This is a genomic window from Paenibacillus jilunlii (genome assembly GCF_900102965.1).
In the GTDB taxonomy this organism is placed as follows: domain Bacteria; phylum Bacillota; class Bacilli; order Paenibacillales; family Paenibacillaceae; genus Paenibacillus_AQ; species Paenibacillus_AQ jilunlii.
Map to the genome: position 1 here is coordinate 346028 of NZ_FNGM01000003.1, position 57671 is coordinate 403698.

Sequence of the window (57671 nt, forward strand, 5' to 3'; positions counted from 1 at the left end):
ACAATAGCTGCTGTAATAAAGATCAGTGTCCATATCATTGAAATACCTGTCCCTTGCATTGGTGTAAGGACATTTATTTCATCAGAGGAAGGTGGCATATACATATAATACCCTGCCGTATCCGGAAAATAGTTTTTAATACTAGGCAGAAAATCTCTCGACAATGGACTGACAATGAAATAATAACCAAGCAGTACCACTAAAGCAGGAGTGGTTCGTCTTAATAAAGCACCTATAGCTGCACTGAGAAGTGTGGTTAATGTTAGATAGCCTGTTGCACCTATTAATGTTTCTATCATTGTGTCTATTTCTATCCCTAGTGCTGTGTCTCTCATCATAATAAAAGTATATATTACACCTGATGCAGCAATAATAAATGCCACAGGCATGGTTATAATTGCTAATGCCAAATACTTCGAGGATAATTGGAGCCCACGCCAAGGTATCGTACTTAAAGTAGTTCGAATCTGTCCACCACTATACTCGGAACAAGCAGCTAAGATGCCAAGAATAATGAATCCTGCTTGAAGATATTCCATAGAAGCAAGTCCTATAATACGTTTATTTTCAAGTAACATCCCTCTCTCTAAATGGAGTACACTAATTTTCAAGTTATCTTACTATTTTGAAGAATAGTTAATAATCATGGCTTCTTGCGTACCTTCATCGTAAGCGATCCACAACTCATCTCCAACCTCTACACCATATACTGGCTCAATTGTCTGTTTAATGTGGTAGATAACTCCGTCTTTTTCTGCGGTAATATTGGCTAGCGGCCGTTCTCCCTTTGTTCCCTCAAAATGAACGGAGAGCACTTTAGCCGCGCCCTGCTTACCTTGAAGTAATCGGGTTTCCTTCTGTACATCGTCTATTTCCATGGCGACTGGAATGACTGTACCCACATTTACAGACAGGTTTTCTGGCACAAAGAGACTATTGGCTTTACGGATTCGGTCCGCTCCTCTAGAAATCATGACTTCTAGAAGCATGAGCTGCTTATTTTCAATGATTATGGGCATTTTCTGCATGTGGATTATTTCACCCTGCAGAGAAAGTTGGTCCGATGTCTTAACTCTTCCCACATTGCCATACCTGAAGATTCTCGCCATTCCCTGAATCAAAATAAGGTTCGCCCGTTCACCCGTACGATATTCAAATCCGAAAGGTTGAACGACCGGTACCGGATAATCGCGTCCTTCGGCTGTGAAGTGAAGCTGAAGGGCTTGTCCCCGGTTCACTTTTCCATATCGTTCGATACGGGTGAGGACCGCATCAATAAGTACCGGTTTCGACTCCTGCGCCGCATGTTTAAGATCCTCTTCTGTGATGAATACAGCCTTGTGTTTCTTTCGGTTGTAACTGATCGTTACTGTATCACCAATTTGAATAGGATTCAGATAAGAGATAACCTGTTTGATCTCAACCTCTTTCCTTCGACCTTCATCCTCGAACTGAACAATAAACCGGACCTGCGGCTGTTCATTCACATAGAGACCCGATTCCTGCATATCAATAATCCGGGCCTGAATATGCTGGCCAGCTCTCAATTTTTTCATCCTTGATCTCACTAACATGCGAGGGGCGATAGCGAGGCCTAGGAATGAGGCTATACTGATAAAGACCCAAACCGCCCAGTTAATAATGATCGCTCCACCTTGCTTTGCATAATTCCAGAAGCTTTGAAGCGAGACCTTGGTTTCGTCTTCTGTGACTATCCATCCTTTGACCTGATCGTTCGAAAAAACCTTAGCCTTTTGGATTCCCATATCAACATAACCTGCCGCAAGGTCTCCACCGCGATAGTAAAGGATGTCACTGCCCAATTGCTTGTGGAATTCAGTCTCGCTATTTTCCAAATTTTCGTAGGGCAGTTGCTCCAAAAGAAAGGTGGCATCTTGAAATTTTCCGGATTTCTCATTGAATACATACCCTATAACAGTTCCATTTAATTCATCTTCTGCCGTAGATCCGGCGATCAGGAGTTCCTCGTCATTCAACAAGAAAATACGAGCTTGATAAACCGGCTTGGGCGTAGGAACCGCAGTTCCCCATTGTTTCTCGTTCGCGTTATAAAATGTTGCTTCTTCAGGGTAGTTTCCATTTTCGCGTACCAGCTTGGCGTTATTGAAACCGAAGACTTTGGCGAAGTGAGCGCCAGCCCGATCCTGTGCAGCAAACGTCCCTTCATCCTTCTTCTCGAGCAGCACCGATAAATCACCTTTTTTGTCTAGTATCCCGCTGACTAATGCAGTTCTATCATCCTTTAAACTCACTGAAAACATTGGAACGGCCTGGTCGTTCTTAAAACTCCCATGCACTTCATCTACCCGGACAGGCCTGGCCGGAAGCAGACCCTTTTCGCCTAAATTCACTTTATCTAACTTTCCGTCCTTCACCTGAGCAACATACCATTCAGAACCTGGTGATTCCCCGGCTACAATGAGTCTGCCGCGCCAGGAATAAACACTTGAACTCCATGCGGATGGAATGTGCATCGTTCCCTGAGCCAACTCTTCAACCCCGCCTGTGGAGTGGAAGTAATTCAATTGCAGCCCTAATGTATTGTCATAGGTTGGGATGATGATTCCATCCTGCTGATAAGCCGCTGGCCCCAGTCCGGCTTGGAAATTGGTACGTATAGCAGTCTTTTTAATTATGGTTTCCGTACCGGTATCAAAAAGATATACATCGTATTGTTCACCAAACCGGTCTTCGTTTGAAAAGCCAATCAACTTCTTCCCCCCATCCAGCATATAGGTGCGCTCCAGGGAGGGGAAATAGTCATCAATGTTTTCAATATATCTTTTGTAATCGTTCCACATGAAAAAGCTTAACAATATTACTGGAATCAAAAACACCAAATTCGCGAGTGATAGCGCCCGCTTTTTTTTCATCCTGTTTCTCTCCCTTTAATTCATGTTGGTAGTATCGAACTATCCTCTCTATTTATTCCATTTTATAAATTTGGACAACAGTAATCAATTGATAGAGTAATTATACTGATAAAATCAAAACCACCCGTCAAACGGGTGGTTTGCTCTGAGGCTATAAAGGCATGCTTTACGAACATAAATATCTCCCCAATCATACATTCTGTTTAGGGCCGATGGCCTATCATAAATACTCTTTCTTTAATGCATCAATAATGTTTTCCTTTTTTACTTTTGCGCCGGAATATACAATCGCGGAACCGACAATGACAAATACGGCAACAATAGCCGAAAGAATGCTCATCCAAGGGAGGGTGAACCCGTAGCTGAATTTGTTGGCAAATGCCCTATAGATCAGATACATCACGACGAAACTGACGGGGAGCCCGAAGAGCAGCGACTTGACTCCATAAAAAATACTTTCATAGTTCATCATTTTCGCAAAGCCTTTTGGGGTCATGCCAACGGATTTCAGCATCGCAAATTCCCGTTTTCGAAGGGATATGCCCGTTGAGACCGTATTAAAAATGTTCGCAATGGAAATCGCTGAAATCAATACGATAAAACCATAAGAAAAGACAGACATCAATAGAATCTGTTGTTCTTCGCTTTTTCTGGATTGATATGAATTGGTGGCATTCAGATTGGTCTCATGCATCTCTTCGATTTCCTGCTGAGTTGTCATCGGTTCCGTACTTTTCAAATGGAGGTATGTCTGAACGCTAGCTATGTCCTCGTCGTCTGCCAATCGATTCATGACGCGCTCCGAAACGATGATATTTAACCCGCCTACTCCTATCGTGTTCATCCCCATAGGAGCTTGATCCGTCAAAGCGGCAACGGAAACTTTATTTATTTCCGCTTTTCTCCCATTATAGAAATTCATTAATTCGATGCTTTGGCCGACATTCGTATACATGGCCTTCGTCCGGACATATTTTCCCGTATCCATATCTTTGTAATGGATCGTATCCATCACGATCGCGGCGGGATGATCCGGATCCGTGAGCTGTTCGTAATCTGCGCCGACCGCTTTGGCATAGGCTTGCAGACTCGGATCGTTCAATGCATGGATCTTAATTTCGTAAGGATATTTTCCGTCTTGCAGTAAACTCTTATCGTTCTTAACCTTCTCTTGCAATTCATCGGCGATGAACGCTTCATCAACCCAAGCGTTCTTAGACAGCTCGTGAATCACGTTGTATTCCTTTACGCCATCCAGGGAGACAATCGATTGTAGCAGCCGGTCGTCTATTCTTTTTCCATTGCTGTACGATACTTCAATATCGTAATTGACGCCTTCCTGCGACAGATCCAGGGATTGTTTCATGCCGGTGGTAAAAAACGATACCGTTAAAAACAAAACGATGCTGATGACGAGCGAAAATACGATGGCATGATATCTCCGTTTGTTCCTTTTTAAATTTTTCAGCCCGATTTCCGCTTCAATGCCGAAGAGCTTGCGAATGAAATTTGACGTTTTTACGTCTTTGGCCGTAAGCTTTAAGTCGGTTGTTTGGCGAATCGCGTCCATGGCAGATAACTTGGAAGCTCTGATCGCCGGGAGATACGTCGAAATGAATATCGTCAACATCGAGACAACACAGACAATGAAGAGCGATAACGGCGTGACGATGAGTCTCATCTGTTTATGGGTCCATAATGCTTCTTGAATCATCGGGTTCATGAACCTAAAGATGATCCCAATTCCGGCAAGTCCGCACAGGATCCCAATGGGAATGCCGATCAAGCCAATGACGGCTCCTTCAAAAAGCACTGAATTCCTCTTCTGCCTTTTCGTAGCCCCCACGCTCGCGAGCATCCCTAAATGGCGGGAACGTTCCGAGACGGATATCGCAAAAGCATTATAGATGAGCGAAACCGAGCCGATCATAATGACCGCCATCAGAATCACCGCTAAGGAGTACATCATGCTGTACGAGGCTTTGCTTTTGGACAAGCCGTAATAATGAAGCAAATCGTTATTATATTGGACTGTCTCGATATGGTTCCTCTTCGCCAAATTTTCCGCATGAGCGAACAAGGACGGATTAACTTTCTGCAAGACCACCGCCGCATTGACCCGATCGTTTGCAACGATGATGTTTTCATCGATATAGCTAAGGACCGTATAACCCGGGGCCCAAGCTGTTTCCCCTTCGGGAGGTTTGATGAAGCCCACCACCGTATAATCCTTTGTCATTAAATGCTGCAATGTTTCGGTCAATATGCCGTCTTTCCTACGCAGCGATTCAGTCTGATCCAAGGGATTGCCCCCCCCTTGCTCGAATCGTTCACCTACACGAAGGGTTAGACGATCGCCGATTTCAACCTTCATTTTGGCGTTCGTTGCAACGGCTTCAGACATAACGATTTCCTTGTCCGTGTGCGGAAGACGCCCCTTGCTTAATTCAATTGGAAATTGCGTGAAACCTTGTGCATTATATTCCTTGATGAACAAGTACGGTTTATTAGGATTCTGTCCCCCTTCTAATGGGGCATAGCCAAGATCTCTTGAGATCGCAACGGTTTGGGCTGCGTCATCGCCCTGTATCGCCGCGAGCTGTTCTTTGGTTACATCTTGATATTGGACATGCCACTCCCCTGTATCCGCAATGGTTTGTCTGATCATCAAATCAGAAAAGGAAAAAACAAGCGTAGCGACAGCAGTCACCATGGCAACCGAAATGATGACGCCGATGATGGTTAATAACGTTCGTTTTTTATTTTGCTTCAGATGCCGGAGGGTTAGTGTATTGACAATGTTCATCGCCGGATCACCTCGTCTTTGGCAATCCTCCCGTCTTCAATCGAAATGATCCTGTCGGCTTGCAAGGCGATCCGTTCGTCATGCGTAATCACGATCAGCGTCTGATGATAGGTTTTATTCAACATTTTTAATAGATCGACGATCTCGCTGCTATTCTTGCTGTCCAAATTCCCGGTCGGTTCGTCTGCCAGCATGATCGCAGGATTGCCGATGAGCGCTCTGCCAATCGAGACCCGCTGCTGCTGTCCGCCGGATAACTGATTGGGCAGGTGGTTTAATCGATGCTGCAAATGGAGCGTATGCACAAGGCCATCCAGCTGCTTTTGATCTACCTTTTGTTTATCCAGCAAGAGCGGCAGCGTCATATTCTCCTCTACCGTCAGAACGGGAATCAGATTAAAAAACTGGTAGATCAGGCCGATTTGCCTGCGCCTGAAGATGGCCAGCTGCGTTTCGTTCAAAGCATACATGTCCGTATCCTCAACAAAAACTTTACCCCCAGACGGCCGGTCCACGCCGCCCAGCATATGGAGAAGCGTCGATTTCCCCGAACCGGACGGGCCGATAATCGCAAGGAATTCGCCTTTTTGGACCGAAAAAGAAACCTCGTCAAGCGCCTTCACCGCCGATTCGCCTGTGCCGTATATTTTAGATAAATGTTCGATTCTTAAAATTTCCATGGTCATAACTCCTTGCCCTGATGCTCAGTTCCAGAAATATTTCATCTCTCTAAGTCCAACATCCCACATGGCTATATTTCCCTCAATGGTTATCGTAAGCTCATTTGCCTGTTGGAGAAAAATTTCAGACATATACGACTCATGGCGTAGATAATCTGCAGCTGCGGACAGGAACTCATGTCCATCGACGGCAACGCTGATGCTGCCATGCAAATCCTTTTGATCGGGAATTCCATAATTCAAGGAGAAATACATCTCCTCCTTATTGTCTAACGTATATTTGTACGTTTTCTTGTTTTTGCCTTCGGCGCTATACACATTATATTGGGGTTCTACGTCTTGGCCGCCAATTTTGAGACGGTATCGTTTGGTCCCCGCCGAAGGATTTCCGGTGCTGTCTTTCAATTCGTTTATCGCCACAAAGGGGCCTTTTTCTTTGGTGAGCGCTTTGTCAACCAGCCCGAAGCTTCCCCAAATCCCGATCATAAGGACAACAATGGAAATGCCCGCAGCAGCAATATTTCTCCATACATTTTTTGTGCGAAAGCCAAATTTGTACGCCCCGAATCCGACTGCTGCGCCCAATGAGTTCTGAATAACGTCATTCATATCAAAGCTGCCGAGCAAAGTTAATGCCTGAAGGGTCTCCAGTACAAGTATGGAAAGGATAAACAATGTCATGAATCGAATAAAGCTGGTCCGGTATAACAACGGAATCAATATGCCAAAAGGGATGAAAGCTGCGATGTTCCCAAAACCCACAAGATCCATCACTGTAGGGTGTAGAAGATCCGATAGGCCCGGCAGCCTAAAAAAATCGTCCGGTAAAAAAATAAAGGTGTATTCGGTATTGTACTCTACAGTACCTGCTCTGCCGAAAGCGAGAAACATAAAATAAATAATAAAAAGGGTATAGAATAGGGTAATGGTAAAAATAATCTTCCGCTGTTGCTTCAAATGCATTGTCATACCTCCATAGTTTAGCTGATGAATATCATTTTATCTGTCTAAAATGACTTTCAAGTGACGATGGAGGTGACAATTCAGTCACTTTCGGAGTGCCGCTAAATCACTTGCTTATAAAATTTAATCCGAAACTGCGTCCCCTTCCCGCTCTCGCTCGTCACATCGATCACTCCATTCTGGCTGGCAATGATGCTGTGAGCCATCGCAAGTCCTATGCCGATGCTCCCTTCTCCGGCGTTTTTTCCTTTATAAAAACGTTTGAAAATATAAGGCAAATCCTCTTTCGGAATGCCTTTTCCGTTGTCAGCAATGACGATTTCGGTAAATAACGTGTTTTCGGAAAAGGTGATGGTGATTGCTCCGCCTTCATGCGTGTGCTCCACGCCGTTTTTCAAAATATTGATGACCGCTTCGACAGTCCAATTGAAATCGCCGGCAAAAGCGACGTCATCATCGCCCGCGATGGAAACCGTTTGTTCCTTAATATCCATCGGAATCATAACCGGCTCTAATGCCTTCTGGATAAGGTTTTTCACGGGGATTCGATCTTTTTTGAATTGGATAGTCTTCGCGTCCATTTTCGATAGTTTTAATAAGGAAGAAACAAGCCAATCGATGCGTTCAAGCTGAATACGGATATGATGGGTGAACTCCGTTCTTTTGGCAGGAGGCAGGTCAGGGGAGCTTAACAAATCCGCCATAACCTTCATGGAGGTGAGCGGCGTTTTGAGCTGATGCGATATATCGGATATGGCATCTGTCAGTTGAAGTTTGTCCCGGTGCAATAACGACCTGTGCTCCGATAACATGAGCGTCACTTTGTAAATATCATTTTTTAGAATGCTAAGCTCGCCTTCTTGATTATCACGGACGTCAAGGGAATCATTACCGTTGCTAATATCCCGCAAATAGACGGACAGCTTCTCTAGCTCGCGGTATCTCCATCTCATGAATAATAAACTGCTGCCAATAAGCAGAATGGATACAATGGTAACGAACACCGCCGCGACAGACGAAATGATAGCAGCCACAATGATCGCCGTTAAGCTAATCGAGCCCATGATGAGCAATAAAATCTGAATTTCCCGGTTACGCAGCATCTAATCACCGGCCTTATAGCCTAAACCGCGTATCGTTTTGATCAAAACCGGATGCCCTGGATCATCCTCCAGCTTTTCCCTGAGCCTTTTGATATAAACCGTTAACGTATTGTCGTTCACGAAGTCTCCGGCCACGTCCCAGATTTGCTCCAGAAGCTGATTCCTTGTGAGAACCTGTCCAATGTGGCTGCCAAAGATCAGCAATAAGCGATACTCTAATGCGGTCAACGAAATTTCGGCGCCGTTTTTATGCACTTTGCCTTCAAGAGTATTGATTCGGACATTGCCGATGTCTATGACCGATATGGTGTAGGGCGGCTTCTGGTATCTCCGCAGGACGGATTTGATCCGGGAGAGCAGCTCACGAACCCGAAAAGGCTTTGTAATATAATCGTCGGCTCCCATGTCAAGCCCCATCACGACATTGACCTCATCGTCGATTACCGTTAAAAAGATAACCGGAATGTCCCGCCGCTCTTTCACCATCTTACACAATTCATAGCCGCTTCCGTCCGGAAGCTGTAAGTCGAACAAGCATAAAGCGAACTGATCGATGTCTTCGGCGAGCACCTTTTTGGCTGAGGCCACATCATGGCAGAGAACGGTTGGATAACCATCCTGCTGCAGCGAATATTCGAGACCCGATGCGATCGTCTTATCATCTTCGACTAATAAAATGTTCATGTGCAGATCATCCTTACGATTGATTTTAAAGTTTTATTACGCTTCTCTCCAATGTAAGTATAAACTTTCGCAGCTAAGTTAGCCTGCTTTATTTTCTACAATTCCAGGCAAAACAAAGAAACCACGGCACCGAGTTCGGCACCGCAGTTCAATCATACTAGTGGATTTGCTTCATGAACGCTTTGAATGCTTCGGCGATTTCCTTGAATTTCGTATGATGCAGGTAATGGGAACCATCCATCGGGATCATTTTGCCCTGTGCGGATTGTTTGACCTGCTCCTCATGCAGCGGAATCCATTGCTTAATGTCCTCGTTATTCGCTTGCACGAAGAGAAGCAACGGCAATTCATGAGGGTAGGTGAGATGTTCCCCATTTTTGAAATTGGAACCGAGGTGTCTGAGCTCATCCATCATCGTTGAATTGACCGCGACTTGATTCGAAATCAAACGCATCTGTTCTTTGGTATGCTCATCGAATGCAAGCGACTTATATGGATCTCCGCTTACTTTTTGGAACAATCTCATCAGGCCTGATTTTTGAAGAAACTGCATGGATTTCAAAGGCAATTTGACATCCATGCCGGGTTGATTAGGAACGCTGCTATCGATGCCGACAAAAGCAAGAACTTCATCCGGATAGGCATTCACATAGGACACTCCGTAAAGTCCTGTGATGGAATGTCCCATCAGAACGTAATGGTCAATACCCAGCTGCTGCACAGCTTCGTGAATTTCGCTGACGATATTCGCTGTTGTTCTTTCCTTCTCGGTTTTGTCGCTTAACCCATAACCGAAAGGTTCGATCGCTACGACTTTGTAATTCGGAGACAATTCATCGATCAACAATTTGAAATCAAGCGCAGGCGACGGGGTTCCTTGCCCTGGAAGGAGGACGACAGTCTGTTCGCCACTGCCTTGAATGAGCACATTCATTTTTTTTTCATCCACATTGACATACTGGCCATACGATTCAATTTTCTTTTTCTCGAGCCCGTTACTGATTACATTAACGACAAACACGATGCCCATGAACAGCACAAGCGCCCCGAGAATACCTCCAATTATTTTTAACCATAGGTTCCGCTTCTTGCGGTTTTTGGTCCCGGTTTTTTTTATTTCCACCGTTTTTGTCACGTTCATCTTCTCCTGTCCATATTTCTGTAGAGCCGCATTGGCGACATATTTAAAGTGTAATCAAGCAAGATGTCCCCTTCGTGACGGCATTATGAACGGAATATGAACAAGCACAAAAAAGGAGGCGTTACATCCGAACATAGCTTTGGAAATCCTGTATGTGTTTCATGTGCAGATTATCCTAATGTCAGATTAACGCTCAAAAATTCAATTATTTATTTTATTCCGTCCGTAAATTCCCTTATTTTTTTAGAGATTTCTTTTGGATGGGAACGATATAAATAATGTCCCGCGTCCAATAAGACCATTTCCCCATGTACAGACTCCGCTATTTGCTTCTCATGTTCGGGGATCCATTGGTCCGTCACAGGGTGATTCGCTTGGACAAAGAATAGGACAGGTAAATTGGGAGGAAAAGTTAGCTGTTCTGCTGCCTTAAAGTTGGAATACATGCTCACTGCCTCATTTAATTGAGTTGTATTATACATATTTTTGTGTATCATAATGTTCAATTGTTCTTTAGTGTGTTCATCATAGGGCAGTCCCTCATAAGGATCAGCACTCAGTTTCAATTGTAAACGGGCGAAGCCCAGGTTGCGGAACCATTTAATCTGTTCTGTTACTGACGAATCAACCTTCTGTTCACTCAGCGATGGAACACTGCTATCCAGCCCGATAAACGCTCTCACTTCGTCTGGATATTGGTTCACATAACCCAGACTATAGAGCCCCGAAATGGAATGACCCATGAGAATATAACGATCTATATGGAGACTTTGCAACGCTACATGAATTTCACCTACGATATTTGCTATACTGCGCTCCTTCTGGGTTTGATCGCTCAATCCGTAACCAAAAGGTTCAATCACGACGACTTTATAATAATGGATTAACTCTGATATAAGTGGCTTAAAATCAAGTACAGGCGCCGCTGTTCCATAACCAGGAAGAATCACAACGGTTTCTTCACCTTGACCTTGAATGGAAACATTCATCTGTTTTCCTTCTACTGATACATGCTGACCGTATTGTTCCAATCTTTTTTGTTCTGAATGACCGCTGATTTTATTGACGGTATACACGATGGCGATAAACAGTAGGATGGCTATAACTACTGCGGCGATTACTTTCAGAAAAATATGTAGCACTCTCTTTGTTTTTGTACTACTCTTTACTTCCTTTCCTACGGGTTGTGTCAAACTCGTCAGCTCCTCTTGTTATCTCTACAATGGCCTTGCGGCTCCTAATGCAAGTCTAGCAAACCAAAATGTCCTCTCTATGAATGCAATATGAATGGAGCATGAACAAAGTTTTTCGGCAATCGGTACAAGTTTTTGTCCCGCGACAATTTGGTGTCATACACTATATTTAATTTGCGGGGACAGGAATATACCATTGGAAACTTCCGAAGCACTGATGGAAATGGGGTTTGGGATTTGGGAAGGACGCGTTCACGCTGACGTTTTCCAAAGGGACCAAGTTCTTGTCACGGGCATAAGGCAAGAACTTGGCCCCTTAATATTCTCCTTTAATTAAAGGTTTCGAATGATTATACCTTCTGTTCGATCGACTTTTCCTTCGTTTGTCTGATGCGGAAATTTCCTGACAAGTACAATCCGAAAAGCACGACAACGGTAGCTGCGATCGCGTACCAGGTTATCGGCTCACCCAATATGATAGCTGCCAGAATATAGCCCATGACAGGATTTAAAAGCAGCCAGTTATTTGCTTTGATGGCATCTTGCTTCAGTAAATAAAACCAGAGTCCCATACTAAATATGGAGAGACCGAAGACGGACCAGATCAGATATTCGACTAGATGAGCATCCAGACTGACCGGCTTTCCAGCCTCAAGGAAAAATGCTGGAATCAATAAAATCACACCGCCAATGAATACCTGCCACGCGTTGATCACAAGATTAGGCAACTGAAGATTGGCCTTTTTAAAGACGAGACTTCCAACAGCCATCGAAACCATCGCCAAAACAAGTAATAAAATGCCGCTTAAGGTGGCATGACTGTTCGCCAATAATGGGTAGGTTGCGATGAATAGACCTATGGCGGAAACAGCCATACCCATCCATTCTTTTGCACGAATGTTTTTCCCCATGAAGATTAGGGAAAAAAGCGCAAAGACAAAAGGATTTATGGGTAGAAAGAGATTGAATATCCCGGCGGAAATGGTTTGAAGCGCTAAGTTGCCCAGACCAACAAACAACGAGGTATTTAGCAAACCCAGAAGCAGTAAAACGCCCCACTCTCTTTTGTTAGGTAAAGGGTATTTCCCTTTTCTAAATCCATAAATAAAGATCAGCAGCAGCACCCCGGCGATCAGAAAACGTAATGTCGCTAATGTTAATGGAGACGCTGAGAGCAGACCAATTTTCATGATAATGGCTCCCGAAGAATATAAAACCGTGAAAAGTAACCCAATGAATAACCCTTTCCACTTCATAACTCAACATCCTTCTCTCTGTTTATTTTGTGCTTTGCAGATATTAAGACATATTGCTTTGATGTACCTACACCTCCTTATCATGTATTTTCTATATCTGACCATCGATCAACCATGATCGAACTATGCCCAAATGAATTGAACATAACACGGATTTATAATAGGATATATATATAGGTTTGAGAAGTACGCACAATTTTATTATATAGTATCAATTATTGAACTATTGGGAGGGATAAGGAGTTTGAGCGATCGTAAACATAAGAACAGTGTGATTCCAAATACAGAAGGGTGTCCTGTTGAAACAACTCTGGAAGTTATCGGGGGAAAATGGAAAGGTATTATTCTCTATCACCTCATAGAAGGTCCGAAAAGATTTAGTGAATTCCGCCGCCTCTACCCGGGAATTACACAGTTCATGCTCACACTGCAGCTTCGGGAGCTTGAGCGGGATGGCATTATTCACCGCGAAGTATATAAACAGGTACCACCTAAAGTGGAATATTCGCTGACTGAATTCGGAAAAACATTGGAACCGATCATTTTATCCATGAAGAGTTGGGGAGCAACTTATAAAAATAGAATTGTTGATACTCGTTTACAATCGCAGGATACTGAAGAGGATGGTCAAAATAGCAAAAGCGATGGCTAAACGACTTTATTAAAAATCCAGTCATGAGAAAATACAATTCAAAACTAAGTAAGGTTGTGACTTCCAAGAGCTCGGGGCACTTCCGATAGAATCGATGCTGCCTTGCTCTTTCGCGGATCATCAGATATACGAACAAAAGCAGTCTGCCCTAGCTTAAGGGTGGACTGCTTTTTGTCGTCATCACACTAATCCTACCTTATCGTTATGCTATGTCTTCCCTTTATCAATTTTGTTCTCACTTTTCTTTCTTGTTTATCTACCCCAAATTAATCTCCCGGATCTTCTCCAGCGCCACTTTCGGTTTTCGGTCTTCGGTCAGCAGGCCGTTCACCTCATGCTGCACGTCCGTAATCTGCGTATAACAGTAGCCGGATATAAACGGAATGGCTTTAATCGCTCCGGTTATGCTGCCAAACCGTTCCAGGAAAGCCTCCTCATTATCCACCTGATTGCCGTATCCCCAGCCATGCCCGCTTTTGAAAGCAATCCCTCCATACTCGCTGATGATAATCGGTTGGCCTTTATAACTGTAGCCTTGGGCGAATGCAAATTTCCACTCGTTGTACGTACCGCTGCTGCCCGTAATCGAGTCTTTATCCTTGTATGTTTTGTACAAATCTTCGCCCCGCTCCACATAATCATGAAGAGTTAAAATATCAGAAATGGTGTGCTCCCATCCATCATTGGTGATGACTGGACGATAAGGATCGATAGATTTGGTCAAATAATAGATACCTTCCGTAAATTTTTGCTGACGGTCGTCATGGATAATATTCTGAATGCCCCAGGATTCGTTAAAAGGCACCCAGGTAATAATGCAGGGATGATTGTACTGCTGCTGCACAACCTCAATCCATTCCTTAGTAAAACGCTCCACAGCCTCATCGTTATATTCAAAAGCGGCCGCCATTTCGGACCAGACCAGCATTCCTTTGACATCACACCAGTATAAGAACCGCGCATCTTCAATTTTCATATGCTTGCGTAAACCGTTGTAGCCCATCTCGGCAATCGCCTCGATATCTTCAATCAGCGCCTCTTCGGATGGAGGCGTCAGATGACTTTCGGTCCAGTAGCCCTGATCCAGAATCAATCTTTGGTATAGGGGAATATTGTTCAGCAGGATTTGTCCGTCTCTGATCGAGATTTTGCGCATGCCGAAATAAGAGCCCACCCGGTCGATTTCCCGGTCTCCATCGTACAGTACAAACTCCACATCAAACAGATTGGGATTGCCCGGCGACCAGAGGTTTTGCAGCCAAGGTCCGTTGATGCCGCTCATCATGCCGGTTTCCACCGTCAGCCAGGCTCTGTCCACCGAAAGGCTCAGCTTTCTTACCGTTTCGCCTCTAAATGTAATTTCCGCCTCCAGCCGGAGATCCTTTTTGTTTTTCGTACCGTTAAAGCGGAAGTCAAATTGGATCATTTGACGGTCGATGTCCGGCGTCATTTTTACCATATCCAGACAGGTTTCATGGACATGTTCGAGCCAGACGCTTTTCCAGATGCCTGTCGTCTGCACATAAAATGAATCATGATTCCGTCCGGCCCAGCGCTGCTTGCCCCGGGGCTGCAGACAGCTGTCGCTGTCTTTCACTTTTAGTACAATTTCATTTTCGGCGTCTTGCTTAAGCAGGCCGGTAACATTAAAGGAAAACCGGGCGTACGCCCCCTCATGCTCCCCCGCAAAACTGCCGTTTACATAGCAGGAGGCTTTATAATCCACACCTTCAAAATGCAGGATCGTTTGTTTCCCTTCCGCCTCTGGAGAAAGTGTCACTTTTCTGCGATACCAGATCTGCGCATGGAATTTCTCTTCTCCGATCCCGCTCGCCTGAGTTTCATAAGTAAATGGAACGTTTATTTTATGTACGGCCGGAAAATGATCCATAAAGCGTTCTGCAACACCGGCTTCCTCATCATCGAAACAGAAATCCCACTCCCCGTTTAGATCCAGCCACTGGCTCCGTATAAATTGGGGCCTCGGATAGTTTTTTATATAAAATTTCGTAGCTGCTGTGGGCATCTTAGCACCTATCCTCTCTCTGATCACTGAAGTATACTCTGTATTTCCTATCACAGATTACTATCTTGTTTTGAGAAAGAAAATGATTTATCCTATCCAATGACTGATCTATTATCCTTTTGAGGAGTGGAAATCACTGATACATCTAAAGCGGTGCGGTTATAATGTGATTCATCCGGAAGGCTTTACTGTAGACCGACCGGACGGCTCCGGGGATTACGTCTTTTTATTCTTCCGGAGCAAAATGGAGCTTAGGATTCAATCGCAAACTGTGTTTGTAGAACCTAATACCTTTATTATTTTTAACAAAAACAGCCCCTATTTCTACCAGCATGCCGAACAACCTCTGGTCCATGACTGGTTCCATTTTGAAATGGAGGCTGCAGATGCTTTTTTTGCCCGGCTGAATCTCCCTCTGGATACCTTAATCAAAGCTTACGACCCCTTCTATATTTCCAGAAAAGTGAATGATATTCATTGGGAGAATCTGCAGAACGGAACCTTCCGAAATGAGATCATCGACTATACCATTCGTTGCCTGTTCATGAAGCTTAGCGATATTCGAAATCATCTGGAGCCACATAATCAGATTAGTAAATACTATGATCAGTTCCTGAACCTGAGGAATGAAGTATTCAGTTCTCCTTCTACTTGGTATACTGTCGAGTTCTTGGCGGACAAGATGAATATGAGCCGGTCTTATTTTCAGCATCTGTACAAACAAATCTTTGGCATATCTGTAATTAACGATATCATTCTTAACAGACTAGGTTATGCCTCCTATTTACTGAAGAACACATCGTATGCGATCAGCCATATTTCTGGTATTTGCGGTTATGAGAACGATGTGCATTTTATGCGGCAATTCAAAAGGTTCGTAGGACTAACTCCAAGTGAATACAGAGAAAGGTCTGACGTTGGGCAGTAATTTTCTTCTCCTCTCCCATATCTTTATAGCAGTAATATTATCTTTTTATTCTCGGCAGAAGTGCCGCCGGAATTAGTGCCAGTGCAGAGAAGGCTACCGACCAGATAAATGCATGATCGAACGCAACAGCTACAGCTGCCGGGTCATGTAACATGACCGAATTATACTCGTTCTGCAAAATAATAGCGATAACCGATGCGCCAAAAGCGCCGCCGATTTGCTGCATAATCCGGGTGGTGCTGCTGGCATGCGGGATTTGTTTTGATGACAGGCCAACATAAGCGGAAGCCATGACCGGCAGAAACACAGCCCCCAGTCCTGCTCCCCGCACGATCAAAGCTGCGCTCAAATAATAATAGCTCGTATCGGCGCCAAGCTGTGTAAATGGCCATGTTCCAAGCAAGGTAAGCATGGTGCCTACAAGAACAACGGGCCTCGAACCAATCTGGTCCGTTAGTTTGCCGGCAAGCGATCTTGTCAGCAGCATCCCGATCCCTTGCGGCACGAGCAGCAGACCGGATATAAGCACGGATTCGCCGCGGACTTGCTGGAAGTATAACGGCAGCAAAAGCATTGCCCCGTAGGTGGTCAGGCCGGATAAAAAGAGCAGAATCGAAGATACGGCTAAAGAACGCACGCGGAACAGCCTGACATCAAGCAATGCTTCTTTTCCTTTGCGAAACGCATAAACGACAAACACTGCCAAAAGCGCTAATCCCGCTAGAACGGGAACGAGAACAGCGGCATGGCCGAAACCGTGGTTGGAGCTTACTTCTCCAAGACCGTAAATAATGAGAACGATAGCCGGGGAAAGCAGCATCAGTCCCGGCAGGTCCAGCCGCAGCGTGCGGGTTCCGCGCTCTTCATTAGGCAGCCCCTTCCACGCCATAATGATGGCAACGATGCAGATCGGAATATTCACCAGGAAAATCCATCTCCAGCTCAGATGATTAATGATGAGGCCTCCCAGCACTGGTCCCAAAATCGGACCAAGCAGCGCCGGCAAACCGACCGTGGCCATCATTTTGCCCATGTTTTCCCCTCTGAAGGCGCGTACTCCCAAGGTCTGCATAATTGGCATCAGCAATCCCCCGCCGATCCCCTGTATAGTACGGAAAAAAATCAGGCTCTCCACGTTCCACGCCAAGCTGCATAGAACAGAACCAAGCAGGAACATGCCAAGTGAAAATAGCCACATAGGCTTGCCCCCAAATCGCTCCACCGCCCAGCCCGTAATGGGAATGACCATGCCAAGCGCAAGCAGATAACTGGTCATAACCCATTGGATTGTCGACACCGAGGTACTAAATTCCCGAACCAGCGTATCAATAGCAACATTGGTTATCGTCGTGTCGAATAGCGGGGCCAGCATCCCGACCATTAGAATCCACATCATTTTCTTCGCGGCCGCCTGCTGTTCAGCCGGTTCAAGCGTTTCGGAGCTTTGTTTCTGCAAGTTGAAAACCTCCCTTTGATTGCATAAATAAGATACTTTAAGTTTCTTATTTGCATTTATGATATACTATCGCTATATGAAACGCAACGAATTTTTTTAAGGAGTATGTGAACAATATGTCCAATTCTCAAGATCAAAATAAATTGAAAACCAGACGCAGAGGCAAAGAACTGGAAGCGGCTATTCTACAAGCGGTACGGGAAGAGTTGAAAGAACGGGGATATGCTAATCTTACGATGGATGGAGTGGCGGAACGGTCCGGAACCAGCAAAGCCGTACTTTACCGGCGATGGGCCAACCGTGCTGAGATTGTACTCGCGGCAATCCGGGAACGCGTGCCCCTGCCGCTGGAGGAGGTACCCGATTACGGGAATCTGCGGGATGATGTTTGCGGCGTGCTAAGATCGATGAACCAGAACAACATCGAAGTGATGATGAAGGCTTTTTACGGGCTAGTAACGGAAATCGGGGCCATGCCGCTTGCATCCTTAATATTCCCCGAAGGACGTGATAACAGGACAATGACAATAGTGCTGCAGCGAGCCGTAGACCGGGGAGAGGTGTCGGCTGAAGCCATTACCCCCCGGATGCTTACTTTGCCAGCAGATTTGGCCCGCCATGAGTTAATCCTTTATAATAGGCCCATGTCTGAGCAGACGATTGCTGAGATTGTGGACGAAGTGTACTTGCCACTTGTGATAAAGCGGTGATTCCCACTTCCGATCCTCTTAAATAACAAAGAAAGCTTCAGTCCTTAAAAGAAAAAAAGACGCTAACATAGCGACTTTCGACGGGATTATCTTATTTGAATGGATTGGCGGTTTGACGAATAGGGTTCATTCACTTTTTGGGTCCGCAGCCTTATCTTGCTCTCCCAGTACAAAATGTTGGATGCAATTGGCCAGTTGCTCCGCATGAGTAAGGACAAGCATATGATCGGCCCCTTTGATTTCGGCAAATCTAATCGCAGGTACACGCTTGAAATGCTCGGCGATATTATATATATCCGGCCATTCGATTGTTCCTTGTATAAATAACGTACTTGCTGCAATTTTCTCTAACCGTTCAATCGCAGGCGGCTCCGGCCACAGGACCTCAAAGCTTTTCCACTCGGTAAATACCCTTACCATATAGTTAGTATGCATTTCACTCAGAAAACTCCGCTGGGGGCTGGACATCGTAGCCCGATAGTTCGGTCCGGCTAAGGACAACTCCACAAGTTTTGGAATATCGGGAGCGGCTGCATTCACCGATGTCATATAATTGGTGAATTCCTGCGAATATACATACCCCGATAATGAAGGGGCAATCACCACCAGCTGTTCAACCATGGAAGGATATGATAACGTAAAATCAGTCGCAATCTGCCCGCCCATGGAATGGCCGACAAGCGTAACACGATCAAGGCCGAGATGTTCGAGAAGTCTGCGCAAATCCTCCACAAGTGAAGTCGGCTCTAGCATTGCAGGCGAGCGGCCGGTTCCTCGACCATCAAAGGTAATGACCTTGAAGGATCGCGCCAGTTCCGGCACCATATACTTCCAGACCCTTGAGTCGACACCTCCCGAGTGAATCATGACGATTGGGGAGCCATCCCCTTCGATTTCGTAAAAAAGATCCACGTTGTCTTCCTCCTTTGGTAATAGTACCCTGGTTATCATTATAATTCCGGGTTGGAGGCCTGTGCAACCTGCACCTATCATTATTTTAATCAAAAAGGAGAAGCGTATATGATTGGACCAAGAGAAGTTACAAGAGAAGAAAGAATGAACATCGCTAATGTAATAGCAAAACAATTGTTGGATAAATACGGTGCAGACGTTGAAGCTATTGGTATCTATGGTTCGTTAGCTAGAAAAACAGATGGTCCATTTTCAGATATTGAAATTAAATGTGTATTAAATTCTGTAGAAGACGGTTTTAGCTATGAATGGACATCAGGGGATTGGAAAGCAGAAGTAAACCTTGATAATAAGGAAAATATGGTGGAAGAGGCCACTACCGTAGAAGAAGATTGGCCCCTTACTCATGGACAATTTTTCACTATACTCCCCATTTATGATCCAAAGGGATTTTTTGAAGAGCTAAGACAAAAAGCAGGTTCCGTGGATAACACCATTTTTAAAGAAGCGGTTTGTAAAACATTAGTTGAGGAAATGTACGAATACATTGGTAAATTGAGAAATATAAAAATTCAAGGACCCGAAACATTTTTGCCTGCTTTGGCTATAAAAATTGCAACCGGGGGTGCGATGATTTTAGGTTTACATCATAAACGATATTTTACGACATCAGCTCAAGTATTGCCGGAAGCTTTACAATTCTCAGATCAGCCGAGTGGGTTTGATGAGCTTTGTCAGCTCGTGATGTCGGGCCACCTCTATGACTCTAAAAGGATATTTGATGCATGTGAAGACTTTTGGAATGGTTTAATGGACTGGTCGGAAGAGCATGGTTATATTATTAATTATTCTAACTGTGTACCCTTTTGATTCGTAAATTCCAAATCCGGCTGCAATTTCGTCCGCAGAGCATACAGCATTAGGGCACCAACAAGGAAAGCGACAGCATCCGAAATGACGAGCGACCAGACCACTCCGTGAAAGCCGTTCATTCGATTGGCGATATACAACACAGGAATCAGAGTAATTCCTTGAATAATTGACATGATAAATGCGGCGGTTCCTTGCGCTGTGGCTTGAAAGATCCCCGTAAACAACGTGGTCATTCCCGTAATGAACAAGGATAAGAATGTCACATGCAGTATGTAGCTGCCCATTTCAATTAATTGCGGATCATTCGTAAATAAACCGATTAAGTGGTCGGAAATCAGATAGACGATAACGCCGAACACGGCTGCTAAACCTATAATCATTTTGATCGTGAATTTAATGGTATGCTTCATGCGTAATTTATTCGCTGTAAAAGAGAAAGCAATCAACGGCACGACTCCTTCGCATAAGCCCATTAGAATACACTCAGGAAATTGCAATAAACGTGATGAAATTCCGAACCCCGCTATGGCCTGCTCCCCATATTCAACGAGAAAATGGTTAAAGATGAGCGACATTGCACCCATGAAGATCCCCATAACAAAAGCAGGGACTCCGATCTTAAATACATTGCTCAGGATGTCCCTGGTAAGCTTAAACCATTTTGCAGAGACCGTTAAGAATTGGCTCTTATATTGAATATGGTAAGCATAGAATGCACTTGCAACCATATTAGAAATAACCGTAGCAGACGCAACGCCAACTACACCCCAATGAAAGACGAAGATAACTAGCGCGTCTAGAATAATATTCAAGACAACGCTGAGAATCATGCCGGTCATCGATGTGATTGCTGCACCCTCTGAGCGGACGATATTCTCCAGCGTGAAGAATAATACGACGAATGGTGAACCGATGAGCATAATCGTGACATAATCTTTGGTATATCCAAAGGAGTCGGGCGTTGCCCCGAGACCATGAACGATTGAATCGATCAACGGGAGACCAACGGCTATTATAATAAGACCAAGAATTAAACTGCTGTAAAAGGCAAATGCAGACACTCGCTTTACATCATCAGCTTCTTTCTCTCCCAGCAGACGGGAGATGAAAGCACCGCTACCGACACCAATCAAGTTACCCAGCGCCATAATGATCGCGAATAACGGCAAGGTTAGTGCCAGTGCGGTTAACATGGCAGTATTACCCAGTGTTCCAATAAAAAAGGCATTCAAAATGGAATAGATGACACTCATCGACGTGCCTAGCATCATCGGTATAGCGAAGTGAGCTACGGCTTTTGCGACCGGTGCTTTTTCAAAATAATGGAGGTTTTCTGTATCCATACGGGTCACCGCTTTCTTCTTTTGTATTTCGTAAGCCTGAAAAAAGGCGCAAGAAAATAAGGGCGCTGCTTAACAGCTTGTGGATAAGGCAGCGCCCCTGCTGCTTATTGATATACTCTACTTACTTTTCGTCCGGGTCATTTGAGTTGTCCGGTGTCGAATTTCTCCCGTCGCTAGGCCAGCCGAATCCGTGCATGCCGTAACCCTGACCCTGACCTTCCCCTCTAAACCCAGGGAATCTTCCGCTAAAGCGTTCGTCCCCTATATTTTCCCACATTCTGGTCATTTGTCCGCGCATGGACATTAACCGTTCAAATTCCTCCGGACCCAAACGCTCCTTTGCAGCTTCCATCCAGATCGCCATTACGTCACGCTCTGCGTCCGTTCCAAGTTCTTCCTCCAAAGTCGTAATGATGCGTACCAGGTAATCTCCGAAAGCAGCCTGCTCTTCTGGCGATAGGCGGGAAAATATGTTACTGCTGTCTATTCCGTGTTCCTCTTCCTCTTGACCTTTTTGCGTCAGATAAATTAACATAATGCGTTTATCCGTTTCTGAGGGTTTACGGGTGATGTATTCGGCTTTCTCCAATTTTGCAAGCAATTCATTGAGGGATGATACACGGATGCCCAGCACATAGGATAAATCTTTTGTGCTGATACCGTCTTTCATCCGGAGAAATGCCAGGATCCTGCCTTGCCCGCGTGAAGTGTCGGCCATAGGACCAACAGCGGCGTGGGTTTTTAAGTGCTGCCTTTGCAGCAGCCACTGCAGTTTCGCGAGTTTTTCGTACAATTCAGTATTCATGCTCACCATGAAATCCTCCTCAATTAGGTTTATTGGATTTTCTTATGGTACCTGTTGATCATATTGTGACGGTACCTGTTGATTCGTATTATAACGGTACCTGTTTGATTTGTCAAAAATTTTTTACAGGTGCCGTTAAATTATTATTACCCGTAGGTCGAAGCAATAAAAAAAGCCCTGCATCTCTGCAAGGCATTTTCAACATCAATGTATTCATAACGAATTGATTAGTAATCAACACCGTGATTCAGCGGAACCTTTAGCTGCTGTTCGGCTGCAAAGGCTGTTACTGAAAAACTACTAATTAGAACCGCTGTGAATAGTACTGAAAGAAATGCCTTTTTCATTTTTTAACACTCCTTCTAAAATAGATTTTAACTGCAGCTTATACACCTGTTCGTGATCAGTGCTTACGAACTCCCTAAATGACTCGAAGAGCGCTGTCAGCTTTTTAAAGGCTGTATTGTCCTCAAGTTTCACACTCGATGTCAAAGCTACCAGATTTTTTTCTGCTGCACCACGATAATCACCTTGCTTATATTTATAAAGAGAAAAGAGATACAAGTATTCCGTGTAGTATCTGGCCGATGTACTATTGTCTGGATTGCTTTCGATCTCCTCCAGTTCCTTAGAAAGATCTGCCAAGACCCATTCAATGTACAGATCTTTTTTTATTGCGCATTCAAGTATCGTTATCATTCCAGCGACAAGTTCTCTTCGATGCTGTTTCAAATACTGCACGTATTCGCTAAGAACCGAATGCCTTCCTTCCATCAAGTCTACTGTATACGTATTGCCTGAAGCGAAGATCCTGAAGTCGTCGATTATATACTTCTCATTCTCCTCAACCCCTCTCATCCAGGAAAGGTCTGTGTATTTCTCAATACAGTCCCTTGATAGCTTATATTGTTTCAATTTTTGATAAGCAACCCCCTTGCAGAGTTGTGAGTATCCAATGTAGTAAATCAGAGGTCTGCTATGAGAGGTTTTTTTTCTTGGTTGTTGTAACTGGTAATGATACAGTATGGCAGATTCTTCATAGAGTCTGTCTGCTAGTTTCAGCATATTAGTCCAATCTTCATTGGAAAACGCTAGTTTCAGCATTTTTGCTAAAGAATCAATATCATCAATGTGGCTCCAGTCCCATTCTCTCACCTCAAACCCTCCCTATATTCCATATATACCAGAATATACCTTATCTGTCCGATGGTCAATTACAAAATGATGCATTTTGTTACAATGAATAGAATTCAAGTCTATTGCCTGAGGGTAGCAAACGACCAATAACTTCCATCCCGCCGCCAACTTCGGCTTGGATGTGTTCAAGCTTTTCTTCTGCCGCAGAAAAAATTACCGCTGTCGACGGACCTCCTGAGGCATTCAGTTTTTCTGTGATCCCTGGAACTGCCTGAAAACTGCAGCCGTTCAACTCAGCCAGAAGTCCTGCCTCATACCCGGCCCCCTTAGAGCCGACCGGATGAATCTCATGCACCTCAGGCGAGGCTACAAGTGACTGCAGCTGCCGGATGCTGCATCGTCTACCCTCTTGTTCCAAGACTGCGCTGCCTATCAGCGGTTCCCCCAACATAACCACACAGTCTCCGGCAACCGACCGCATCAGCTTCAGCCGTTCCTCATCGGCTTCCCCGATTACGGTAATCCCTACGCCGGTCTGGCATGATTTGAAATTGTCTTCCGTACTGCCGTTCAAATGAGCCTCCGTGAGTCCGGCTTCGTCCAGCAGCCTTTGTACCCCGCGGATAATTTCGCTCCCTGTGGGGTACTTTTCCACAGCCAGGGTATCCACTACGGTAAGAATGTCCGCACCCACAGACAAAACTTCCATAACCGCAACCCTGGCTGTATAATAGCCGACTATATCCGGCGGAGTCTGCACAGCATCCATTGGCTTGTTCCCGATACTTGCACTGGAGTCACAGCCTATGACCAATAAGCGGCTTCCCGTTCTCCGCACTAACGTTAAATCACGAATTTTTTGTATTACTGGTTTCAATTATTGGAATCCCCCTGACAATATTTCAATATACCCTTCCGTTCCATTTAAGCGGATTCGTTGCCCGTCTTTGATCAGTTTGGTGGCATTTTCCACCCCGACAACTGCTGGCAAGGCGTATTCACGTGCGATAACGGCACCATGGGTCATCAGTCCGCCAACTTCGGTGACTAGACCTTTTATGGATACAAACAATGGTGTCCAGCTGGGGTCAGTAAATGCGGTAACTAATATATCGCCCTCCTCCAGATTAGCATCCTCCATATTTAAAATGACACGCGCCCGTCCCTCAATAACTCCGGAAGAAACAGGCAGACCTACAATAGCTTCAGCCGGTAGATCATCGCGTTTGTACTTACCTGCAATGATTTCACCATCAGACGTGATCACACGCGGGGGAGTTAGTTTGTCATAAAATTTATAATCATTTTTTCGTTTGTTGATGATCTGACCATCAAGTTTGTATGTGCGTATGACTTCGTGAAGTTCTTCAAAAGTAAGATAGTAGATATCTTCTTTTTCATGAATAACGCCTGCTTGTACGAGTTGTTCGGCTTCTTTCAGTATAGCCTGCTTATAAACGAAGTAGCGATTAATATATGCATATTTTGGATATTCCCGATAGCCAATGAGATTTCGGACTAGGTCGATCATTCGTTTTGTTTCTTTGACCTTTTGCTCGCCATCCGGTAATTGCTTCAGTCGCTCTAATAACTCTTGTTCTTTTTTCAAAGCTTCCTGCCGCCCTTGCTCAAATTTCCGCTTTCCGGCATTAGGCTCAAAGTTTTTGATGTTACCCAGAATCATGGGGACCAGGGTAATCGGTTTTTCACTCCAACGGGTTCGGGTAATATCGATTTCTCCGGTGCATCGCATTCCGTATTTGCCCAGATAAGCACAGATCACGTCTTTGGACTCTTGTCCGCCTTCAAACTTAACCAGTTCATCCAAAAAGCGGTCATCTTTTACATGTTGTAAATAATTAATGACTTCCGGATATGGACGTATCACATCTGCGACATCCATTAGAGCCAGACCCATTTCCGAAGTGATATTGTTTGGTACAGATTGAGACAGCGTATCTGCTGCGTTTTTTTCACCCAACCACTCCATCATTTTTTCATTGATCCATGCTGAAGCATTCATAGCCGTCATAATCACACCAAAGCTTTGTGGATCAGATACGCTCTTCCTGTTCCTAAATTCCTGGATATCTTCCAGGATAAAATCAAATAGATCCGCTCCTGATTTCGTTTGGATCTTATGTTTTAACTCTTCGATCGATAATTCACTTCGCTTAATCAAATCAGAAACGATTGCAGGATCGTAATCGTTTAGGGTTTGATAATTCGCAGGCGCCGAATCTTGATTGCTTTTACCGTCCCTCTGTTCTTTCTTATCATCCGGTTTCAGTTTTATAAAATCCCTCCGCTCTATGACGGTCGTCAATGCATCTTTTATGAGCGGATCGTTTTTTCCCAGGACATTTATTAAAGTATCCCTACCGGAAGGTGAAGCCAGCATAAGTGATACATCAACAAACAACCTTCCGCCGGCTTTACGCATGGGCGCAGGAGTTAGTAACAGGTAAAAAGACAAGCCCAGTGGTTTCATGGGATCTGTCATCATTTGTTGGTGACCGACAGACACATAAACGTGATTCTCCTGATCATCCGCTTCTGGGATCGGATATAAAGTAGTAATTGGCCGGCTCTGGACAATATAAAAAGTACCATCGGCCAAACACCATTCGATATCTTGTGGGTAGCCAAAATGAGCTTCGATTTGTCTTCCGGTGCGTGCCAGCTGTAAAATTTGTGGTTCAGTAAGTGTTTGAGCCGTTTGCTGACCGGGATCGAGCTGCCGGGTCTCTGTTCCGCCTTCTTTTAACCCATAGATAGCCAGCTTTTTGGTTGCAATCCTCTTATCGACGATTTTCTCTTCCTGTACCTTATAACAATCGGCAGACACCAAGCCTGAGACCAGTGCTTCTCCAAGTCCAAAACTGGCATCGATCGATAGCAGCTTCCGGTTGGAAGTAATCGGATCAGCGGTAAACAAAATCCCCGAAGCCTGCGGGAAAACCATCCTTTGCACGATAACGGATAAATAAACCTGACTGTGGTCAAAGCCATTTTGCATACGGTAGATAACCGCACGATCCGTAAAAAGTGAAGCCCAGCACTTGCTGATATGCTGCAGGATTGCATCAACGCCGATGATATTCAGATAGGTGTCTTGTTGACCTGCAAAAGAGGCATGCGGTAAATCTTCAGCAGTCGCACTAGAACGAACTGCAAAGCTATGCTCAGCACCAAGCTGGGAGAGATAGTGAGTTACTGCTGTGACAACACCTGAAGGGATTTCTGCTTCCATGATGAGTTCCCGAATCCTTCTGCTGATTTCACGAATTTGATCCCGATCTTCTACTTTTAACAAAGTTAGCTGCTTCAACAAAGTATGATACGTTTCATTTTGTCCGATGGCTTGCTGATACCCCGCTGTTGTAATACAAAAACCTTCTGGCACTTGTATTCCTTCGATTTTGGATAACTTCCCCAAGTTCAATCCTTTACCGCCAACAAGCAATAGCTGCGAATCTTCCACTTCCTGAAAACCGAGAACCAATGCACTCATTCATAATCTCCCCTAACCATTAAATTGAGAAAAAAACTGTTGACAAGGATTTCACCGGCATGTTACACTTAAAATGTAAGATAAGATATTTATGTCTCAACTTACCTCAAAAGTGGCAAATAGATTATATCATCGCGCCTGTGGATATGCAATATGTAAGAACCTGAGTATTTTACTCAGGTTCTTTTTGGGGTGCCGTCAGGGAAATGCGGATTTACAACGCTAAGCCCATTTTCAAGACGTTTCCCCCCGTTTTTAACAACGCTAAGAAAGTTTCAGTGGTCTTACTATTACAGGGGTTAGTCAGGCAGCGTTTTATCGCAAGCTAAAATGGTTGACATATTTTATCATTACTCCAAGTAATACAGCGCTCTTTTGTTATAGTTCTAATAGAAATATAATTGAATTGCGGTCAGGATAATCATATTTAATTGGCAAATCCTCTTTATCAATCTCTTTAAATCCAACCTTGTTATAGAAACCGTGTGACCTAGTGGCTTTAGATGGGGTATCTAAAATTATCTTAGAAAAACCTTGTTTCTTAGCAAAATCAAGCAGAGCTTCATAAAGCTTTTTTCCTGTCCCAAATTCTTTGCCCCGATAGTCTTTATAAACAAAAAATTTCTTTAATACAGCAACCCCTTTGGTTTTCCTTTGCAAACCAATTGAACCTACAACCTCTCCGTTATCATTTAACGCTATCCAAAAATTACCGCCATCATTTATATAATTCGAATGAATGTCTAGAATGTCTGGTTGTTCTTTAACACTAATACCCACTTCATATTCGACATTCTGTACATGCATTATTAATTTAATGACTTCTTCTTTATAACTATCATCGTAAACTGTAATCATTTATTAACTCCTCCAACCGTGTTTGTCAAAAGAATGCAATGCCTTAATTGAAAGGTACGTCCAGAATCGTTTTCACATAATATCCTTCTGTTTTCAATGTTCCTTAAGATTAACCCGAAACTAATTATAAGTAAAATTGAATTTAAAGAAGATATCCATTGATTTTTTTGATACTATTAAAGTGAATTTGCATTGAAAGTTGGTGAAGTGGTGGAAATACGTCATTTTATTACGTTTAAAAAAGTTATTCAATTGGGTAGCTTTACACAAGCAGCAGAACATTTAGGTTACACTCAATCCACGGTGACTTCTCATATTCAAGCACTTGAAGAACATTTGGGTGCACCTCTTTTTGATCGGATGGGTCGAAAGGTAAGATTGACTGATATAGGCAAGAAATTATTGCACTATACTCAAGAAATTCTAGATACTTATGGGAAAATCGAAAGCATTACAAATGATGGTGATGAAATGAGAGGAGAGTTAAGAATTGCTGCTCCTGAATCCTTAACGGTATACCGGCTAGAACCTATATTAAGAGAATATAAAAAGAAGTTCCCTCATGTAAGCATCATTTTAAGTAACGCTACTTGCGGAGATAACAAGAGAGCAATACTTAATGGTAGTGCAGATATTGCATTTCTTATGATGCCAAAGTTTCAGGATTCAGATTTAATCGTACATTCTTTATTGGACGAACCTATTGTCCTTGTTGCAAGTCCTGACAACTCGCTGAATGTTTTAGATGAAAGCTATGAAAATCAAAAGTTAAGCGAGTGTTTGATCACGAATGAGAAAGAATGCAGTTATCGGACCATGTTTGAAGAATACCTTCGAGAAAGAGGAATCGTACTTTCCAACACGATGGAACTTTGGAGTATTGAGGCGATAAAACGTTGCGTAATGAGTGGGCTGGGTATTGCTTGTTTACCATTAATAACTGTAAATAATGAAATCAAGGATGGAAGGTTAAGGGTTATTCCTTGCGAAGGTGATCTTAAACAGATCTCAGCCCAAGTTATTTATCATAAAAACAAGTGGATTTCCCCCGCTCTATCAAAGTTAATCGATATTACATTGAAACATTCAAGAGACTGGTCCATTTCCACTTCTTGACAAGTCCAGCTTACGTGTGTAAGCTGATAAATAGATTACAATTGTAAGCAACCAATGGGAGAGGTGATGAAATGAATCCTGCCGAGAAAATTTCTGATGCTGAGCTGGAAGTTCTCAAAATACTATGGGCCAATCATCCCCCATTGTCAGAACGGCAAATTATTGATGCTCTAAACGATGAAAACAACTGGCATAGAGCCACTATTCAAACTTTGTTACGGCGACTGTGTGACAAGGGTGTTGTAGAGAAGGTTAAGAAAGAAATCTATTATTATTCCGCGCGTGTTACGGAAGCCGAATATGCCAGAGAGCGAACAAGTGATTTATTAAACAAAGTATATGGCGGAAGTGCCAAAAACCTTGTTTCAGCGATGCTGGGCAGCAATATTTTATCTGAAAAGGATATAGAAGATTTAGGGGATTACTGGAGGAAAAGGAGAACTGAAAAATGAATGCTGTGTTGATTATCTTTCTTTCCCTCTCCCTCTCCGGTTCGATCCTTGCGCTTATTCTGTTAGCCATAAAGCCCTTTGTCAAAAAACGGCTTAGCCAGACATGGCAATACTATATTTGGCTGGTCGTGATTTTCCGGTTCCTCCTCCCTTTCACACCAGAGGTTACTTTGATTGGCGGACTTACAGCTCACTTTCAGAATATGCAAGTATTAACAGCTGAAATGGATGAAAAGAAACACGTTGAAGAAAATGGAACCAATATAGCCGGCCAATCTGCTGATCCTTTGCAAGTAACAAAACACGTATTACAGAATACCGGAACGGAAACATCTGCAAAAACTACATATTGGAAAGATATTGTAAATAACCTTTGGGTGATCTGGCTGACCGTAGCGCTTATTCTTTTGGTTCACAAAGTTATGAGCTATCGCAGCTTTACACGATTTGTATGGTCTGGAACTAATAAAGAGGCCGATCAGGCTCTTTTGGACATTTATAAAGAAGAACTGGAAGCGGCAAAGATACGAAGAAACCTCCCCCTTTATATCCATACGCAAATTGCTTCTCCAATGCTGATCGGATTGGTCCGGCCTGCAATAGTTCTTCCTGTTCTGGATATTCGTAATGATGGGCTGCGGCAGATTATCCGGCATGAGCTGACGCATTATAGGCGGTCGGATGCCGTTTATAAATGGTTAATTCAAATAATGGTATGTATTCACTGGTTTAACCCGCTGGTATATAGGATCAGAAAAGAAATTAACCGGTGCTGCGAGTTGTCTTGTGACGAAAACGTCATTCATAATCTGGATTTTGACAGTCGTATTGTATATGGCGATGCGCTTATAGCTTCTCTGAACACACATGGAAAACGCGGGAATTGTGATGTCTCTCTGCCTATGGGGGACAATGCCAATTTAATAAAAGAAAGGCTGGATATGTTGATGAATTACAAGAACAAATCGCGATTATCAGTTTGCGCAGCCTTCCTGTTGTCGATACTGTTTCTTTGTAGTTTTACCTTCATGGGAGCATATGCAAGTTCACCAAATAGTTCTCATCCAGGCTCTAATTTTTTATCTGAAACGCAAAAGGTTAAAAATATAAAATTACATATCGATAATGCTAATGTTATGGTAAAGTTTGCTGAAAATGATCAGTTTCTGTATGACTACGATAAGGCGAAGCATCGCATTACATACAAGATTATTGATTCAAATATGGAGATTAAAGTTGAGAATTTAAAGGCCCCTCACGGAGCATCCGTTCCTGAAGCGCTCGCAGATATGATCATTATTTATATACCTGACAGGTCTTATAATAATGTTACTGTAGACGAAACATATTCGGGTGTGTCTCTGCCGGAATTAAATGCAAAGCTTCACCTGACAAGTAATAATGGCTCTATGAGTATACAGATTCCGGAGGATTTTAATAAAGTAATCGATTTAGCGCACACTAACGGTTCCGGTTTATTGAACATAGACGCCAAAGCCAAAAACTATGCGGTTAATCTAACATCAAAGGATAGTTCTGTCTCCACTTCCCCCGGGTTGCCGGTATTTATTAATGGAAGACCATGGGAGTATAAAAACGGTAATGGTGCCGCCAAAATCAATATTGACTTGAGTAAAAGCTCTTTTACGATTTCAAAGAAAGAAAAATAAAAAACAGGGATGGAGCTGTCTTCCATCCCTAATTCTATGGTCTAAGCGGGGCATTGGCTGCTTGCTCTCGCACATTTGCTTAGTTCAATATTGTCCTTTGATTACAAAAAACGAGCCCCGAATCGTTCCAGCTAGCTTGGACTTCTGTCTGGCAAACTTAAACTTTGTTTCTAGCTCCTTAGGGACCTCCATCCCCTCGGAAAGCTTAAAACCAACAGCACGCTTCTTAGGGTCATCAACCGTATACATAACGTTGACCGCAAGGCCATCCTCATAAAAGACGTAGGCAAATTGGATATTTTCCACTTGAAAACGCGATGTTTCTAAAGGTTTAGCCGAAAACTCAATATCACGTTCTTCTTGTAAAATCCGGTTCACATAAGCCAGGGTCTCCTGGCTTTCACTGGCTGGTACTACCGTAAATTCATGCTTGTATTTGTTCATAAAATAACGGGCTTCATTAGCACGTAAACCGGCAAGCGCTTCTGCTACAGGTGAAGACTCTAAACCAATCGTAGACACATTTTTAAAATCAACGCTATTGGACATTTCCCTCTCTCCTCTTCCCTCTTTATTTCCTTACAACTGGAATCCACATTTCACCAAAAACCAGACCGTTTCGCTGCCCCATCAGAGCCGTTGTGTTCGGTCCCCCGACGTAAGCAAAATTCTTGGCTTCCGGCAAGGCTTGGCCAAAGGCAACGCCTGCAAGCTTATTATTTAATTCATCAGCAGTCTGCGCTTCTCCTTTAACCACCAGATAGTCACCTTTAGGAAATTGGATCACTCGTGCTTCTTCCGGTGCAGCTGCCTCGGTCATGACGCCGGCATAATGCATCATCTTATTGTTCACCGCTTCGTTTACGGCAAAAATGTAGTCATTGACGGCAATGCCTTTCAAATAATCAAGCCTTCCATCCTGGCTGACGGCCTGCCAAAAGTCTGATTTTTCCTTGTTAATACCCGCATAATCTGTGTAATCGCTCTTAAGCTCAGTTCCTAAACCTATAACAGTAAAGCTGTCTTTTTGCTCCAGTGTATACTCTGCCATTTTCCAAAACTCCTCTTTTGGTGGATTAATCAAATGATTTGTCTTCTTCACTTGATAAGTATATGATAGCTTTAAATCATGTCAAAAAATGATACTGTTTAGGAGCTCCGATGAAAAAAGTTGAACGGATTAATACCATCATGCGGTATATCAACAACCGTGCCCATTTTACCATTTCTGAAATCATGCGGGAGTTCAACATCTCCCGTTCAACTGCTATTAGGGATATCCGGGAAATTGAGGCCTTGGGGATGCCGCTTGTCGCTGAAGTTGGAAGGGATGGCGGGTATTCTGTCATGCGCAACTCTGTCCTTCCCGTAGTCCGGTTTACCGATAATGAGGTCAAAGCTCTTTTTATCGCCTTTATGGCGACAAGAAATCAACAGCTCCCCTATCTAAAGAGCCGCCAGTCATTAGCTGAAAAATTACTGGGCCTCATCTCTGAAAACCAGCAGGATGACCTGTTTCATTTAAATCAGATTTTGCTATTTGAAGGGACCAATCCGAGCAATCCCGACCTGCTTGATCTTTCAGACCTCCCTCATCCCATGTTAGAACAACTGATCCAAATCCTTCTTGTGGACAGCTATTTATTGATTACCATCGAAGAAAAGAAGGTGCTGAGGTCTTACCCTATTTATCTCCTGCATCTTTATCGTGAAAAAAGCCTTTGGCTGATTGAAGGCTTTGACTTACAGGGGGAAAAGAAGCAGATTTATCCTGTCGACTATCTCACCAATGTTATACCCTACCCGGCGAAAAAAAGATTAAGCAGGAAAAAGATTTTGGAAAAACTAAGCAAGCAGGAAGAAGTGATCAACCTTATCCTTGAGCTTGGTCCAAATGCGATTGCCCAATTCAAAAAATACCATCCTTTAAATGTTTCAATTTCCTATACGAATCCTTACCAGACCACAGCCATTCTGAAGACTTTTATCAATGTTGATAAGCCCAAGGAAGTGGCCGAAATCACAAATTGGCTGCTGTTCCTGGGCGGGGATGTCAAGGTTAGGGACGTGCCGGAAGAAGTCTTAGAAGGTTTACAAGAGAGAATACGCTTATACTGCCCTTAATAAATGGCCCTTTATAAGCAAAAGAAGCACACCAATGTAGGCGTGCTTCTTGATATTTTTGCTATGATCAACCTTATTCATTCCCCATCGTGCTGATGTCGATCACAAACCGGTACCGGACATCTGAAGCTAATACCCGCTCCCAAGCTTCATCAATCTGATTAGCATGAATAATCTCAATTTCAGGGGCAATATGGTGTTCAGCACAGAAATCAAGCATTTCCTGCGTTTCACGAATCCCGCCAATCATCGATCCGGCAAACGACCGGCGGTGGCCGATAAGTGACATTGCGTTGACCGGCAATGGTTCTGCAGGAGCTCCAACATTGACGAGCGTACCATCCAACGACAGCAATGACAGGTAAGCATTGATATCAATTTTTGCGCTCACTGTATTGATAATGAGGTCAAACGAGCCGGCCAGCTGCTTAAACGTTTCCGGATCACCCGAAGCATAATAATAATCCGCACCGAGCTCCAGGGCTTCTTCTTTTTTCTTCAATGTCTGTGATAGAACAGTAACCTCAGCCCCCATCGCATGAGCAAGCTTCAGAGCCATGTGTCCAAGTCCGCCAAGTCCAACAACGGCTACCTTCTTCCCTGGACCGGCTTCCCAATGGCGGAGCGGCGAGTATGTCGTGATTCCGGCACAGAGCAGCGGAGCTGCAGCATCCAGCTCAATGCCATCTGGAATGCGAACCACAAAATCTTCGGTTACAACGATATGCGTGGAATAACCTCCTTGCGTATATTGGCCATATCTGTCTATGGCTGCATAAGTACCCGTCATTCCATGAAGACAATACTGTTCTTCGCCCTTATGGCAATTAGCACATTCTCCGCAGGAGTCAACCATGCAGCCTACCCCTACACGGTCGCCAACCGCATATTTTGTAACTTCAGAGCCAACCTGAGAGACAATTCCGGCAATCTCGTGTCCTGGAACCAGCGGATATTTTACCGGTCCCCACTCGCCGCGGGCTGTATGAATGTCAGAGTGGCAGATCCCGGCGTACTTAATCTCAATGAGGACATCATGCGGTTGAAGCTCTCTCCGCTCAATGGTGGTCAGCTTGAAAGGACCTTCCGGACTAAATGTAGCACGTGCATTAACAGTAATCATTGTAGCACCTCCTGTAATTATATAAACAACATAATTTGTTTAATCAACTTTCATCTATTATTATAAAGAGGAGAAATCTACGTTCAATGGTTAAAAATTACTGATCTGTTGATATATCAACAGATCCTTTGAAATTGTTGATTATCGGAGGAAATAATGATGGCAAATCTGTACCGGAGAATTCAAAAAAAACAGGTTAACCAGTAAAGGAGCTGGTCCCTCCTATTTTAGAACACGGCTTCTTGCTCACTGTATCGCAGGCTTTCAATGTGAGATTGATAGGGAGAGCAGTATTTACTCCCCCTCTTTACAGTTGGTCAAAGGATTATGCTAGAAATTAATGCCTAAAAAACAAAAAGACGAGCCAGTTGCAGCCCGTCATTGGTACTAAAAGTTTTTCAAATTGATTAATGCCGGTACTCTTTCTCATCACCAGTATTTCCACTGTACCTATGAGCGTGAGGAATTCTACCGTTTATTGTTGTATACCCTTCAAAGTGATGGTAATGCCCGCCACCTGACAAGGGAATTGCTGGTCCTGTAGTTCCCCTAATTAAGTGCGTATGTTGATCGTTAAATGATGTTTCTGCATAATAATTATGAACATGCGGAACACCGCTTGGAGCTGGTTCTGTTACTCCAGCGTAATGGTGGTTATGCCCATCATCAACCGTGGTATACCCTTTAAAGGGATGAACATGAACTGGTCTTCCGTCCCACGAACTAATAAAAAGTCTGTGCGAATGTTCGGAACCGGAATCACCGGAATGCATAACAAAACCGGTTATTGGTATTTCCATCAGTAATCACCTCTCTTTATCAACTGCTACATGCTATGAAGTAGGTGATGTAAATGTTCAATTTTGTCTCGTATGAAAATATCACTAAATTGTGGAATAAGGCTATTCATGTTTGTGCGTTCTATCGCCCAGATACATGCGGATCACAATATCCTGGTCATGATTGCCGAATCCTGCCCCATAAAGCGTTAACCCTCCAATGTTAGCGGAATTTTCATCCACCGTGAAACGAAGCGTCCAGAATTGTTCCTGTAGCCTGATATCCTCAATCGTCACATCGGACATGCGCTCTCCATCCATAAATGTTCCCGAGGCGTCAATGCGGATCGTCTTCAACAATCCGTACTGATTCACATTTCGATGCCACCATTCCGGTGTATATTTGCCGCGCGCTGCTCTTCCGAAGTCTGCCGGGCTAGTCCACGTTCCAAGCCAAACACCGTTAAAGGAGAATTGGATATCCGATGGCCAATGATCTCTCAACCCGGGCGCTTCCGAAGCCAGTTCCATTGAAATTTCGATGGCCTCTGGAGTTTGATCCGGAAGAAGGTAGTTAGGTGTTTTATACTCTACATAGCCCCTGCCGAACCACAAAATGGCAGCATGAACACGCTCGGGATCGAGAAAATAGCGCGGGTCGTCCCAAATTCCGATTTCTTTTTCCCGGGTTCCCAGCCCGCATGTAGGATGAACGTCAAAAGCGGTATAATGACCGACTGAAATCGTCTGCTCTTGTATCCTCGTAGTATGGTTGGCGGAGGGCAGCTCGACCTCGATGTTTTTTTGTTTGAGAAAACACAGTTTATGCGTCCCGCCATTCATACGCACCCTGCGGCACCCGATTAAATCGGCTTGTTCGAGTTTTCGGATGTGCATGGTGACGATGGACGGACTAAGGCCCAGCTTTGCCGCAATATCCTTCACATTAATCTCGCGGTCAGCGATGAACCCCATAATTCTCCACCTGACTTCGCTGGCCAGCGCTTCATATAACGCCAGGAACTTCGGTTCCCCATTCGCTTTTAACATAATTATAATCTCCTGACCATTATTTAGATTGAAATCACATATATATTAATTTAACATAAAACTCCAGACCGGTTCTATTGAATTTCATTTACCAATGGTGTTTAATTTTCTTAGCCCCAAGCCTATTGAATTCTTATTCATATTAATTTAAAGAAGAGGTGGACAATTGAAGTACAATAACCCGGTCATTAAAGGTTTCTACCCCGACCCAAGCGTTTGCAAAGTGGACAACACCTATTATTTGGTCTGCAGTTCCTTTCAGTATTTCCCTGGTGTTCCGATTTTCGAGAGTAAGGACCTCATCAATTGGGTACAAATCGGTCATTGCCTAACCCGGAAAAGCCAGGTTCAGTTAGACACTGTGGACAGCTCAGGAGGTGTCTTTGCGCCTACTCTGCGTTACAACAACGGCCGATTCTACATGACGACTACAAATGACACTACACGCCAGAATTTCTATGTCTGGACTGATGATATTTACGGTGAATGGTCTGAACCCATTCATGTGGATCAAGGGGGAATTGATCCGGATTTATACTTTGAAGACAGCAAAACGTACTTCATGAGCAATGGGACTGATGATTATGGGGTGGGAGGTATTATCCAATGCGAAATCGAAATTGAAACCGGACGCAAGTTGACACCAAGCCGCTCGGTATGGCAGGGATCGGGCGGAAGATATTTGGAAAGCCCGCATTTGTACAAAATCCATGAACGATATTATCTGATGGCAGCTGAAGGAGGAACCGAATATGGACATATGATCACATATGCGCGGGGAGATTTTCCTTCCGGCCAGTTCGAGGCCTATTCGAATAATCCCGTACTAACCAACCGTAATTTGGGCGGTTATGAACTGCAAGGGGTTGGACACGGGGATCTGGTTCAAGACCAGGATGGGAATTGGTGGCTCTTACATCTCGGATTCCGGCAGACCGGGCAGTATCTTACATATCATCACTTGGGACGGGAGGTTTTTCTGGCTCCAGTTACTTTTGGCGATGACGGCTGGTTTACTGCAGGTCATCATGGCACCACTCTTATGAATTTCGAGACAGAACGTATCGCAGACACAGTCATTCAACAAGAGAAAAAAGTCTTCACGTTTGAAAACACCGACTGGAATCTGGACTGGTGTTATCTGCGTCATCCGGTCCCAGAAAATTATCAGTTAGAACCTGATAAAGTTCAGCTCAAAGGAACCGGAGTGACACTGGATGTTCCATCCTCCCCGTCCTTTATCGGGCTTCGCCAAAAAGACTTCAACGGGGTGATTTCATGCCGGATCAGCCTTACTAACGGCGAAGCCGGTATCACTCTCTATATGGACGAAAATCACCATTATGATTTGGCCTTGCGCAGCCATGCTCATGGATACGAGATTATTGAACGGCTAAATATCGGAGATATTAAATCAATTGAAAAAGCTGTAGACCTGAGCCATTGCAACCATGCAACCTTGGTTATAAAGACTACTCCTACTCATTATCACTTCTGTGTTCAAATAGAAGATACCGAGATTTCACTTGGAGCTGCCCAGACAAAATATCTCTCCTCAGAAGTAACAGGAGGGTTCACCGGTGTATTGATCGGGATGTATGCCACTGGTGAAAGTTCTGATTCCAAGGCGGAGTTTACAGATTTCAGGTGTGAATACTATTAATACGTATATCTACATTCCTCTTATACTCTTAATGCAGTTAAGGGATTTAAATATGCATTTCAGCCAAAAGCGATTTATTCCAGCCGAAAAACTTGTATGATAGTTAAAAAGGCTTCTAGAATAGCGGCGTTAGAAATGAGAGGTGTAATCTTATGTACCGAGTGGCTATTTGCGATGATGAGGACAAACAAAGGGAGCTTGTTAAAAGCATGTTGATTGCCTTGTCTATCAAGGCAAATATCAATTTTGAAATAGAGGAATTCAATTCGGGGGAGCAGCTTGTAGCCCATTATGAGCATAATGGGCCTCCCTTTCACATTTTAATATTGGATGTTGAAATGGCGGGGATTAACGGGATTCAGACTGCCCGTCGGATAAGAGGGTTAAAGCATCTGGATGAACAAATTATTTTTCTGACAAACTACCCGGAATATATGGTGGAAAGCTTTGACGTGATGACTTTCCAGTATTTAATCAAACCCATTGCTCCCCAGATTTTTGAGGAGAAGCTCATTAAGCTATGCCAATACTTCCAGGCCCTTGATAAAAAATTTATGATCATCAAGTCGGCCTATGAAGAGGTTGTGCTGAAGTATGATGATATCATTGCTATCGAGGCCGCCAAAAGCTTAACGATAAAAAGCAAGCTGAACTTTATTACCTTTAGTCAAGTCTATGAAAGCAAAGGCATTCTTGCCGAATATGCACTGGCGCTCAAAGACAATCATTTTCTGCAAATCCACCGTTCGGTGATTATTAATCTGCTCCATGTGCGAAAGTTCGCCAGCGGAGTTGTGCTTATGTCAGGCGGGATGGAATTCCCCATTGGCCGCTCTAAATTGAAAGAGGTCAAAGATTATTACACCAAATTTATGATTATGAAGGTCCACGGATATGATCACTAACAATGGGTTGATTGTGCTGTGTGTTGAGGTTGTCATGGGCCTTCAGATCATATATTTCTTTAACTCGGTGTTCGGCAAATCTGCCCAAAAGCATAAGCGGTGGATGTACTTTCTGGTTTTCGGAGTGCTTGGTTACGTGTATCTCTCCGTTCCGGTTTCCTTTCAGATCTCTTCGATCCTGGCTTTAGTGGTCATCTTCTGTTTGGCGCTGGCCTATAACGTGGAAATCAAAACAAAGATTATTTTTACCGTACTTTATGGCGTGTTAATGTCTATCGTTAACATGATTTCGATTTATTTTTTTTATCTGCTGGATTCGGTTGACCTTACCCGACTTGATTCAGCAGATGAACAGAACCAGCCCCTCTTATTCAAGGCAACCCTGCTCAGCTTTACGATGATGTTTGCCGTCATTCAGATTATCCGGCTGATTGCCAAACGCAGGAGCTTCTCCTTGCATTACCGTTACTATATATTGTTAATACTCATCCCTATCATCAGCATCTACCAGCTTAATGTACTGACGACTTACAATGAAATGAACATCCATTATTTTATTTCCGCTATTGGGTATCTTTTTATAAACGTGATGATCATCTACATTTTGGATACGATTATTGATAAATTTCAGTTCAAGCATGAGAATGCCCGGCTGGAGCAGCAGATGGACTATCAGGATGCCAATTACGAAAAAACGGTGCACAGCTTCAAATCGATCAAAAGGATCATCCACGATACGAACCAGCAGTTACTTTATATCGAAGAATGCATTAAGCGAAATGAGCCGGCGGCAGCACTGGAGCATATCCGAACGACGTTAAATAAAGTCGAAGGTGCCTATCAGCGGGTTAATACAGGCCATTTGGTGATCGATGCCCTCGTAACAAACACGCTTAACATCGGTCAAGCGAATGGCATACGGATCGATACGAAGCTGAACTTGTATTCTCCTGAATTCTCGATAGACCGCTATGACTTATGTGTCGTACTCGGAAATATGCTGGATAATGCGATAGAAGCCTCCAAACAGGTGAAAATCGCAGAGGACCGGTACGTGGTCATCACGATATTTTCCAATGACACCGCCCTGTTCATACACATTGTTAATTACATGGAACAGGATGTCGCCCATTTGTTCAGCCAAAAGCCAAACCCGGAGAATCATGGCATCGGACTGACGAATATCGCCAGAATATGCGACAAATATGGCGGACATATGACGATTGAAACCAAACAAAAAACCTTTCACAATATGGTCATGCTGCCCTTTTGGACGAGCAATCCCTAGACAAACTGTTGTTTAGGGATTGTTTTTTGGCGTTTCGGGGTATTTTTGCATATTCCCCGCCTCCTCTCTTGTATGCTGAATACCAGCCAGTTAAATACGCTAAAGGATGCAAAGGAGGATGTTAGAATGAAAAAAATCATTGCCGTTGTATTGAGTGCCATGCTCATAGCCATCCCCATACCCAGGAATCAGGCCTCAGCACAAACCCATAAGGATACCGTACTGGAGAAAGCCCGTAAGCTGGCTTCGACGATCGTGTCAGACTATGGGGTAACCGGCTTGCAGTACGCCATTATGGATAAGGGGGCGATTGTTTTATCCGGCAGCACGGGTGTCCATGATAAAGCGACCCATGCTCCAATTACGAAGGACACGATGTTCGGCATCGGCTCGGTCAGCAAAATGTATGTAACGGCTGCCGCGATGATGCTGGCTGATGTGGGCAAAATTGATATCGATCAGCCGCTTGTCACCTATGTCAAGGACTTCAGCATGGCGGATGAAAGATATAAGCAAATTACGCCGCGTATGCTCATGAATCATTCCTCAGGACTTTACGGCAGCCATTATGCCAACAGCATGCTGTTCGATGACAATGACACCTGGAGCCATGATGAATTATTGATGAGGCTGCAATCGGAGCACTTAAAGTCCAAACCGGGCGAATATTCGGTGTACTGCAACGATGGATTTCAGCTGCTGGAAATCCTGGTTGAACGGGTAAGCGGCTTAAGCTATACCGAATTTCTGGATCAGAAGGTTAACCAGCCTCTGAAGCTCACCTCCACCAAAACGCCGCTTAGTGCTTTTGACAGAGAAAAGCTGGCGAAAACCTATTACCCTGGAATGGAACAGGCTTTGCCCGTTGAGAATGCCAATGTCATTGGTGCAGGCGGGCTCTACTCCACTGCTGAAGAGCTTGCCGCTTTCGGAGATGTATTGACCGGAAATCGGACAAATATTTTATCAGAGAAATCAGCTGCCGCAATGCAAAGTCCTGAATACAGAAAGGGCATTTGGGTGCCAGAGGAGACAAACAGCTTTAACTATGGTCTTGGCTGGGATGCCGTCAGCTTGGCCCCGTTTGATGATTACGGCATCAAGGCATTATCCAAAGGCGGGGATACCGTTATGTACCATGCGGCTTTGACTACATTGCCTGAACATAATATTTCGATCGCTGTCCTGTCATCGGGCGGGAGCTCGCTATATAATACTGTTTTAGCCTCAAATGTTCTATTGGAATATTTGCAGGACAAAGGCAAGATCAAAGAAATTGTACCGGATCGCACCTTTGAACCTTCCGTAAAGGTCAACATGCCGGCGGAGCAGCTCGCGTATTCCGGATTATACGGCGCTGTAGGCACAACACTGAATGTGGAGATGAAGAACGGGGAGATGAAGCTGCCGGCACTGGAAGGGGGAATTATCCCTCCACAAACCTATGTGTATACGGGCAATGGACAATTCAAAAGCAACGACGGCAAAGCGGCAATAAGCTTCGACAAACAAACGAATGGAAAGATTTATTTGAAGTTGAAGGCGTATGTGGATTTTCCCGGAATCGGGCAGGCGGTTATGGTCACCTATGAGTATCAGAAGCTGGATGCAAATCCCTTACAGCCGGCAACAAAAGCAGCATGGGCGCAAAGAAACAATAAAAATTACTATGGACTGGGAGAAAAGATCAATTCGCTGTTCTATCTCTCCCCTGCTATTTTAATCCGGAATATCGCTGTGGATAGTGACAACGGCTATGCGTCAGGCACCAGAATTATTGATGAACATACGGCCGTAAACGCCGCTGAAATTCCGGTGATGAGCGGAAGGGATGCCTTCGATTTGAGCTTCCATACCGAGAACAACAAAGAGTATTTGACGATAGACGGGCAGTCTTATCTTAGTGAAGATGCTGTTAGTCCGGTCTACGGCGGGAAAACGTCGATCACCACGATTGAAGCTAGCGGTAACGCCGTATGGTTCAAAATCGATGCCAAATCGGCTGCTAAAACGATGAGCGTTGATGCTCCGGCAACCGGAGGGTTCGTCGTTTACGATGGCAAAGGAATGCTTGTATACTCCTCTATCTTGAATAAAGGCAAATCAGTTGTTCTCCCGGAGGACGGAATGATTGTTTTCGGCGGAGAGCCAGGGGATGTTTTTCAGATTAATATGAAGAAATAGAGGCTTGGAACAACAAATAGACCGCCCAAGGCGGTCTATTTGTACGTTAAATCCCCACTCAGATATTATGTCTCTTGTGCAGCATGTGCATGATCCGGCGCTTTTTGATTCATAATTGGCAGCATAACCAGTGCTCCCAGAAGAAATAATAACCCTGCTCCGCTATAGATCGTACTCAGCGAAAAAGCATCCTTCAGCGCGCCGGCGAATGACATGGAAATAACCATCATCCCTACGAACATCGGATTCAGAACCCCATTCACCCGGCCGACAATGGAGCTATGTGACCATTTCAGAATCATTGTGCTGATCCCGATGTGAATGCAAGGAAACACCAGCCCATTCAGAAATTGAACGGTCAGCGTCAGCGGAACGCTTGTCGAATATCCGACAATGACCGTGCAGACTGCTCCTGCCAGCATACCTATCGCTAGAAGAAGCTGCGGAGGAACCCGCTTCGCGAAGACGGCTACGACCCCGCCTCCAATCAGCATGGCAGCGCCATTCACCATCAGCAGATATTGCAGGAACTCCTTGCTTTTGCCCAGCCGCTCCGTGACGATGAACAGGTTGAGAGCTTGGGCTACCCCAACAGCGAGTCCCGCGAGGATAAAGGCGAGTCCGAGCATACGCAGCACTTTGCTGTTCCAGACATAGCGGAAGCCTTCAATGAACTCTTTACGGAACTGTCCTTTTGCAGCGTCCGTTTTGGGTTTCAAATTATCCTCTGGCAGGCGAATCAGAACGAGTGCTGACAGCAGAAAGACTACGCCCATAATGGCAATCGAGGTTTCAAGGCCAAACGTGCTGTACACGAAGGTGCCGAGCATAGGGCCAAGCACCATAAAGATGGCCATGAGCGATTGGAATAGAGCCATCCCTTGCTGCAGCTGTTCTTCCGCCACATGATATTTAAACAATCGCATGCTTGAAGGCTGGGAGAATTGCGAGAGAATCGCCGAGATGAAAGCGACAAGGTAGACGGAATGCCAAGAACCGTAATGTATGGTCAGCAGTACGGCGAATACCGATACCGCAGATAATAAATCGCACCAGATCATCGTCCGCTTCGGCCTCCAGCGGTCGGCAAAGGTTCCTCCGATGAACGAAAAAACAAAAATAGGTGCGAATTCTGCTACGCTGATTAGCGAAATGGCGTAGGGATCATTGTTGGTTTTATCCGCAACATACAGGAGAATAGCGAAATTACGGACCCAAATGCCGATCTGCAGCAGCACGCTTGATAATAGAATCGTCTGCAGGAACCGATTGCGGAGCAGGCTTGGTGCAGTGGTGCTTTTTTCTTGCCTATTCAATCTTATTCAACCTCCAATTGTCTGCAAAAATACTTATTTTGATTTAATGCTATGACTCTCCTTTCATTAGTCTCACCTTTTCGTTTGATCTAAGTCGTTTTTGTCAATTATAATATATTTTAATACCTGATATTTCTTATTTTTTGCTATGTTGAGTAATTACTCTCAGAGGGATTAATAATGGCCAGAGCCTGATTCAATAGTTAAAGCAAATAAACCGTACGCCTTGTGAAGGGCGTGCGGTTTATTTGCTTCATTATAAGAATGATATTTAAGTGTACTGTTACAGTCCCTTAACTTCAAACTCATAGATTCGCGCGGCTGTATCAGCACCCTGTGAAGGTTTAATAATTATTAATTTTACATATCGGGCTTTAACAAGCGCAATCGCGTCAGCCGTCTCGGCAGCCGTGTTTCCTTGGACCTTGACGGCATCGGTCCAGTCCGTACCGTCGCTGCTTACCTGAATGACATAATCGCTGGTATTAAACCCCGGCCACTCTCCTCCACTCTCAGCATGCTTAATGGCAAAAGAGCTGATCTGATACTCGGCGCCCAGATCGACCTGAAGCCAATGAGGCAGATTGCCAAGTGCGCACCATTTGCTGTTATCCGTCACTTTACCGTCTACGGCATTAGGCGCTCCTTCTTTTTCCCCGCACGCCTGATCGGCTGTTGCAGTTGTGCCAAGGGCCAGATTCTTCACTGCTCCGGCTTGCTTGCTCACTGTAATGAGCGCCTGCTTCGTCAATGTGTCTTGACCTGAGCTGTTGGTTGCAGTCAATGTCACGCTGTACACGCCTTCCTGATTGAACGCCACCACCGGATTCTTCAATGTACTGACAGCCGGGCTTCCGCTCTCGAAGGTCCATGACCATCCTTCCGTCACTTCGGTTGACAGGTCGGTGAAGTTTACGCTCTCCCCTGGAGCCACCAGCGTCTGGTCGGCCTTGAACTCTGCAGTCGGCTTCGGATAAGCCGGCCAGCTGATCTTCACGCTGGTGGCCTGACCCTGTTCGTATCTTCCATTGACCGCAACGACCTTCAGTACCGTCACTGCCTCCTTGTCTATTCTTCTCATCTCAGGGACGTAAAACACATGATTTGGCGTCGCGCCCATTAACACTTCGCTGCCATCCGGCAGCACACGGTAAATTTCGTACTGCTTCACCTGCTGGTCAAGCGGTTTCCACTGCAATCTGGCATCTCCATAGATTCCGTTGCGGAAATCGGATTGAGTGACTATAAGCTCACGAACCGCCGGGAGCTGTTTCATCGGGTCGTTGGCATTTTGGATGGAGAGCTGGCCAATTTGTATGGCATAATCACTTATTGTATCCCTGGTATCAAAATATAGTGACAACGCCACGATCCGTTTCCCTTTATAAGGGGTCAAATTCAATGTATCTGTAGTCCAGTCCGGTGATGTCTTATCCTTCACGTTAAGGAAGACAAATTGGTCGGGACGGTCTGCAAAAGCAAGGCCAACCTTCAGGCTCGGCCTGCTCTGCGTTTTGTACGTAACCGACAGCTTCGTATTTGCTTCAATCTTTAGATCTGTCTTGTATAGCTTCAGATGTGTCGCATTGTCATGGCTCAGCACACCAGATACCTTCAGCGAGCTGCCGCCGTAATACGCATCGGACCAATCGAGCACTGGTGTAAGCGGTGTTCCTTTGCTGTCTGCGATCCAGCGCCATGTCGGCAGAATATCCTGCAGGCTCCGGTTGTTCCATCCTGTATCCCGTACCTGTTTCCCTAGAACATAATATTTCTGTCCGCTTCCAGTGTTGAAGCTGGTGCTGAAGGGCAGCTCATTTACCGGGGATGCTTCGGCCACATGGCTCGCGATTCCTTTCCAGGCCTGGCTGCTCGCGGTGTTGCCCGGATTTCCGTCTGGTCCCACCCAGAATTTGTTCTCGCGGTTGAAGAAATCCTCCATACTTTCTGCGCTGTTAAAAGCCCAGTCCGGGCGGTAAATCCCCAGTGAAGTGACTGCAGGTTCTCCATCCGGGAACAGCAGATTCCAGTTCACCTTCGTATCGTAGCCCTTGGCTTCAACATCGATGCCTGCATACAGGTCAAATGGACTTCTGCCCAAGCTTTTGGCCTTCTCCGCCGAACTTTTAAGATCCTTCCACCAGAAGTTCAGGAACATGCTGTCTGTGATTTGCTTCCCGTTGTCCTGCAGAAACATTGCATTCTTATCATTTAGTGCATTCTGCCAACTGATATTGCCTTCTTTGGTCATGGAATCATACCATACGATGTGCATAGAAGCAGACTTGTGCGATTCAAGATAACTCAGGAAAGCTTTCATTTGCTGTGCGTCAGCCGGTGTTCCACCCTCAGTCTCCTGGTTAATGAACCAGCCGTCAAATCCGTAATGCGCCGCAACCTGGATCAGCTTCTCTGCGGCAGGAAAGGAGCCGTCGCTGTTCTGCTGAAGCATCTGCTTCACCCATTCATATTTCCCGCCATACACGGCTGGTGGGAAGAACACGGTTCCGAGGATCGGTACGCCATTCTTGTGAGCCGCGTCGATCGTATCGGCGCTTGGAGGCACGATGATGCCTTCTCCGGCCGAGCCTCCCCAATAGACAAGCTTGTCAACATACTGCCAATAGGTAAACGTGTTGGCTCCGAATTTGTCTGATCCCTGCGATGGAACTCCGCTGGTTCCCGAATTCAGTGCTGATAATGCCATTACCTTCGGCGCTTTAGTGGCATGCGGGTTGACACCTTCCCCTGCAAAGCGGTCCTGCAGCGGGATTGTACTCCGGTTGAATGCCGCATCCGGGTCGGATGCCGGACTCCACTGAAGTAATTGCTCCGGAAACCAATAAGATGAATAAGGCTGTTTGGCTAACGCAGAAGCGGATAATGCTGCACACATCACCAATAGGAATATAAAACCTGCACCAATCTTTTTCATGCCATCCTCCTCTTATTTATTGGCTGCTTTCCATTCGTCAAATTGCTTCTGTGCTTCTGCGATGACTTTCTCCAGTCCGGCGGCCTTCATCTTGGCGATTGCCTTCGGCAGATGTTCATCCGGGTCGACCGCACCTGTCATGATTGGCGGATAGAATTCTTTTACGATCGCTGAGATGGACGCCACTTCTGTCTTCACTGGATCGGGATTGAAGTTGAAGCCAAAGCTTGGAGCAACCTTAGCGGAATTGTTGAACGCCTTGAACGCTTCCCATTTATCCGCAGGGTCTTCCTTGTGGCTGTAGGTTAGAAAAAGATTCCCTAATGCGAATCCCGGCATCTGGTACCCGTCTTTCATGGCCGGCAGATCTTCAATAACATCTTCGGAGATCTTCTTGTAATGCGTGCCTTCGATACCATAGTTGATCAGATTACGCAAATATTTGTCCGTATTGAGCAGGTTCAAGAACATCATCGCACGCACCGGATTTTTGGAATTCGCCGAGATTGCGTGCATGGAACCGGTGGCGGAGCCTGTGAAAATAACCGGGTCCTGCATCGGTGAGGTTACGATGTCATAGCCCGCACTTCTCGACCAGCCCAATTCTGCGTAAGGCTGCGTTTGCTCGCGGTCAGCGAACCACTTACCTGTCTTGATGTTATCAATGCCTTCCAGCGTTGCAACATCTTTGCGCAGATAACCGGCTTGATAGTATTTGCGAATGGTTTTGAGCGAACTTTTCAATTCGTCGGATTCAAGGATATTGACGTATTTGCCGTCCGTTGAATTCATGTTCATGCCAACCGGAAACTCATCGCCCAGGAGAAAATCAAACGGGATATAAGGCTTGAAGCCTTTTGGAACAGCCAGTGGTGTAATGTCAGCAGGTTCGCCATCCTTGATTTGCTTCAGATAAGGTTCGAGATCCTCCAGGGTGCGGATTTTTGTAATATCCATCTTATACTTGTCGACATATTGTTTGTTGAAACGCCATACCCACTGCGAAGCCAATTCCTTGTTCACCGGTACGGCATAATTTTTGCCATTCACCTGCGATCCAGCCAGGAAGCGCGGGTCCAGCTCTTTGATGATGCCCTGACCGTATTGCTCCAGCAAATCATTGATTGGCAAAAAAGCACCCCGCGTTGCGTTCGGCAGGTAGTCAAAAGCCCAGGATGAGGTGAAAGCGATATCGTAATTCTCCCCGGAAGCCGTGATAACCGGCAACCGTTTCGAGTAGTCGCCCCAGTCAATCATTGTGATGTCTACGGTTGCGTTGATTTTGTCCGTCAAATATTTATTCATTTCCTCTTGAACTGTTGGCAGGTCACGCTGTGGACCACCGATCAGGTATACCTTGAGCTTCACGGGGTCCAGCTTCTCCCCTGTCTGGCCGCCGGATTCCGTCGAGTTGGCCGATTGGGTCTCGGACTGCGTCTTCCCGTTACTGTTCTCCTTCATGTTGTTGCTGCCGCAGCCAGCCAAAGTGGAAGCGAATGCAACTAGAAACACAACCATCAGCATAACCATTTTGTTAGACTTCATATGTCTCCCCCTAATCGTTATAAATAACTATTGTTACTGCCCTGGATCGGGCAGCTGCAACTTATCCAACTTATTCTTTAACCGAACCAATCGTAAGTCCTTGGATAAAATACTTTTGAAAAAACGGATATGCCAGCGCGATCGGCAGCGTAGCCAGCACAACCATTGCCATGCGGACCGTTTCTGTCGGCAAGGTCGCAGCGATGTCGTAAGATACCACCTGGCTGCTGTTCTGTACGATGAAGTCCATATTGTTCTGAATCCGGATCAGTAACGTCTGCAACGGAATTAAATTTGGATTATCAATGTACAGAAGCGCATTGAACCAGTCATTCCAGAAGCCAAGTGTACTGAAAAGCCCGATAGTCGCAATACCCGGCAGCGAGATTGGCAGCACAATCCGGGTGTAGATACCAAATTCGCTGGCCCCGTCGATCTTGGCCGATTCGATGATCGCGTCCGGTACAGTCGTCGTAAAGAAGGTGCGCATGACGATTATATAGAATGCGTTCAGAATGGAAGGGAAGATCAGCGCCCATATGGAATCCCGCAAATGCAGTACTTGCGTAACGACGATATATCCCGGGACCAGCCCCCCGGAGAACAGCATGGTGAAGAAAGCGAGAAAGCTGAAGAACCGGCGCTGATCAAAGTTCTTGCGTGAAATGGCGTACGCATATGTAGACACGAGATACAGCGTCAGAATGGTTCCGATTACCGTTACAGCCAGGGTCACGCCCAAGGATTGGGCCATTTGCCCGCCGGACCGCATCAGAAACCGGTAGGCGTCCAGACTGAGCACCTCGGGCAGGATACTGAAGCCGTTGATGGCCAATGTCTTCTCGTCCGTAAAGGAAATGATGATGATAAATATAAACGGAAAGATACAGGACAGGGCGAATAAGCACACACCTACATTAAATATAAAATTCCATAATGGACTAATCGCATTGATGTCCCTGGTCTTCTTTTTCCCGGGAGCAGAAAGCAGCATTTTCTCCATTGATTTGCTTAAGTCATTCATTGCAGACACCTCCTTGCCGATGTTTAGAATACAGCATAATCCTTCTCAATTTTGCGTACAGCGTAATTAGCGAGCAGCACGAGAATCAAACCGACAACGGATTGATAAAGGCCCGTAGCCGTACTCATACCTGTATCGCCCATGATTGTCAGACCCCGATACACGAATGTGTCGATAACGTTGGTGACCGGATACAGCGCACCGGAATCCCGCGGAACCTGGTAGAACAAACCGAAATCCGAGCGGAAGATGCCGCCGAGTGCCAGAATGGTCAATATAATCATCAGCGGCCTCAGCATTGGCAGTGTAATAAACTTGATCTGATTCCATTTGGTCGCCCCGTCGATCATTGCTGCCTCATAATAAGAGCGGTCAATGCCGGCAATTGCTGCAAGATAGACGACGCTCCCATATCCGGCATTTTTCCAGAGACCCAGAAAGATCAGAAAATACGGCCAAAATTTAGTTTCGCTGTACCAACTTACCGGGTCTTCGCCCAAGAAGACAAGGACCTGGTTGAACACGCCCTTTTCTACATTGAGGAATGAGAATACAAAATAGCTAATAATAACCCATGAGAGGAAATACGGCATGAACATCGCGGTTTGGTAGAATTTCGCCAGACGTTTATTTAACAGCTCATTCATAATGATGGCAAGCGTAACCGCGAGAACCAGGCCAAGCATGATCAAACCGGCGTTATAAAGAATTGTATTGCGCGTGATGATATAAGCATCATCGGTCGAGAACAGAAACTCGAAATTTTTGAAACCGACCCATTCACTCTTTAAAACGCTTTCAAAAAATCCTCCCGGATGAATCCGGAAATCCTTAAAGGCAATAATCGTCCCGAACATCGGCAAATAAGCAAAAATAATAAACCACGCTGCTCCCGGCAGCACCAGCAGAAGAAATGCCCTGTTCTTTATTAATTTCTTCAAGATGCCCATCATGCTATCCCCCCTGTCTTTATTATGAAAGCCTGACAGCCGCCGAGATAGTTGAAAAATAAAATAAACGTATGGATTAATTAAAGATAGCGCATTCATTTCACTAAAAAACACACCTCAGCAAGGTGTGTTTTTGGGAAACGGAAGATCGCAAGCTACTTTTTCATATACATCGAACGCAGCTCTGTCGGGGAAACGCCTGCATATTTCTTGAACTGTCTATAAAAGTACGACGTATCCCAGTAGCCTACTTCTGTTGCCACCTCCGCCGTCTTTTTGTCTGAGTATAACAGCAGATGGGTGGCCCGTTCGATCCGGTACTGATTCACATAATCGGAGAAGCTGGTGCCGGCCTCCTGTTGAAACAGCTGCCCCAGATAGTTGGGATGAAGGTCCAGTTTTTGGCTGAGGGTTTTCAGCGACAGCTCTTCTTGGTAGTAGTTCTTAACAAAATCCAGTACAGCCATCACATGCGGGCTATAGTCCTTTTCAGTCGCGTGGTATGTATCAAGGGTTTGATGGACCACTCTTTTTACCAGCCGTTTCAGCCCGCTAAGGGTATCGATTCTGGATAAGGGGCCGAATACGCCTCCGTAATCCGGAGTTTTCTCCAAATTCTTGGCTGCCAGCATAAGCTGGATTGCGGAGTTGAAGCATGGCGTTCTTGCCATGTGCCCATGCTCTGCCTGGACATCAAAGAAGTCGTCGATGAAGCGGTCCACCTCAAGACTCTTCCCGTCCCGGAGCAGCTTATGGAATTGATCCATAGCAGGCTCCCATTTTTCATCAGTTTGAGCCGGTTTACTTCCGTTGTCCGATGCCACTATGAATGTCTCTGAATCGCCTAACAAATGATTCTGCAGCCACAGCTTCACTTGTTTGCAGCTTTGCGGAAACCCCAGACTGGATTGCTCGGGCTGTCCTTTTACACTCCATACACAGGCGCCTGTATCAGAGGCGATCCACTGCTTCATCCCGCAAAGCGCCTGATATTGCCATTCTTCTCCTTCCCTGCCGGTTGAAGCGAACAGCACTATAATATCGCCTTCCTGATCAGGGAAGCAGATGATTTCACAGCCGTCCGGAACATGTTGTCTACCTATGGTTTCACATTGCTCAGCGATTATGGGTCTGTAAAACTGCGGATCCTCCATCCCGTGACCGTGTTCGGCTACAATCCGCAGCGCAGCTGCGCAGTAACTTGACTTGGTCAAGGGGATTTCCAGCAATTGCGCGCGCTCCCGGAACTCTTTGGCATCGATGGTTGCATTGGCCCACCGCTGCAATATATTAGTTCTTAGAATCCTCCAGCTCAGATCCATTTGGATTTGTCTGACTTCCTCGGTCTCCCAATCGTGCTGCATATGCTTAATCGTCGCTTCTAATTCGTCAATATTGACCGGCTTGAGCAAATAGTTCTCGACACCCAGTGTGATGCCTTCCCGCACGTAATTGAATTCCTCGTAACCGCTCAGAATGATGAACTTAGTGAGAGGACTGCGTACTTTGACTTCCCGGATCAGCTCAAGTCCCGTCATCTGGGGCATCATGATGTCCGTGATAACCAGATCGACGGCTAAGCCGTCCAGCTTTGCCAGCGCTTCCACACCATTGCATGCTGTGTCGGCAATTTGCAGATGATTCGCATTCCAATCGATGATGGACTGCATTCCTTTGACAATGAGCGGCTCGTCATCCACCAGCAATACGTTCCTCATTCGGTTAGTCCTCCCTTGTGAATGGAATTTCGATGATAACCTCACAGCCTTTGTCCTGCTCACTGATTACACTTATTCCAAACTGGCTGCCATAATTCAAACGAATGCGTTCATGAACATTTTTCAGGCCCAGGGAATCATTAGAAAGTGAAGGTGCTTCCCCCTCACTCTGCAGCGCCTTGCTCAGCTCTGTCAGCTTCTCTTGCCCGATGCCTTTCCCGTTATCCTTCACACGAATAATGATGTGTCTTTCCTGTTCTGCAGCCGTTATGGAAATCCGGTTATCATCGTCATTTGCCCGAAAGCCGTGAACAATGTAATTTTCAATAACCGGCTGAATCAGCAGTTTAACAACGATACTTCCGGCGACCTGCATCTCAATGTTCGTTTCCACCTGCAGCTTGTTCTCGTACCGGTATTGAATCAAAGCTAAATACATCCCGCACAGCTCGATTTCTTCGGCTAAAGTGACATGCGTCTGTTTTTTGATCAAATGCCTGAACATGGTTGCAAGAATATAGATCATTTGCCCGGCATCCCTGGCCCCTGAACTGATGGCCTTCATGCGTATACTCTCAAGCGTATTGTACAGGAAATGCGGATTGATCTGAGCCTGCAGAGCCACAAGCTGGGCGTTCTTCTGCTTGATCTCCGAGATATAGACGGTCTGGATATAAGACTCCAGGCGGTCACACATATTGTTAAAGCTTTGCGAGATTTGCTGGAGTTCATCCTCCCCCTCCATTTGAATCCGCTTGCTTAAATCTCCATCCTGCCAACGCCGCATGTAAACAACAATTCTGTGGATTTTTTTGGAGTAACGGCGGATCACGGTGAACGTCACAGCAATACTGATAATGATGCATAAGATCACGATCCCTGTGAGCGTGAAACGTAAGGTTTGAAGGCTTTGGACAATTCGGGACTCCGGAATAATAGCGGCAGCGACCAGCCCTGTATTCCCGATATTCAGCAATTGCACTTTGGAGCGTTCCTCCAGCTGTACCCAATCTCCCTGCTTGGACATCTGCTTCCAATACGGATAAGTTGTATTATTGTAATGCCCCTGCGAGTCAAAAATCACTTGGCCCTGCGACGCTATCAGCATAATCCGGCTGCTTGGACGGTTCATTTTCTCCTGCAGCAGCTTTTTTATGCGGCCTGTATTGAGTTCGAAGAGCATGGCACCGTATTCCTTCAGCGTCACAGGGTCCTTAAGCACATTTACATAGCTGTAAGGCGTTGCTTCCCCGGCGGCTTTCCCCACGAACAGCGGATCGTTGCCCATATACTGCCAAGGCTCGTTCCGGAACTGTTTGAACCAGTCTTGATGTGCCTCTGATAACTTCGGTTGATTGTAAAAATGCTGCGTTTCCCGGTTCAGCAGGTAATAAAAATCTTGGTCCGAGCTGTACAGCACGATGTTCGAAATAGAGGGTTCCTCCTTCAGCAGCAGGCGTAAATGATAATCAAAGGTGTTGCGCTCCGTCCGGTAGCTGTTTGCATACTGGTTCAAACGCCAGTTGAGGAAGTTCTCATATTCATGAGTCAAAAAGTACTTCAAATCGTCTCCAATCATCGCATCCGTATAAATCTGCTTCACCGCGGCATACATCCGTTCGTTCTGTTGGTTGAGGCTGATGCTGATGATGTCCAGTTCCTGAAGGCTTGCATCCATCTGCTCCCGCACAAGCCGCTGCTCGTAATAGCGGTAAGCCAGAACAGAGACACTAATAAACAAAAGAACCATAACCATGGAGTAGAGGAGGAGGATCTTGTTAAACATTTTTTTCTTCAGGTGATTCTGATAAAAGGTCCGGATCTTGGACATTCGTGCCTGACCGCCTCCTTCGAAGCCAATTTTCAACTCAGTGTATCACCGTTCATTAAATTTGCGCAATAAAAATAGGCAACATCCATGCCGCCTGGTGCGGGTACATGGCTATCGGTTCAGACAAATATAAACGGAGGATGAATAACTAAAATGCAACGACTTAACGTGCAAGGATACCTGCACATGAGCCGTTGCATAGGGAATGGATCTAACTAATTTGCTGTTGTACGTACCGTGACTGGACTGGAATTATCTCTTCTGCCGACAGATTTGATGACTAGATTATATTGGAGCTCCGGGTTCAAATGCTCGATAACGATGCTGTATTGCGATGTTCCCGGTTTTACCGGCACATAGATGCTCCAATGTTTACTGATTTTGTCATTTTGCTCATAAATACGGAATCCTCTTATCTGTTCTTTGCTGGTGACAGGCGTCTTCCAGGTCAGAGTGGCCTTGGTCTCTTGAAGTTTAACCTTGGCCTCTTCCACAGGAGCCGGTTTGGTGTCCGTCCGTTTGATGCCGTAATGGTCATATACTTTTAGCCCGTTTTTTCCGTATCCGGTTTTTCCTTCATCTTCCACAGCTGCCGTATAGGCATCCAAGCTCAGAATTTGATCGGAAACCGACACATCGGTAAACATTTTTTTCTCCGGCTGCTTATTGACCGCTGCAAAAAAGTCATCATACGATTCGTTTTTGTAATAAAACTTGTTTCCAAACGCATTGGACATCAGATATACCGTTCCCTGAGGGTTAACAATGTTGCCTGCTCCATCCTTCTCCAGCTTTTTCGGATCTATAACCTTATCCCCATACATCTGGAAAGAACGCATATACATATGATCATGAGCCTCAAACACCATATCAATGCCAAGCTCGTCAAAGACCGGAATCAGATTTTTCCTGTAAAATTTAACGCGGTCCCCTTCCCATTGTGCGGAATTATCGCCGGCTGCGTAGGGCGCCTTGTGAAATGCAACGAATTTCCACTTCTTATCAGACTTGGCGACCGTATTCCGCATCCAATCGATCTGGTTCCAAAACTGCTCATGCTTCTCGTCATCCCAGTTGACAGAGCCATCCTCGTTCAGCTTGCCGTCGAATTGCGAGTTATACACCATGTATAGGGCGTCACCGTATTCAAAAGAATAGACTGAGCCGTCATGCGTTGCTTCCACCACCTTGCGGGGCAGATTGAAATGGTTGTAAAAGTTGTTGTTCGGCGTGGTTTCATCCCCGTCCCAATCTGCCACCTCATGTCCGCCCAGCACGGGAACGAAGGGTACCTTCATCAGAGGCGCTTGCGCAAGTCCGAGCATCCACTGCCACTGTTCCTCCAGGTCACCGTTATCGACCAAATCACCGGCATTTATCAGAAATTTGGGGTTGCCGATATGTTCGTAGGCTTTGTTGAAGGTATCTGCCCAAGGTTCAAAACCCGATTTGCCCGAAGCCTGCGAATCGGAGCCGACTATAAAGTGATAAGGCTGAGGGGCCGCAGCATCAGTCTCAAAGGACCCGATGGCGCTCCAAACCGAACCGTCACCCACTCTGAATACATATTGGGTGCCAGGCTTTAATCCAATCGCGGTTGCTTTATGGCTGTAAAAATTTTTCTTCTTTCCGGTTGTTCTGTCGCTCTTGGTCATATAGGTCGAGATTTTCTCGGCGGTTCCGGTGAATTCGAGAACCCCCTCCTCCGGAAACCCGTTTCCGGTTCCACCTGCAGCTTCGGCAGTCTGGACTCGCGTCTCCGCTGGGGTATCCGTGTACCAGGCAAACGCCATACTTGTTTTGGTATCACCGTTGAATGCCATGTTGATAAGCTTAGGCTGAGACGCAGAGGGCTCGGTCGTAAAGCTCCATTCAATATTGCGGATCAATGGGGAGCCGTCTATTCCTTGGACCGATGTTTTGGGGACAAAAACGCTGTACACGGTACCTTGATCCAGCCCGCCGTGCCCGATGCGTAAGGTCGATTGGTTGACGACTCCGGCTGTAAGGTTGGGAACAGGCTGGTTCCGGTCATTTCGAATCGTGATGGCCTGTTGATCCATGAGGGTTATCGATTTGTTGAATTTAATCTCAACCGGAGCCGTCACGGATACTTTCTCAGCTCCAGCTCCAGGAGTATGTGACTTGTCAATTGTCGGCGTCATGGGTGTTTTACCAGGAATCAGGTCCCCGGTCACGCGAATGTTCCGGATTTTACTGGACCCACCGCCGCCGATTCCTTTCGGATTGTCTTTGGAGTTCGTTGCCGTATTAGAATTGACCAGCCAGCGGATATACAGCAGTTCCTTGTCGTCTGCATCCGGGATGGGCAGCTTGCTCAGCTTGCAGGACTGCCCCGGGCAGCTGTAGCTCGAAACTGTCTTCATCTGAACGGTACCTCCCGGTACGTCGGTCCAGACTTTCCGGTCCGTACTGACCTGTACTTTGAAATCGTTAGGACCTGAACCGGAGGAGCTTTGTTCCGATGATAATCTGATATTCTTGTAGGCAAACGTAGAAATGGTTGCCAGCCAATACTTCTTGCCCTCGCCTTTGTCCCAGCCCTGATAGCTGATGTCTTTGGCTTTGCTGTCGAAATTTTCGAAATAACCTCCAACCTGTTCAAGGCTTGAGGAAGATGCATACTCGCCTCCGGTGGCCGGATGGCTTCCTGCTTCTCCCTTATTGGTGAAAACCCAGTCGGCAATTACGATTTCGGCAGCAGCGGCTTGCTTGGGATTACCCGTCATGGGATCGGCTTGAGAGTCTGCGGGGAATGACCAGGGGATCAGCAGGAGTACCAAGAACATAAAGAACAGTTGCTTCGGATTACTTCCTCTTTTTTTCTGAATACGCATGGTTTGTGTAGCCCCTTTCCCGTTCTAATGAACGGATATGCTTGAGGATTCATTAAGAATCCCGCTACTTGAATATATCCCATGCCCGCCTCACGATTCTCAGGGAATCTTACTGAAAACCTGCCATTTTCAACATATATTGCTGTTATTATCCTGCGAAGATGGATGAAGTTCATACATGTAAGCCAAAGGGCTAAAAAAAAGCGCATAGCAGCCGCTATACGCTTTCCTAACCCTCTATTTAATCCTGATTCAAAAACGTCCGGGTCCGCTCCAGCCTCGGGCTGCCAAAGATCTGCTCCGGTGTTCCCGATTCGGCGATTTCCCCGTCGGCCATGAATAATATGCGGTCGGCCACATCGCGGGCGAAGTTCATCTCATGTGTGACGATAATCATCGTCATGTTCTCCTCCGCAAGCTGGCGGATGACACGCAGCACTTCACCGGTCAGCTCGGGATCAAGCGCCGACGTCGGCTCGTCAAACAGCAGGATGTCCGGGTTCAGCATCAGCGCTCTGGCGATGGCTACCCGCTGCTTCTGCCCGCCCGACAGCATAGATGGGTATACGTCCGCCTTATCGGACAGGCCCACCTTGGAGAGCAGTTCCTTGCTTTTGGCGGCAATCTCCTGAGGGTTCCCCCGCTTTAGTGTTCTGGGAGCAAGTTCCAGATTTCCCTGTACGCTGAGGTGGGGGAACAGATTAAAGTGCTGAAACACCATGCCCATCGACGCGGTAATCTCCTTTATGTCTGCATTGCCGGCATATTTGCCGTTCTCTACAAGCGGCTTGCCGTGGATAAGGATACTGCCTCCGCTAACTTCCTCCAGATGAACCAGACTGCGCAGCATCGTGCTTTTTCCTGAACCGGAGGGCCCGATCACCGCCACAACTTCGCCCGGGTTTACATCAAAGGTAATCTTTTTCAGCACATCGAGGCTGCCAAAAGATTTCTGCAATTGCCTAACTTCAATCATACTACTCATAGTTGGACAGTCCTTCTACTCAAATTTGAAACGTTTCTCCAGTGCCTTGAAGAACAGCGTCAGTATCAGTGTCATCAGCAAATAAATAACACCGGCTACTACAAATGGGGTTACCGTAAAATCACGGTTCACCGCCGTCTTCGCGTAATTCAGCAGCTCCGGTACGGCTACAGCGTAGAGCAAAGCGGTGTCCTTGACCAGGGTGATGGACTCATTGGCTA

General features: G+C 45.4%; 47 protein-coding genes (2 of these 47 running past the window's edge). 13 read left to right on the forward strand and 34 right to left on the reverse strand.

Annotated features, from left to right (window positions below; genetic code table 11):
- The 9 genes from BLQ82_RS08650 to BLQ82_RS08690 all read right to left on the reverse strand — a co-directional run.
- Positions 1-578 carry the 5' portion of an ABC transporter permease gene (locus BLQ82_RS08650; protein WP_244280732.1) on the reverse strand. It extends 25 nt beyond the left edge of the window, so the window shows 578 of its 603 coding nt (coding positions 1-578); it begins with the start codon at positions 576-578; its stop codon lies off the left edge, out of view.
- Positions 579-620: 42 nt separating this feature from the next.
- Entirely contained in the window at positions 621-2894 is a 2274-nt protein-coding gene (locus BLQ82_RS08655; protein WP_062528285.1) for a hypothetical protein, read from the reverse strand.
- A 220-nt stretch (positions 2895-3114) separates the two neighbouring features.
- A complete protein-coding gene (locus tag BLQ82_RS08660) occupies positions 3115-5700 on the reverse strand; it encodes an ABC transporter permease (protein ID WP_062528284.1) in 2586 nt (861 codons plus the stop codon).
- On the reverse strand, positions 5697-6380 hold the full coding sequence (locus BLQ82_RS08665) for an ABC transporter ATP-binding protein (RefSeq protein ID WP_062528283.1): 684 nt from the start codon (positions 6378-6380) through the stop codon (positions 5697-5699). Before BLQ82_RS08665 ends, BLQ82_RS08660 begins: the two co-directional genes overlap by 4 nt.
- Positions 6381-6404: 24 nt before the next feature.
- The gene (locus tag BLQ82_RS08670) at positions 6405-7343 is read right to left on the reverse strand and encodes a VanZ family protein (protein WP_062528282.1); all 939 of its coding nucleotides are present in this window, start codon (positions 7341-7343) and stop codon (positions 6405-6407) included.
- A 101-nt stretch (positions 7344-7444) separates the two neighbouring features.
- Complete coding sequence (locus BLQ82_RS08675; RefSeq protein ID WP_062528281.1) at positions 7445-8446, reverse strand: sensor histidine kinase; 1002 nt, start codon at positions 8444-8446, stop codon at positions 7445-7447.
- The gene (locus BLQ82_RS08680) at positions 8447-9130 is read right to left on the reverse strand and encodes a response regulator transcription factor (RefSeq protein WP_062528280.1); all 684 of its coding nucleotides are present in this window, start codon (positions 9128-9130) and stop codon (positions 8447-8449) included. It abuts the gene before it with no gap.
- A gap of 157 nt (positions 9131-9287) precedes the next feature.
- The gene (locus tag BLQ82_RS08685; RefSeq protein ID WP_425281070.1) at positions 9288-10271 is read right to left on the reverse strand and encodes an alpha/beta hydrolase; all 984 of its coding nucleotides are present in this window, start codon (positions 10269-10271) and stop codon (positions 9288-9290) included.
- A gap of 209 nt (positions 10272-10480) precedes the next feature.
- Positions 10481-11464 (reverse strand): alpha/beta fold hydrolase, encoded by a 984-nt coding sequence (locus BLQ82_RS08690; protein WP_062528278.1) that lies wholly within the window; start codon positions 11462-11464, stop codon positions 10481-10483.
- A gap of 94 nt (positions 11465-11558) precedes the next feature.
- Here BLQ82_RS08690 and BLQ82_RS33175 point away from each other — a divergent pair, with 94 nt between their 5' ends.
- A complete protein-coding gene (locus BLQ82_RS33175) occupies positions 11559-11801 on the forward strand; it encodes a histidine phosphatase family protein (RefSeq protein ID WP_074648057.1) in 243 nt (80 codons plus the stop codon).
- A 13-nt stretch (positions 11802-11814) separates the two neighbouring features.
- Here the strand turns inward: BLQ82_RS33175 and BLQ82_RS08700 are convergent, their stop codons facing one another.
- Positions 11815-12720, reverse strand: coding sequence for a DMT family transporter (locus BLQ82_RS08700; protein ID WP_062528277.1), 906 nt, complete (start codon positions 12718-12720; stop codon positions 11815-11817).
- 244 nt (positions 12721-12964) lie between these two features.
- Between BLQ82_RS08700 and BLQ82_RS08705 the strand changes: the two genes are divergently transcribed.
- A complete protein-coding gene (locus tag BLQ82_RS08705) occupies positions 12965-13372 on the forward strand; it encodes a winged helix-turn-helix transcriptional regulator (RefSeq protein WP_062528276.1) in 408 nt (135 codons plus the stop codon).
- A 256-nt stretch (positions 13373-13628) separates the two neighbouring features.
- Here BLQ82_RS08705 and BLQ82_RS08710 read toward each other — a convergent pair whose 3' ends face one another.
- The gene (locus tag BLQ82_RS08710) at positions 13629-15398 is read right to left on the reverse strand and encodes a glycoside hydrolase family 2 protein (RefSeq protein WP_062528275.1); all 1770 of its coding nucleotides are present in this window, start codon (positions 15396-15398) and stop codon (positions 13629-13631) included.
- Positions 15399-15564: 166 nt separating this feature from the next.
- On the opposite strand from BLQ82_RS08710, the gene BLQ82_RS08715 reads away from it, so the two are divergent.
- Positions 15565-16326 carry a helix-turn-helix domain-containing protein gene (locus BLQ82_RS08715; protein ID WP_062528274.1) on the forward strand — a complete coding sequence of 254 codons (762 nt, stop codon included), beginning with the start codon at positions 15565-15567 and terminating at the stop codon, positions 16324-16326.
- A 37-nt stretch (positions 16327-16363) separates the two neighbouring features.
- Here the strand turns inward: BLQ82_RS08715 and BLQ82_RS08720 are convergent, their stop codons facing one another.
- Positions 16364-17782, reverse strand: coding sequence for an MDR family MFS transporter (locus BLQ82_RS08720; protein ID WP_244280733.1), 1419 nt, complete (start codon positions 17780-17782; stop codon positions 16364-16366).
- 116 nt (positions 17783-17898) lie between these two features.
- Here BLQ82_RS08720 and BLQ82_RS08725 point away from each other — a divergent pair, with 116 nt between their 5' ends.
- Positions 17899-18492, forward strand: coding sequence for a TetR/AcrR family transcriptional regulator (locus BLQ82_RS08725; protein ID WP_074648060.1), 594 nt, complete (start codon positions 17899-17901; stop codon positions 18490-18492).
- Between the two features lie 126 nt (positions 18493-18618).
- Here BLQ82_RS08725 and BLQ82_RS08730 read toward each other — a convergent pair whose 3' ends face one another.
- Positions 18619-19404 carry an alpha/beta fold hydrolase gene (locus tag BLQ82_RS08730; protein ID WP_062528272.1) on the reverse strand — a complete coding sequence of 262 codons (786 nt, stop codon included), beginning with the start codon at positions 19402-19404 and terminating at the stop codon, positions 18619-18621.
- Positions 19405-19512: 108 nt separating this feature from the next.
- On the opposite strand from BLQ82_RS08730, the gene BLQ82_RS08735 reads away from it, so the two are divergent.
- Positions 19513-20274 (forward strand): ANT(4')-I family aminoglycoside nucleotidyltransferase, encoded by a 762-nt coding sequence (locus BLQ82_RS08735; protein WP_062528271.1) that lies wholly within the window; start codon positions 19513-19515, stop codon positions 20272-20274.
- Here the strand turns inward: BLQ82_RS08735 and BLQ82_RS08740 are convergent.
- The 6 genes from BLQ82_RS08740 to BLQ82_RS08765 form a co-directional block, all read right to left on the reverse strand.
- Positions 20250-21620 carry an MATE family efflux transporter gene (locus tag BLQ82_RS08740; protein WP_062528270.1) on the reverse strand — a complete coding sequence of 457 codons (1371 nt, stop codon included), beginning with the start codon at positions 21618-21620 and terminating at the stop codon, positions 20250-20252. The genes BLQ82_RS08735 and BLQ82_RS08740 overlap by 25 nt on opposite strands.
- A 121-nt stretch (positions 21621-21741) precedes the next feature.
- Complete coding sequence (locus BLQ82_RS08745; RefSeq protein WP_062528269.1) at positions 21742-22434, reverse strand: MarR family winged helix-turn-helix transcriptional regulator; 693 nt, start codon at positions 22432-22434, stop codon at positions 21742-21744.
- A gap of 291 nt (positions 22435-22725) precedes the next feature.
- Positions 22726-23580, reverse strand: coding sequence for a hypothetical protein (locus tag BLQ82_RS08750; protein WP_062528268.1), 855 nt, complete (start codon positions 23578-23580; stop codon positions 22726-22728).
- Positions 23581-23659: 79 nt separating this feature from the next.
- Positions 23660-24439: an AIR synthase related protein gene (locus BLQ82_RS08755; protein ID WP_143013384.1), complete on the reverse strand. Its 780-nt coding sequence runs from the start codon at positions 24437-24439 to the stop codon at positions 23660-23662.
- Entirely contained in the window at positions 24440-27076 is a 2637-nt protein-coding gene (ppsA, locus tag BLQ82_RS08760) for a phosphoenolpyruvate synthase (RefSeq protein ID WP_062528266.1), read from the reverse strand.
- Positions 27077-27454: 378 nt separating this feature from the next.
- Complete coding sequence (locus BLQ82_RS08765) at positions 27455-27934, reverse strand: GNAT family N-acetyltransferase (protein ID WP_062528265.1); 480 nt, start codon at positions 27932-27934, stop codon at positions 27455-27457.
- A 192-nt stretch (positions 27935-28126) separates the two neighbouring features.
- Here BLQ82_RS08765 and BLQ82_RS08770 point away from each other — a divergent pair, with 192 nt between their 5' ends.
- From BLQ82_RS08770 to BLQ82_RS08780, 3 genes are all read left to right on the forward strand, one after another.
- Positions 28127-29050 carry a LysR family transcriptional regulator gene (locus BLQ82_RS08770; protein WP_244280734.1) on the forward strand — a complete coding sequence of 308 codons (924 nt, stop codon included), beginning with the start codon at positions 28127-28129 and terminating at the stop codon, positions 29048-29050.
- Between the two features lie 71 nt (positions 29051-29121).
- A complete protein-coding gene (locus BLQ82_RS08775; protein WP_062528264.1) occupies positions 29122-29502 on the forward strand; it encodes a BlaI/MecI/CopY family transcriptional regulator in 381 nt (126 codons plus the stop codon).
- Positions 29499-31172 carry a M56 family metallopeptidase gene (locus BLQ82_RS08780; protein WP_062528263.1) on the forward strand — a complete coding sequence of 558 codons (1674 nt, stop codon included), beginning with the start codon at positions 29499-29501 and terminating at the stop codon, positions 31170-31172. The genes BLQ82_RS08775 and BLQ82_RS08780 overlap by 4 nt, the downstream gene beginning before the upstream one ends.
- 84 nt (positions 31173-31256) lie before the next feature.
- Here the strand turns inward: BLQ82_RS08780 and BLQ82_RS08785 are convergent, their stop codons facing one another.
- Complete coding sequence (locus tag BLQ82_RS08785; protein ID WP_062528262.1) at positions 31257-31721, reverse strand: hypothetical protein; 465 nt, start codon at positions 31719-31721, stop codon at positions 31257-31259.
- A 22-nt stretch (positions 31722-31743) separates the two neighbouring features.
- The gene (locus BLQ82_RS08790) at positions 31744-32223 is read right to left on the reverse strand and encodes a GyrI-like domain-containing protein (RefSeq protein ID WP_062528261.1); all 480 of its coding nucleotides are present in this window, start codon (positions 32221-32223) and stop codon (positions 31744-31746) included.
- A 110-nt stretch (positions 32224-32333) separates the two neighbouring features.
- Between BLQ82_RS08790 and BLQ82_RS08795 the strand changes: the two genes are divergently transcribed.
- Positions 32334-33296 carry a helix-turn-helix transcriptional regulator gene (locus BLQ82_RS08795; protein WP_062528260.1) on the forward strand — a complete coding sequence of 321 codons (963 nt, stop codon included), beginning with the start codon at positions 32334-32336 and terminating at the stop codon, positions 33294-33296.
- Positions 33297-33369: 73 nt separating this feature from the next.
- On the opposite strand, the gene BLQ82_RS08800 is transcribed toward BLQ82_RS08795, so the two are convergent.
- The 3 genes from BLQ82_RS08800 to BLQ82_RS08810 all read right to left on the reverse strand — a co-directional run bounded on the left by BLQ82_RS08800 (position 33370) and on the right by BLQ82_RS08810 (position 36248).
- Complete coding sequence (locus BLQ82_RS08800) at positions 33370-34419, reverse strand: NAD(P)-dependent alcohol dehydrogenase (RefSeq protein ID WP_062528259.1); 1050 nt, start codon at positions 34417-34419, stop codon at positions 33370-33372.
- Positions 34420-34826: 407 nt separating this feature from the next.
- Positions 34827-35219 (reverse strand): YmaF family protein, encoded by a 393-nt coding sequence (locus BLQ82_RS08805; protein ID WP_074648061.1) that lies wholly within the window; start codon positions 35217-35219, stop codon positions 34827-34829.
- Positions 35220-35321: 102 nt separating this feature from the next.
- Positions 35322-36248 (reverse strand): ArsR/SmtB family transcription factor, encoded by a 927-nt coding sequence (locus tag BLQ82_RS08810; RefSeq protein ID WP_062528258.1) that lies wholly within the window; start codon positions 36246-36248, stop codon positions 35322-35324.
- A gap of 166 nt (positions 36249-36414) precedes the next feature.
- Here BLQ82_RS08810 and BLQ82_RS08815 point away from each other — a divergent pair, with 166 nt between their 5' ends.
- From BLQ82_RS08815 to BLQ82_RS08830, 4 genes are all read left to right on the forward strand, one after another.
- Positions 36415-37911, forward strand: coding sequence for a glycoside hydrolase family 43 protein (locus BLQ82_RS08815; protein WP_062528257.1), 1497 nt, complete (start codon positions 36415-36417; stop codon positions 37909-37911).
- 152 nt (positions 37912-38063) lie between these two features.
- Positions 38064-38816: a LytR/AlgR family response regulator transcription factor gene (locus BLQ82_RS08820; RefSeq protein ID WP_062528256.1), complete on the forward strand. Its 753-nt coding sequence runs from the start codon at positions 38064-38066 to the stop codon at positions 38814-38816.
- Complete coding sequence (locus BLQ82_RS08825) at positions 38806-40104, forward strand: ATP-binding protein (RefSeq protein WP_062528255.1); 1299 nt, start codon at positions 38806-38808, stop codon at positions 40102-40104. Before BLQ82_RS08820 ends, BLQ82_RS08825 begins: the two co-directional genes overlap by 11 nt.
- A 126-nt stretch (positions 40105-40230) precedes the next feature.
- Positions 40231-42288 carry a serine hydrolase domain-containing protein gene (locus tag BLQ82_RS08830; RefSeq protein ID WP_062528254.1) on the forward strand — a complete coding sequence of 686 codons (2058 nt, stop codon included), beginning with the start codon at positions 40231-40233 and terminating at the stop codon, positions 42286-42288.
- Between the two features lie 65 nt (positions 42289-42353).
- Here BLQ82_RS08830 and BLQ82_RS08835 read toward each other — a convergent pair whose 3' ends face one another.
- From BLQ82_RS08835 to BLQ82_RS08880, 10 genes are all read right to left on the reverse strand, one after another.
- The gene (locus BLQ82_RS08835; RefSeq protein ID WP_062528253.1) at positions 42354-43604 is read right to left on the reverse strand and encodes an MFS transporter; all 1251 of its coding nucleotides are present in this window, start codon (positions 43602-43604) and stop codon (positions 42354-42356) included.
- Between the two features lie 283 nt (positions 43605-43887).
- Positions 43888-46539 (reverse strand): endo-beta-N-acetylglucosaminidase, encoded by a 2652-nt coding sequence (locus BLQ82_RS08840; RefSeq protein WP_062528252.1) that lies wholly within the window; start codon positions 46537-46539, stop codon positions 43888-43890.
- Between the two features lie 12 nt (positions 46540-46551).
- On the reverse strand, positions 46552-48084 hold the full coding sequence (locus BLQ82_RS08845) for an ABC transporter substrate-binding protein (RefSeq protein ID WP_062528251.1): 1533 nt from the start codon (positions 48082-48084) through the stop codon (positions 46552-46554).
- A gap of 70 nt (positions 48085-48154) precedes the next feature.
- Positions 48155-49108: a carbohydrate ABC transporter permease gene (locus BLQ82_RS08850; protein ID WP_062528250.1), complete on the reverse strand. Its 954-nt coding sequence runs from the start codon at positions 49106-49108 to the stop codon at positions 48155-48157.
- 23 nt (positions 49109-49131) lie between these two features.
- Positions 49132-50061: an ABC transporter permease gene (locus tag BLQ82_RS08855; RefSeq protein WP_062528249.1), complete on the reverse strand. Its 930-nt coding sequence runs from the start codon at positions 50059-50061 to the stop codon at positions 49132-49134.
- A gap of 152 nt (positions 50062-50213) precedes the next feature.
- On the reverse strand, positions 50214-51776 hold the full coding sequence (locus BLQ82_RS08860) for a response regulator transcription factor (RefSeq protein WP_062528248.1): 1563 nt from the start codon (positions 51774-51776) through the stop codon (positions 50214-50216).
- 4 nt (positions 51777-51780) lie between these two features.
- Positions 51781-53607 carry a cache domain-containing sensor histidine kinase gene (locus BLQ82_RS08865; RefSeq protein WP_062528247.1) on the reverse strand — a complete coding sequence of 609 codons (1827 nt, stop codon included), beginning with the start codon at positions 53605-53607 and terminating at the stop codon, positions 51781-51783.
- A gap of 215 nt (positions 53608-53822) precedes the next feature.
- Entirely contained in the window at positions 53823-56465 is a 2643-nt protein-coding gene (locus BLQ82_RS08870) for a fibronectin type III domain-containing protein (protein WP_062528246.1), read from the reverse strand.
- Between the two features lie 241 nt (positions 56466-56706).
- Positions 56707-57450, reverse strand: coding sequence for an amino acid ABC transporter ATP-binding protein (locus BLQ82_RS08875; RefSeq protein ID WP_062528245.1), 744 nt, complete (start codon positions 57448-57450; stop codon positions 56707-56709).
- A 15-nt stretch (positions 57451-57465) separates the two neighbouring features.
- A protein-coding gene (locus BLQ82_RS08880; protein WP_062528244.1) for an amino acid ABC transporter permease crosses the window boundary here: on the reverse strand, positions 57466-57671 show its 3' end. The gene runs 454 nt beyond the window's last position; the window shows 206 of its 660 coding nt (coding positions 455-660); its start codon lies off the right edge, out of view; the stop codon is at positions 57466-57468.

Excerpts from the sequence above, each read along its gene's own strand:
- BLQ82_RS08865 (WP_062528247.1), bottom strand. The coding sequence starts at position 53,607 with ATGTCCAAGATCCGGACCTTTTATCAGAATCACCTGAAGAAAAAAATG.
- BLQ82_RS08780 (WP_062528263.1), top strand. The coding sequence starts at position 29,499 with ATGAATGCTGTGTTGATTATCTTTCTTTCCCTCTCCCTCTCCGGTTCG.
- BLQ82_RS08800 (WP_062528259.1), bottom strand. The coding sequence starts at position 34,419 with ATGATTACTGTTAATGCACGTGCTACATTTAGTCCGGAAGGTCCTTTC.
- BLQ82_RS08855 (WP_062528249.1), bottom strand. The coding sequence starts at position 50,061 with ATGATGGGCATCTTGAAGAAATTAATAAAGAACAGGGCATTTCTTCTG.
- BLQ82_RS08655 (WP_062528285.1), bottom strand. The coding sequence starts at position 2,894 with ATGAAAAAAAAGCGGGCGCTATCACTCGCGAATTTGGTGTTTTTGATT.
- BLQ82_RS08840 (WP_062528252.1), bottom strand. The coding sequence starts at position 46,539 with ATGAAAAAGATTGGTGCAGGTTTTATATTCCTATTGGTGATGTGTGCA.
- BLQ82_RS08700 (WP_062528277.1), bottom strand. The coding sequence starts at position 12,720 with ATGAAGTGGAAAGGGTTATTCATTGGGTTACTTTTCACGGTTTTATAT.
- BLQ82_RS08870 (WP_062528246.1), bottom strand. The coding sequence starts at position 56,465 with ATGCGTATTCAGAAAAAAAGAGGAAGTAATCCGAAGCAACTGTTCTTT.
- BLQ82_RS08820 (WP_062528256.1), top strand. The coding sequence starts at position 38,064 with ATGTACCGAGTGGCTATTTGCGATGATGAGGACAAACAAAGGGAGCTT.
- BLQ82_RS08685 (WP_425281070.1), bottom strand. The coding sequence starts at position 10,271 with ATGAACGTGACAAAAACGGTGGAAATAAAAAAAACCGGGACCAAAAAC.
- BLQ82_RS08850 (WP_062528250.1), bottom strand. The coding sequence starts at position 49,108 with ATGAATGACTTAAGCAAATCAATGGAGAAAATGCTGCTTTCTGCTCCC.
- BLQ82_RS08785 (WP_062528262.1), bottom strand. The coding sequence starts at position 31,721 with ATGTCCAATAGCGTTGATTTTAAAAATGTGTCTACGATTGGTTTAGAG.
- BLQ82_RS08710 (WP_062528275.1), bottom strand. The coding sequence starts at position 15,398 with ATGCCCACAGCAGCTACGAAATTTTATATAAAAAACTATCCGAGGCCC.
- BLQ82_RS08660 (WP_062528284.1), bottom strand. The coding sequence starts at position 5,700 with ATGAACATTGTCAATACACTAACCCTCCGGCATCTGAAGCAAAATAAA.
- ppsA (WP_062528266.1), bottom strand. The coding sequence starts at position 27,076 with ATGAGTGCATTGGTTCTCGGTTTTCAGGAAGTGGAAGATTCGCAGCTA.
- BLQ82_RS08680 (WP_062528280.1), bottom strand. The coding sequence starts at position 9,130 with ATGAACATTTTATTAGTCGAAGATGATAAGACGATCGCATCGGGTCTC.
- BLQ82_RS08860 (WP_062528248.1), bottom strand. The coding sequence starts at position 51,776 with ATGAGGAACGTATTGCTGGTGGATGACGAGCCGCTCATTGTCAAAGGA.
- BLQ82_RS08775 (WP_062528264.1), top strand. The coding sequence starts at position 29,122 with ATGAATCCTGCCGAGAAAATTTCTGATGCTGAGCTGGAAGTTCTCAAA.
- BLQ82_RS08725 (WP_074648060.1), top strand. The coding sequence starts at position 17,899 with ATGTCCAATTCTCAAGATCAAAATAAATTGAAAACCAGACGCAGAGGC.
- BLQ82_RS08805 (WP_074648061.1), bottom strand. The coding sequence starts at position 35,219 with ATGGAAATACCAATAACCGGTTTTGTTATGCATTCCGGTGATTCCGGT.
- BLQ82_RS08830 (WP_062528254.1), top strand. The coding sequence starts at position 40,231 with ATGAAAAAAATCATTGCCGTTGTATTGAGTGCCATGCTCATAGCCATC.
- BLQ82_RS08765 (WP_062528265.1), bottom strand. The coding sequence starts at position 27,934 with ATGATTACAGTTTACGATGATAGTTATAAAGAAGAAGTCATTAAATTA.
- BLQ82_RS08790 (WP_062528261.1), bottom strand. The coding sequence starts at position 32,223 with ATGGCAGAGTATACACTGGAGCAAAAAGACAGCTTTACTGTTATAGGT.
- BLQ82_RS08810 (WP_062528258.1), bottom strand. The coding sequence starts at position 36,248 with ATGTTAAAAGCGAATGGGGAACCGAAGTTCCTGGCGTTATATGAAGCG.
- BLQ82_RS08825 (WP_062528255.1), top strand. The coding sequence starts at position 38,806 with ATGATCACTAACAATGGGTTGATTGTGCTGTGTGTTGAGGTTGTCATG.
- BLQ82_RS08665 (WP_062528283.1), bottom strand. The coding sequence starts at position 6,380 with ATGGAAATTTTAAGAATCGAACATTTATCTAAAATATACGGCACAGGC.
- BLQ82_RS08675 (WP_062528281.1), bottom strand. The coding sequence starts at position 8,446 with ATGCTGCGTAACCGGGAAATTCAGATTTTATTGCTCATCATGGGCTCG.
- BLQ82_RS08740 (WP_062528270.1), bottom strand. The coding sequence starts at position 21,620 with ATGGATACAGAAAACCTCCATTATTTTGAAAAAGCACCGGTCGCAAAA.
- BLQ82_RS33175 (WP_074648057.1), top strand. The coding sequence starts at position 11,559 with ATGGAGCATGAACAAAGTTTTTCGGCAATCGGTACAAGTTTTTGTCCC.
- BLQ82_RS08795 (WP_062528260.1), top strand. The coding sequence starts at position 32,334 with ATGAAAAAAGTTGAACGGATTAATACCATCATGCGGTATATCAACAAC.
- BLQ82_RS08745 (WP_062528269.1), bottom strand. The coding sequence starts at position 22,434 with ATGGTGAGCATGAATACTGAATTGTACGAAAAACTCGCGAAACTGCAG.
- BLQ82_RS08845 (WP_062528251.1), bottom strand. The coding sequence starts at position 48,084 with ATGAAGTCTAACAAAATGGTTATGCTGATGGTTGTGTTTCTAGTTGCA.
- BLQ82_RS08875 (WP_062528245.1), bottom strand. The coding sequence starts at position 57,450 with ATGAGTAGTATGATTGAAGTTAGGCAATTGCAGAAATCTTTTGGCAGC.
- BLQ82_RS08735 (WP_062528271.1), top strand. The coding sequence starts at position 19,513 with ATGATTGGACCAAGAGAAGTTACAAGAGAAGAAAGAATGAACATCGCT.
- BLQ82_RS08670 (WP_062528282.1), bottom strand. The coding sequence starts at position 7,343 with ATGCATTTGAAGCAACAGCGGAAGATTATTTTTACCATTACCCTATTC.